At 72.4% G+C, this 57,671-nt stretch carries 37 protein-coding genes and 2 pseudogenes (1 of these 39 only partly in view); 20 read left to right on the plus strand and 19 right to left on the minus strand.

All coding sequences use genetic code 11. The features are described from left to right. Positions 1–31: 31 nt before the first annotated feature. Positions 32–1,633 (plus strand): aldehyde dehydrogenase family protein, encoded by a 1,602-nt coding sequence (locus OV090_RS25485; protein WP_267707209.1) that lies wholly within the window; start codon positions 32–34, stop codon positions 1,631–1,633. A gap of 103 nt (positions 1,634–1,736) precedes the next feature. After that, positions 1,737–3,428 carry a sodium-dependent transporter gene (locus OV090_RS25490; protein WP_267707210.1) on the plus strand — a complete coding sequence of 564 codons (1,692 nt, stop codon included), beginning with the start codon at positions 1,737–1,739 and terminating at the stop codon, positions 3,426–3,428. Positions 3,429–3,616: 188 nt separating this feature from the next. Here the strand turns inward: OV090_RS25490 and OV090_RS25495 are convergent, their stop codons facing one another. From OV090_RS25495 to hutH, 3 genes are all read right to left on the minus strand, one after another. Beyond that, entirely contained in the window at positions 3,617–4,099 is a 483-nt protein-coding gene (locus tag OV090_RS25495) for a hypothetical protein (protein ID WP_267707211.1), read from the minus strand. A gap of 9 nt (positions 4,100–4,108) precedes the next feature. Continuing rightward, positions 4,109–4,921 (minus strand): hypothetical protein, encoded by an 813-nt coding sequence (locus OV090_RS25500; protein WP_267707212.1) that lies wholly within the window; start codon positions 4,919–4,921, stop codon positions 4,109–4,111. A gap of 423 nt (positions 4,922–5,344) precedes the next feature. After that, positions 5,345–6,892: a histidine ammonia-lyase gene (gene hutH, locus OV090_RS25505; protein WP_267707213.1), complete on the minus strand. Its 1,548-nt coding sequence runs from the start codon at positions 6,890–6,892 to the stop codon at positions 5,345–5,347. Between the two features lie 229 nt (positions 6,893–7,121). Here hutH and OV090_RS25510 point away from each other — a divergent pair, with 229 nt between their 5' ends. The 3 genes from OV090_RS25510 to OV090_RS25520 all read left to right on the plus strand — a co-directional run bounded on the left by OV090_RS25510 (position 7,122) and on the right by OV090_RS25520 (position 11,799). Then, positions 7,122–9,317, plus strand: coding sequence for a serine/threonine-protein kinase (locus OV090_RS25510; RefSeq protein WP_267707214.1), 2,196 nt, complete (start codon positions 7,122–7,124; stop codon positions 9,315–9,317). Between the two features lie 160 nt (positions 9,318–9,477). Beyond that, positions 9,478–11,109 carry a serine/threonine-protein kinase gene (locus tag OV090_RS25515; RefSeq protein ID WP_267707215.1) on the plus strand — a complete coding sequence of 544 codons (1,632 nt, stop codon included), beginning with the start codon at positions 9,478–9,480 and terminating at the stop codon, positions 11,107–11,109. A 237-nt stretch (positions 11,110–11,346) separates the two neighbouring features. Then, the gene (locus OV090_RS25520) at positions 11,347–11,799 is read left to right on the plus strand and encodes a hypothetical protein (protein ID WP_267707216.1); all 453 of its coding nucleotides are present in this window, start codon (positions 11,347–11,349) and stop codon (positions 11,797–11,799) included. A gap of 78 nt (positions 11,800–11,877) precedes the next feature. Here the strand turns inward: OV090_RS25520 and OV090_RS25525 are convergent, their stop codons facing one another. The 7 genes from OV090_RS25525 to OV090_RS25555 all read right to left on the minus strand — a co-directional run bounded on the left by OV090_RS25525 (position 11,878) and on the right by OV090_RS25555 (position 22,411). Then, entirely contained in the window at positions 11,878–12,603 is a 726-nt protein-coding gene (locus OV090_RS25525; protein ID WP_267707217.1) for a hypothetical protein, read from the minus strand. Further along, positions 12,534–14,939: an NAD(P)-binding protein gene (locus tag OV090_RS25530; protein ID WP_267707218.1), complete on the minus strand. Its 2,406-nt coding sequence runs from the start codon at positions 14,937–14,939 to the stop codon at positions 12,534–12,536. The genes OV090_RS25525 and OV090_RS25530 overlap by 70 nt, the downstream gene beginning before the upstream one ends. 348 nt (positions 14,940–15,287) lie before the next feature. Continuing rightward, on the minus strand, positions 15,288–16,124 hold the full coding sequence (locus tag OV090_RS25535) for a hypothetical protein (RefSeq protein ID WP_267707219.1): 837 nt from the start codon (positions 16,122–16,124) through the stop codon (positions 15,288–15,290). A 110-nt stretch (positions 16,125–16,234) separates the two neighbouring features. Continuing rightward, positions 16,235–19,324, minus strand: coding sequence for an AAA family ATPase (locus OV090_RS25540; RefSeq protein ID WP_346660426.1), 3,090 nt, complete (start codon positions 19,322–19,324; stop codon positions 16,235–16,237). Then, positions 19,324–20,490, minus strand: coding sequence for a serine/threonine-protein kinase (locus OV090_RS25545; RefSeq protein ID WP_267712085.1), 1,167 nt, complete (start codon positions 20,488–20,490; stop codon positions 19,324–19,326). The genes OV090_RS25540 and OV090_RS25545 overlap by 1 nt, the downstream gene beginning before the upstream one ends. Before the next feature lie 228 nt (positions 20,491–20,718). Beyond that, complete coding sequence (locus OV090_RS25550) at positions 20,719–21,831, minus strand: S-(hydroxymethyl)glutathione dehydrogenase/class III alcohol dehydrogenase (RefSeq protein WP_267707220.1); 1,113 nt, start codon at positions 21,829–21,831, stop codon at positions 20,719–20,721. Positions 21,832–21,841: 10 nt separating this feature from the next. Continuing rightward, on the minus strand, positions 21,842–22,411 hold the full coding sequence (locus OV090_RS25555) for a hypothetical protein (RefSeq protein ID WP_267707221.1): 570 nt from the start codon (positions 22,409–22,411) through the stop codon (positions 21,842–21,844). A 251-nt stretch (positions 22,412–22,662) separates the two neighbouring features. On the opposite strand from OV090_RS25555, the gene OV090_RS25560 reads away from it, so the two are divergent. From OV090_RS25560 to OV090_RS25575, 4 genes and pseudogenes are all read left to right on the plus strand, one after another. Further along, complete coding sequence (locus OV090_RS25560) at positions 22,663–23,475, plus strand: DNA-processing protein DprA (RefSeq protein WP_267707222.1); 813 nt, start codon at positions 22,663–22,665, stop codon at positions 23,473–23,475. Between the two features lie 279 nt (positions 23,476–23,754). Further along, positions 23,755–25,149, plus strand: a pseudogene (locus tag OV090_RS25565) (acetate--CoA ligase); the annotation flags it as partial. Between the two features lie 98 nt (positions 25,150–25,247). Then, positions 25,248–29,063, plus strand: coding sequence for a DUF3857 domain-containing protein (locus tag OV090_RS25570; RefSeq protein WP_267707224.1), 3,816 nt, complete (start codon positions 25,248–25,250; stop codon positions 29,061–29,063). A gap of 43 nt (positions 29,064–29,106) precedes the next feature. Continuing rightward, positions 29,107–32,982: a hypothetical protein gene (locus OV090_RS25575; protein ID WP_267707225.1), complete on the plus strand. Its 3,876-nt coding sequence runs from the start codon at positions 29,107–29,109 to the stop codon at positions 32,980–32,982. A 96-nt stretch (positions 32,983–33,078) separates the two neighbouring features. Here the strand turns inward: OV090_RS25575 and lon are convergent, their stop codons facing one another. After that, positions 33,079–35,481, minus strand: a complete 2,403-nt coding sequence (gene lon, locus OV090_RS25580) for an endopeptidase La (protein ID WP_267707226.1) — start codon at positions 35,479–35,481, stop codon at positions 33,079–33,081. A gap of 59 nt (positions 35,482–35,540) precedes the next feature. Here lon and OV090_RS25585 point away from each other — a divergent pair, with 59 nt between their 5' ends. From OV090_RS25585 to OV090_RS25595, 3 genes are all read left to right on the plus strand, one after another. Then, positions 35,541–37,553: a hypothetical protein gene (locus OV090_RS25585; protein WP_267707227.1), complete on the plus strand. Its 2,013-nt coding sequence runs from the start codon at positions 35,541–35,543 to the stop codon at positions 37,551–37,553. Between the two features lie 61 nt (positions 37,554–37,614). Then, positions 37,615–38,880, plus strand: coding sequence for a hypothetical protein (locus OV090_RS25590; RefSeq protein WP_267707228.1), 1,266 nt, complete (start codon positions 37,615–37,617; stop codon positions 38,878–38,880). Between the two features lie 339 nt (positions 38,881–39,219). Continuing rightward, complete coding sequence (locus OV090_RS25595; protein WP_267707229.1) at positions 39,220–40,152, plus strand: oxygenase MpaB family protein; 933 nt, start codon at positions 39,220–39,222, stop codon at positions 40,150–40,152. A 106-nt stretch (positions 40,153–40,258) separates the two neighbouring features. Here the strand turns inward: OV090_RS25595 and miaB are convergent, their stop codons facing one another. Continuing rightward, the gene (miaB, locus tag OV090_RS25600) at positions 40,259–41,635 is read right to left on the minus strand and encodes a tRNA (N6-isopentenyl adenosine(37)-C2)-methylthiotransferase MiaB (protein ID WP_267707230.1); all 1,377 of its coding nucleotides are present in this window, start codon (positions 41,633–41,635) and stop codon (positions 40,259–40,261) included. A gap of 249 nt (positions 41,636–41,884) precedes the next feature. Here miaB and OV090_RS50900 point away from each other — a divergent pair, with 249 nt between their 5' ends. Further along, a complete protein-coding gene (locus tag OV090_RS50900) occupies positions 41,885–43,105 on the plus strand; it encodes a peptidylprolyl isomerase (protein WP_267707231.1) in 1,221 nt (406 codons plus the stop codon). A 297-nt stretch (positions 43,106–43,402) separates the two neighbouring features. On the opposite strand, the gene OV090_RS25610 is transcribed toward OV090_RS50900, so the two are convergent. Together OV090_RS25610 and OV090_RS25615 are read right to left on the minus strand one after the other, a co-directional pair. Then, a complete protein-coding gene (locus OV090_RS25610) occupies positions 43,403–44,230 on the minus strand; it encodes a hypothetical protein (protein ID WP_267707232.1) in 828 nt (275 codons plus the stop codon). Between the two features lie 206 nt (positions 44,231–44,436). Next, complete coding sequence (locus OV090_RS25615; RefSeq protein WP_267707233.1) at positions 44,437–45,915, minus strand: BamA/TamA family outer membrane protein; 1,479 nt, start codon at positions 45,913–45,915, stop codon at positions 44,437–44,439. A gap of 192 nt (positions 45,916–46,107) precedes the next feature. Here OV090_RS25615 and OV090_RS25620 point away from each other — a divergent pair, with 192 nt between their 5' ends. Next, complete coding sequence (locus OV090_RS25620) at positions 46,108–48,567, plus strand: hypothetical protein (protein ID WP_267707234.1); 2,460 nt, start codon at positions 46,108–46,110, stop codon at positions 48,565–48,567. A 156-nt stretch (positions 48,568–48,723) separates the two neighbouring features. On the opposite strand, the gene OV090_RS25625 is transcribed toward OV090_RS25620, so the two are convergent. Further along, positions 48,724–48,900, minus strand: coding sequence for a hypothetical protein (locus tag OV090_RS25625; protein WP_267707235.1), 177 nt, complete (start codon positions 48,898–48,900; stop codon positions 48,724–48,726). Here OV090_RS25625 and OV090_RS25630 point away from each other — a divergent pair. Continuing rightward, the gene (locus OV090_RS25630) at positions 48,899–49,771 is read left to right on the plus strand and encodes a hypothetical protein (protein WP_267707236.1); all 873 of its coding nucleotides are present in this window, start codon (positions 48,899–48,901) and stop codon (positions 49,769–49,771) included. The two genes, OV090_RS25625 and OV090_RS25630, sit on opposite strands and share 2 nt — an antisense overlap. 76 nt (positions 49,772–49,847) lie before the next feature. Here OV090_RS25630 and OV090_RS25635 read toward each other — a convergent pair whose 3' ends face one another. Then, positions 49,848–50,252, minus strand: coding sequence for a hypothetical protein (locus OV090_RS25635; protein WP_267707237.1), 405 nt, complete (start codon positions 50,250–50,252; stop codon positions 49,848–49,850). 104 nt (positions 50,253–50,356) lie between these two features. After that, positions 50,357–50,788: pseudogene (locus OV090_RS50905) on the minus strand (NADH:flavin oxidoreductase); the annotation flags it as partial. A gap of 172 nt (positions 50,789–50,960) precedes the next feature. Between OV090_RS50905 and OV090_RS25645 the strand changes: the two are divergent. Next, a complete protein-coding gene (locus tag OV090_RS25645; RefSeq protein WP_267707238.1) occupies positions 50,961–51,335 on the plus strand; it encodes a hypothetical protein in 375 nt (124 codons plus the stop codon). A gap of 57 nt (positions 51,336–51,392) precedes the next feature. On the opposite strand, the gene OV090_RS25650 is transcribed toward OV090_RS25645, so the two are convergent. Next, a complete protein-coding gene (locus OV090_RS25650; RefSeq protein ID WP_267707239.1) occupies positions 51,393–52,061 on the minus strand; it encodes a hypothetical protein in 669 nt (222 codons plus the stop codon). Between the two features lie 88 nt (positions 52,062–52,149). Next, positions 52,150–52,797 carry a hypothetical protein gene (locus OV090_RS25655; RefSeq protein ID WP_267707240.1) on the minus strand — a complete coding sequence of 216 codons (648 nt, stop codon included), beginning with the start codon at positions 52,795–52,797 and terminating at the stop codon, positions 52,150–52,152. A 58-nt stretch (positions 52,798–52,855) separates the two neighbouring features. On the opposite strand from OV090_RS25655, the gene purE reads away from it, so the two are divergent. From purE to OV090_RS25675, 4 genes are all read left to right on the plus strand, one after another. Then, positions 52,856–53,389, plus strand: a complete 534-nt coding sequence (gene purE / locus OV090_RS25660) for a 5-(carboxyamino)imidazole ribonucleotide mutase (protein ID WP_267707241.1) — start codon at positions 52,856–52,858, stop codon at positions 53,387–53,389. After that, a complete protein-coding gene (locus OV090_RS25665; protein WP_267707242.1) occupies positions 53,382–54,554 on the plus strand; it encodes a 5-(carboxyamino)imidazole ribonucleotide synthase in 1,173 nt (390 codons plus the stop codon). Before purE ends, OV090_RS25665 begins: the two co-directional genes overlap by 8 nt. A gap of 78 nt (positions 54,555–54,632) precedes the next feature. Beyond that, positions 54,633–55,049 (plus strand): nuclear transport factor 2 family protein, encoded by a 417-nt coding sequence (locus tag OV090_RS25670; RefSeq protein WP_267707243.1) that lies wholly within the window; start codon positions 54,633–54,635, stop codon positions 55,047–55,049. A gap of 156 nt (positions 55,050–55,205) precedes the next feature. After that, positions 55,206–57,671 carry the 5' portion of a M16 family metallopeptidase gene (locus tag OV090_RS25675; protein ID WP_267707244.1) on the plus strand. Its footprint extends 540 nt past the window's final position, so the window shows 2,466 of its 3,006 coding nt (coding positions 1–2,466); the start codon lies at positions 55,206–55,208; its stop codon lies beyond the right edge, outside the window.

A 57,671-nucleotide genomic window follows, 5' to 3' on the forward strand; every position in this document is an offset into this window, starting at 1 on the left:
GGCCGCCGCCCGCGACCGAAGGCTTTTGGACATGAGCGCCTCCCAGACCTCCGCCCCTTCCACTCCTCGTCCCGCGGGCCCCGACGGGGCCGCCTCGCCGCGCCGGCTGCTCGAGAAGCTGAGCCCCGTCAGCGGCGCCCGGCTGGGCGACTTCCCCGTGGCCGACGAGGCCGAGGTCCGCGCCGCGGTGGCCCGGGCCCGGGCGGCCTTCCCGGACTGGCGCGACACGCCGCTGGCGGCCCGCATCGAGGTCCTGGGCCGCGTCAAGCAGGTCCTCGCCGAGCAGGGCGAGCACTACGCCCGCAAGATCAGCGAAGACACCGGCAAGCCGACGTTCGAGGCGACGATGATGGAGATCGGCGCCGTCCCGCTGCTGCTCGATTACATGCTGCGCCGCGCGCCGGTGCTGCTGCGGCGCCAGAAGGTGTCGACGCCGATCGTCCTGCCCGGCAAGTCGGGGTTCATCGAGCACTTCCCCCGCGGGGTCATCGGCATCATCTCGCCGTGGAACTTCCCGTTCCAGCTGGCGGTGGTGCCGGTGCTGTCGGCGCTGATCGGCGGCAACGCCGTGGTGCTGAAGCAGTCGGAGATCACGCCGATCGTGGCCGGCGTGGTCGAGGACCTGTTCCGCCGGATCGGTCTGCCCGCAGGGGTGGTGGAGATCGTCCACGGCGACGGCTCGACGGGCGCGGCGCTGACGCGGGCCGAGGTCGACATGCTGTTCTTCACCGGCTCGGTGGCGACCGGCCGCAAGGTGATGGCGGCGGCCGCCCAGCGCCCGATCCCGGTCGAGCTCGAGCTCGGCGGCAAGGACGCGATGATCGTGTGCGCCGACGCCAACCTCGAGCGCGCGGCCGAGGCCGCAGTGTGGGGCGGGCTCGTCAACTGCGGTCAGGCCTGCGTGTCGGTCGAGCGCATCTTCGTGGTCGACGCGATCCACGACCGCTTCGTCGAGAAGGTGCGCGAGAAGGTGTCCAGGGTGACCGTGGGCGGGCCCGACGAGCAGGCCGACATGGGGCCGCTGACGTCGAGCGCGCAGCTCGGCATCGTCGAGCGCCACGTGAACTCGGCGGTCGCGGCGGGGGCGAAGGTGGTGTTCGGGGGCGAGAAGCTGCAGCGCCCGGGCCAGTTCTTCGCGCCGACGCTGCTCACGGGGGTGACGCCGGAGATGGAGATCTTCCGTGAAGAGACGTTCGGGCCGGTGCTGCCGGTGATCCGCGTGCGCGACGAGGACGAGGCGGTGCGCCTGGCCAACGCCAGCGAGTTCGGGCTGGCCGGCAGCGTGTGGACGCAGGACATCGACAAGGGGCTGCGCCTGGCCTCGCGCATGGAGTGCGGGCAGGTCTCGGTGAACGACGTGATCCAGTCGGTGGGCCACCCGGCGCTGCCGTTCGGCGGGGTGCGCTCGTCGGGGATCGGCCGCTACCACGGCGACGCGGGCATCCTCGCGTTCATGAACACCCGCGGGATCATGGTCGACCGCGGGTTCCTGAACAGCGAGCCGCTGTGGTTCCCGTACGCGGGCAAGGTGTCGCACGGCTTCGAGCTGCTGAAGGGGATCACGACCCGCAGCCTGGGCAGCCTGGTGAAGGGCTTCCTCGGCCTCCGCAAGAAGATGACGCGTCCGAAGTGACAGGCGGGCGGGCCGGCCGCCTGTCCCGGAAGACAGGTGGCCGGGGCGGCGAGCGGGCCGCGGCGGTTGAACAAGCCGGGCCCGCCGGGTACCTTCGCCGGCGATGGCGTCAGGTCCACCGTCCGGGGCGAAGAAGGAGCAATGGGGCACGCGCGTCGGCCTGGTGCTGGCGGTCGCCGGCAACGCCGTCGGCCTCGGCAATTTCCTCCGCTTCCCGGCCCAGGCGGCCCAGAACGGCGGCGGCGCGTTCCTGGTGCCGTACCTGATCTCCTTCGTGCTGATGGGCCTGCCGATCCTGTGGGTCGAGTGGGCCATCGGCCGCCACGGCGGGCAGTACGGCCATCACAGCGCGCCGGGGATGTTCGCCCGCCTCGGCCGCGCGCGCTGGCTCAAGTACGTCGGCGTGTTCGGCCTGTTCACCAACCTGACGGTGGCGGCCTACTACTGTTACATCGAGTCGTGGACGCTGGCGTACGTGTGGCACTCGCTGCGCGGGACGTTCGAGGCGACGCCGCCGACGACGTTCTTCCCCGAGTACCTCGGCACGACCAACGCCGACATCGCCGCGATCCCGTACGAGGCGGCCGGGTTCTTCCTCGCCACTCTGGCGCTCAACGTGTGGCTGCTGTCGCGCGGGCTGGTCCGCGGGGTCGAGCTGGCGGCCAAGATCGGGATGCCGCTGCTGCTCGGCTTCGGCGCGGTGCTGGCGATCAAGGGCCTGTTCCTCGGGACAGGTGACCCGGGGGTGGTCGAGAGCCCGCTGGTCGGCCTCAACTTCGTGTGGGAGCCGCAGGCGTCGGGGCTGTTCAACCCGAGCACGTGGCTGGCGGCGGCCGGGCAGATCTTCTTCACCCTGTCGGTCGGGATGGGCTCGATCCACTGCTACGCGGCCTACCTGCGCGAGCGGGACGACATCGCCCTCAACGCGACCACGGCCGGCACGGTCAACGAGTTCGTCGAGGTCATCCTCGGCGGGTCGATCCTGATCCCGATCGCCACGGCCTACCTCGGCCTGGCGGCGGTGCAGGCGGCCACCGCCGGCGGCTCGGGCTTCGGCCTCGGGTTCCTGACGCTGCCGACGCTGTTCAACCAGTGGGGCTGGTTCGGGCCGATCGCAGGGGCGATGTGGTTCGGCCTGCTGTTCTTCGCCGGCATCACGTCGTCGCTGGCGATGGGCCAGCCGGTGCTGGCGTTCCTGCAGGACGAGTTCAAGGTGCGCCGCGAGAAGGCGGCGCTGGGCTTCGGCCTGGCGACGCTGCTGCTCGGCGGGCTGGTGGTGGTGCTGTACCCGGGCGGGACGTTCGACGAGTTCGACTTCTGGACCGGGACGTTCTCGCTGATCGTGTTTGCGCTGGCCGAGGTGCTGATCTTCGGCTGGATCTTCGGCATCGACCGCGGCTGGGCCGAGCTCAACAAGGGCGCCGATCTGCGCCTGCCGGGCTTCTACAAGTACGTCATCAAGTACGTGACGCCGCTGTTCATCCTGGTCGTGCTGTTCGGCGCGATGGTCAAGCCGAGCGTCGGCTGGAGCGAGGCGGCGTCGCAGCTGATGAGCACCGGGAGCTGGCCGTTCGCGGTCGACAGCGTGCTCGGCAAGCTGCTCCACGTCGGCGAGACCGGCGGCTACTTCGACGCGAGCGGCAAGATCACGCCGATGTTCGTCAAGGACCTGACGCGCGTGATCCTGCTGACCGTGTTCGCCATGATCGCGGCGCTGGTGTGGCGGGCGTTCCGCGGCCGCAACATCGAGGCGAGCACGCAGCGCCCGGACGAACAAGAAGGAGGTGCGTCGTGAGCACGAGCGCGTGGATGATGCTGAGCTGCACGTGGCTGCTGGTCGGCGGGATGACGATCTATCTGATCGCCAAGGTGCTGCGCACGCCGCCCCGACCGTAGCGGCGAACGGCGGTACTCGGCCGTTCGGGCCTCGGACGCCGGGGGCTCACGCTGTCGTCGCCAGCGCCCTGAGCGGCCCGAGGCGGTTCAGACGGCGCCGGCAGGGCGCAGGCGTGGGAGCAGCAGGATCGACTTGCCTGGGCGGGCGGCGAGCGCCTGTTCGAAGGGACAGGCGACATGGTCGAAGGGGCAGGTGAAGCCCGCCGGGATCGCGCCGCGGGCGAGGGCGAGGCGGGCCTGCGGATGGGCGCGACAGATGTGGAAGGTGCGCTCGACGAGGAAGAACTGGACGCCGGTGTTGCTGATGAACTCGCACAGCTCCTGCTTCCACATGGCAGTCTCGGGCGCGTTCTCGGGGTCGACGTACATGCCGTGGAGCTCGATCGGGAGCTCGTGCCACTCGGTCTTGCCGTCGACGATCGTGGCGTAGAAGGCGGTGTCCTCGGCGCGCTGATCGTAGAGGGCGGTGAACTCGGCCCGCGCGGCGTCGTCGAGGCCGGCCCACCAGGCCTCGATGGTGGCGAGGTGGTCGCGGGAGAGCAGGCGCGTGGCCTCGGCGGGCAGGTCCATGGCCGGGTCTCAGGGGCCGAAGACGGTGCAGATGAAGGGGCCGGAGTTCGGCAGGAGGCTGGCGGCGCACATCTTGGCCCACTCCTCGGGGCCGAGAGTGCCGGCGAGCAGGCCCATGCAGTGCTCGCCGTTCTCGCTGCAGGGGAAGTCGCCCGCCTCGCATGTCAGCAGGGGGAAGATCGCCTGGTAGGCCTGCTTGAGCTCGGCGTCGGCGCCGGGGCACATGTAGACGCCGTCGCAGTGGGTGCCCTGGGTGATGGGGGGCTTGGCCAGGCCGGCGCCGTCGAATTCGTCGGGGTTGCAATGATCGGCGGCGGCGCAGCTCAGCGCGCAGGCGGCCGCGCTGGGGAAGAACTTGTCGCAATCGGGGGCGCAGCTGCAGCCGGAGCGCAGGGTGCACTCGGTGCCGTCGAAGGCGAAGCCGAGCACCGCCGCGCACTCGCCGTAGTCGCCGGTGGCCGGGGCGCACTGCGGGTCGACTGCGCCGGTGTCCTCGGTGGTGGCGGTGCCGGGGCTGGTGGTCGAGGTCGTGGTGGTCGCGGGCTCGGTGGTCGAGGTCGCGGGCTCGGTGGTCGAGGTCGAGGTCGCGGGCTCGGTGGTCGCGGTCGTCGAGGTCGAGGTGGTCGGCGCCGAGGTCATGCCGCCGGTCGCGGTGCCGCCGGTGGTGGTGGTGAGGTCGCCGGTGGGCGCTGTGGTGCCGGGGCTGGTGCCGGTGGCGGTGCTCGTGGCAGTGCCGGTGCCGCCGGTGGTCTCGGTGGTGCCGGGCTCGCCGTTGCAAGCGAGCAGGGCGGCGAGGACGACTGCGAAATTAAGCGAGCGCATGGCGACGAGGGTAGGGCGGACCGGGGCGCGTCGCAAGCGCAGGGCCGCGGGCCGGCGGCCGGGACCGTACTGCGGCGAAGGGCGAGGTCGCACGTGAGCTGTCTTTGGAGACATGTGCGGGCGCGCGGGTCCGGCGATTCGGACAGCGCCGGGGCGTGAGGTCGCGGGGGAGCAGGCCGCGCGCCGGCTGGCCCGGGAGACATGGACCCGAGGCTCGGTCGGACATCGCCGGACGCGGATGTCGCGGCCGAGCATCGGCTGTCCTGAGAGACATGTGCGGCCGGACCGGGCGATTCGGACCGTGGCCGCGCCGAGGCGTGACAGGTTCGAATGGACATGTCGATTCAGACATGTCCATTCGGACTTATGATGATGGCGCGGCCTTCGTCCGCGAGGCGCTCGGTCGGGGCGCCGGGCGCCGACTCAGGCGCGGTCGAGCGGCGAGGCGACGCCGGCGGCCTGGCGCAGCTCGCCGCGGACGATCGCGGCGGCCAGGGCCTCGGTCTCGGCGCTGGGGCTGCGGTCGCCGGTCCAGGGGCCGGCGTGGGCGCGGATCGCCGCGTGGACCCGGCGCAGCGGCGCGCTGGTCGGGTGCTCGCGCAGGTCGAGGCCGCGGGCGGCGGCGATCGCCTCGATGGCGAGCACGCGCGCGAGGTTGTCGACGACGCTCCGCAGCTTGCGGGCGGCGATGGGCCCCATGCTGACGTGGTCCTCCTTGCCGGCCGAGGTCGGGATGGTGTCGACCGAGGCGGGGAAGCTGAGCGACTTGCACTCGCTGGCCAGCGCGGAGGCGGTGACGTGGGCCATCATCAGGCCGCTCTCGACACCTGGCCTTTCGGCCAGGAAGGCCGGGAGGCCGCGCGAGGTCACCGGGTTGAGCATGCGGTCGGTGCGGCGCTCGCTGATGGTGGCGAGGGTGGTGAGCGCGGCCGTCATGTGATCGAGCGGGAGGGCGACGGTGCCGGCGTGGAAGTTGCCGCCGCTCAGGACGTCGAAGCCGCCGCCCTCGTGCGCCAGCACCAGCGGGTTGTCGGTGAAGCTGTTGAGCTCGATGCGCACGGCGCCGGCGACGTAGGCGAAGGCGTCGCGCGCGGCCCCGTGGACCTGCGGCATGCAGCGGAGGGCGTAGGCGTCCTGGACCTCGCCGCAGTCGCTGTGCGAGGCGCGGAGCGGCGAGTCGATCAGGAGGGCGCGGGCGACTGCGGCGCTCTCGCGCTGGCCGACGTGCGGCTTGCCGGCGTGGATCCGCGGGTCGGTGGCGGTGACTGTGCCGAGCAGGGCGTCGAGGCTGAGGCTGCCGATGATGTCGGCGGCGGCGATCAGCTCGGCGGCGTCGCACAGGGCGAGGGCGCCGACGGCCGTGGTGACCTGGGTGCCGTTGATGAGGCTCAGGCCCTCCTTGGGGCCGAGGCGCAGCGGGGTCAGGCCGGCGCGCGCGAGGGCCTCGGCGCCGGAGATGATCTGTCCTTCGGACCAGGCGAGGCCCTCGCCGATGGCGACGAGGGCGAGGTGGGCGAGCGGGGCCAGGTCACCGCTGGCGCCGACGCTGCCCTGGCAGGGGACGACGGGGAGGACGTCGCGGGCCAGCATCTGCAGCAGGAACTCGGGGACGGCCGGCGACACGCCGCTGGCCCCGAGCGCGAGGGTGTGGGCGCGCAGCAGCAGCAGGGCGCGCACGACGTCGGCGGCGAACGCCGGGCCGACCCCGGCCGCGTGGCTGCGCAGCAGGTTCTGCTGCAAGATCCCGAGCTCGTCGGGGGCGATCTTCGCGTCGGACAGGGCGCCGAAGCCGGTGTTGACGCCGTAGATGATCGCGCCGCCGGCCAGGGCCTGCTCGAGGTGATCCCGCGTCTGTCGCAGCTCGTCGCGCGCCTCGGCGGCGAGCGAGACGGCGGCGCCGCGGCGGGCAACAGCGTCCACGTCGCGCAGGGCTATCGTGTGGCCGATCACGACGGAAACAGGGCTCGTCATGGCGAGGGAGCCTACCCCCGACGACCCCGAACCGTGTGCGCGGCTGCCAGGGAGGTGCCGCACGCGGCCGACGTGCATGCGGCAGCGCAGGCAAAGGCGCTCGCGGGCGCGTCGGGCCGATCGCGCCGGCGAGCTCGGGTGCTCGCTCCAGCAGGTCGCGGCGGCGGCGCTCGGGCAGGGCCCTGTCTGCGTTGACCGCGCCGCGCTGCCCGCTTAGGCTGGGCCGGACATGAAGCGCTGCCCGGTCTGCGGCACGGAGTACCCCGTGTCTCAAGGCTTTTGCCCGATGGACGGCAACCCGCTGGCCGAGGAATCGAGCGGGCGCACGAACCAGGACTGGCGGGTCCCGGCGCGCGCCCCCGAGATCGCGGTCGCAGAAGCTGCGGTCCACCTGGCGGACTCGCGCTCACCCGCGCGCACCGTGGTCGCGTTGCGCCCGCCCGTTGGGCCAGGTCCTCAGGGGCAGGTCCCAAAGGCCAGCAACGGCGGCGCCGCATTGATGCAGGCGCCGACGGCCGCGGCGGTGCCGGTCGACCAGCCGCTGCCGAACGGGGCGTTCTTCCCCGCGGGCGGGCTGTCGCGGCCGAAGAGTGAGGCGCTCAAGGCGGCGCCGCCCGAGGAGGCGCTGGTCGGTCGCGTGCTCGACCAGCGCTACCGCATCGAGGAGCCGATCGGGTTCGGCGGCATGGGCGTGGTCTACAAGGCGCGCCACGTCATCATCGACAAGCCGCTGGCGATCAAGCTGCTGCGCCAGGAGCACGCGACGCAGGCCGACATCATCAAGCGCTTCTTGCTCGAGGCGCAGGTGGCGTCGCGGGTCAAGCACCCGAACATCGTCGACATCAGCGACTACGGCCAGATCCCGGGCGGCACCGCGTACTACGCGATGGAGTTCCTGACCGGCGAGACGCTGGCGGCCCGCATCGATCGCGGCGGTCGGCTCGAGCCGCAGCTGGCGCTCGAGATCGCGGGGCAGATCCTGGCCGGTCTGCAGGCGGCGCACGCCGGCAAGATCATCCACCGCGATCTCAAGAGCGAGAACATCTTCTTGTGCGACGGGCCCGACGGCGGGCTGCAGATCAAGATCCTCGACTTCGGCATCGCCCGCGTGCGCGACAAGAAGACGCGGCTCACCGCCAACGGGGCGCTGATCGGCACGCCGGCGTACATGTCGCCCGAGCAGGCGCAGGGCCAGGACGCCGACGAGCGCTCCGACCTCTACGCGTTCGGCGTGATCCTGTTCGAGATGCTGGCCGGGCGCGTGCCGTTCAAGCTGGCGACCGTGGCGATGGTGTTGTCGGCGCAGATCTTCGACACGCCGCCGGGGCTGCGAGAGGTCGAGCCGGCCGCGCCGGACGTGCCGAACATCGAGCGGCTGATCCGCCTGCTGCTGGCCAAGAACCGCGACGAGCGGCCGCAGACCGCGGCCGAGGCGCTGAGCTTGCTGAAGGCGGCGGCCGAGCTCGACGCGGCGCCCAACTCGGGGCGCGGGCGCCGGCCGACGGTGACGCTCGGCTCGTGGGGTGTGGCCGAGGGCAACGTGCAGACGACGGCTCGCGGCGAGACGCCGGTGCCGCCCGCGGCGCCGGACTCCGACGAGCTGGGCGACGCGGCGACGACCCGGGCGGTGTCGCCGTCCGGGCGGATCGAGCGGCGGCCCAGCGTGATCGTCCAGCACGGGACGCACGTCGAGCGGATCGCCGCGCCACCGACGAGGGCGCAGACCGGCGAGATCCCAGGGCGCCCGGCGAGCACCGGCTTCATGCCCGCGCCGCGAGCGGCGAACGGCGGGCCGCCGACGCTGCTCATCGTCGCGGCCGCGGCGAGCATCGGCGCCGCGCTTACGGTGACGCTCTACAAGCAGTACTACCGCAAGCCTCAGGCGGCGCCGCCCGCCGCGACGGCGCCGGCAGTGCTGCCGCTGCCGCCGGAGCGGGTCAACCTGACCTTCGAGTCCGATCCGCCGGGGGCCAAGGTGCTGCGCGACGGGGTCGAGGAGCTCGGCGTGACGCCGTTCGTGCTCGCGGTCGATCCCCAGGGGCCGCTCCGCCGATACGTGTTTCGCCTCGCAGATCACCAGGACACGGCGACCGAGGTCGCACCGGGCAAGTCTCACGAGAAGGTGCGCGTGGTCATGCGACCCCTGCCGCCTCCGGCGCCGCCGAGCCCGCCCGTGGAGCCGGTCCCCGCGGTCGTGGGCACCTCGCCGACACCGACGCCGCCTTCGCCTGCGCCCACGCCTGCGCCCGCCGATGCAAAGACGGGCACGAAGACGCCGAAGGGGAATGCCAAGCCGCCGCCGCCGTCCAAGACTCCGGCGACGGAGACCACCTCGGCGCCGCTACCGGAGCAAAAGCCGGTGGAGCCGGAAGCCGAAGAGAGCGACATCGGCGAGCTGAAGAACCCGTTTCCCAAGAAGAAGTGACGGGTCGATCGTGAGGTCCGGGGGCGAATGGCCCAGTACCCGGACCGGCCAGTAAGGTGGTAAGCACGCGGGCAGCCGGAGCATTGCGGACGTGTCAAACCAGGCGGCGACGTTGATCTACGGCAGGGCGAGTTCGGAAGCTGTCTCTGAGGACAGCCCAGTGGTCACCTCGCCGCCCAGGGCCCAGGTCGACCCCCCTCTCGATGTTTCGCTGCCGGTGATCCCGGCGGCGCCCGACCTCACCGGCACCCTGCTCCTCGATCGCTACTGCCTGCTGCGCAAGCTCGGCGTCGGCGGCATGGGCACCGTCTACGAGGCCGAGCACGTCACGATCAAGAAGCGCTGCGCGATCAAGATCCTGAACCCCGAGTTCGCGCACCGCGGCGAGCTGGTCGAGCGCTTCCTGCAGGAGGCCCGCGCGGCCTCGATGATCGGTCACGAGAACGTCGTCGAGATCACCGACTTCGGCGCGACGCCGACCGGCTCGGTGTTCTTCGTGATGGAGATGCTGGTCGGCGAGGATCTGTCCGAGACGATCAAGCGCTCGGCGCCGCTGCCGTGGTCGCGGGTCGCCGGCATCACGCTGCAGATCTGCCGCGCGCTGCAGGCGGCGCATGACAAGGGCATCGTCCACCGCGACATGAAGCCGGAGAACTGCTTTCGCATCGAGCGGAGCGGCAACCCCGACTTCATCAAGGTGCTCGACTTCGGCATCGCCAAGCTGACCGGCGAGGACGGCAGCTCGGGCCGCCTGACCAGCACGGGGATGATCTTCGGCACGCCGACGTACATGTCCCCTGAGCAGGCCCAGGGCGAGCGCGTCGATCACCGCGCCGACGTGTACGCGGTCGGTGTGATCCTCTACGAGCTCGTGACCGGCAAGGTGCCGTTCACGGCCGACAACTTCATGGGGATCCTGACGAAGCACATGTTCGAGGATCCGCCGGCGCCCAGCGAGGCGGCGCCCGAGGCCGGGATCTTGCCCGAGGTCGAGGCGCTGATCCTCAAGGCGATGCAGAAGGATCGCGGGCTGCGGTTCCAGAGCCTGCGTGAGCTGATGGAGGCGATCCAGGACGTCGGCACGGACGCCGCCCCGGTGGTGGTGGTGCCGAACCGCGTCAGCCGGCCCAACACGGGCCCGACGCAGTTCCGCCCGCGCACGGCTCCGATCACGCTGCCCACCGTCGAGACGCCGGCGCGCCGCCGCGGCGGGGTGTTCGGCGTGGCCCTGGCGGTCGCGGCGATGCTCGGCGGCAGCGCCGTCGCGCTGTACGGCCTGGGGGCCGCGGAGGCGACGGAGCAACCTGTCCCGAAGGACACGCCGCAGCCGACCCAGCAAGTCGTGGTGGCCGCGCCGCTGGTCGAGACGCCGGCGAAGGTCGACACGCCGCCGGTCAAGCTGCCCGAGCCGCCGCCCGCGCCCGCGCCCGTGCGCGTGGTCGTGGCCACCAACACGCCGGCCGAGGTGTTCGACGCCGCGGGGACGCAGCGCCTCGGCATGAGCGGCGACGTCGGGGTGGCGCTCGCCGGCGCCGGCCCGCACAAGCTGCTGCTGCGCGCGGCCCAGCACGAAGACCTGCTCGTCGAGGTCCAGGATCCGACGGAGGGCCAGCGGTTCGAGTACACGCTGAAGGCCAAGGCCAAGAAGCCGAACGTGGTCAAGACCAACAAGCCGGCCAAGGACCCCGGCGACGGCAAGAAGCCGGTCGAGACGCCGACGCCGCCGCCCGAGAACCCGGGCAGCGGGACCAAGTTCGGCCTCAAGGATCCGTTCAAAAAGATGGGCGGCTAGGCCGGCGGGCGTGTCCGAACGGGCATGCCCGAACGGGCATGTTTCGAGGACATCGTTCGCAGCGGTGTGCCCGCGAAGGGGGAGGCGACCCCGAAGGCGCGACCTCGCCTGCGAATATTTTTTGTCGCCCGTCGCAATTTCCGGCGCGGCCGCGGCGACTCCGGAGACATGCAGGACGTGGTTCCCCGGAGCAGGAGAAGGAGAGCTCGCTGCGGAGACCGAGCCGGTGCGCTGGTCGTGGCGGGGTCGCTCGCGCTCGGGTCCGTCGCCGCGCCGGCGGGTGCGCAAGAGCCGGCGCCCGAGACCGCCACGCCGTCGGCGGAGATGCAGCGCTGGCAGGGCTTCGCGCACAATCCGGACCCCGAAGCCGTGGCTCCGGCGACCGAGCTGCAGCGCTGGCAGGCGAAGCGGCGCAGCCTGCAGATCGCTACGGGCCTCTCCGGAGGGTTCATGGCGGCGACCTTCGTCACAGGCGCGACCCTGCTGGCCTGGTCCTTCTGGCCGCGCCCCTCGGACTGTTGCGACAACGACGCGTTCGGCGAGTCGATCACCATGATGGTCATGCTGCCGACCGCCGCCGTGCTGGCGATCCCGACCGGGGTGTTCGGCGCGCAGCTGCGGCGCCACGAGCGGGAGCGTCCGAGCGCGCGGCTGCGGCTGCTGCCCGGCGGGCTGCAGATCCAATTCTAGTTTCCATGTCACGAAGGACATGTGTGAATGGAAATGTCGTGAAGGGCATGTCTTTTAAAACATGCCCTTCGCGCCATGTCATGCGGCCCACACCACGTCGGCGGCGCCGATCGTGAAGTCGAGCTCGGTGTAGAAGGTGGCCAGGGCGGGCACGCGGGCGCGCTCGGGGTCGCCGCCCTCGGCGCGCAGGCCGAGCTCGCCGAGCAGGCCGGAGCGGCGCAAGATCCGGAGCCGCAGCGCTCCGGGCAGCTGCGCGGCCACGCGGGGGGCGCCGGCGCGGGTGCACGGGGCCTCGACGATCGCCTGGTAGCAGGCGCGGTCGCAGGCGGCGGCGTCGCGGTACTGCTTGAGGAACACCATGCGCAGGCCGCCTGTCCGAAGGGTCAGGGTGAGCGCGCGCAGCAGGCGGAGCTGGCCGGCCAGGTCGACGCCGCGGCTGGCCAGCCAGGCCGGGTCGAAGCCGGAGCGCAGGGCGTCGGCGAGCGAGCGGACGCGGCTCCTGGCGCTGCCGTCGAGGCGGGCGTCGATCAGCCGCTCCTCGCGCCAGGCGCCGCTGCGGCCGGCCGCGGGCGGCATCCAGGTGTCGACGCGCAGCTCGACTGCGCCGGTCGGGGCGGTCGGGAAGCCGAGGGTCGCCTGGCCTTTGGGGAAGCCGAGGACCTCGCGCCCGCCGAGGAGCGCCGCGCCGAGGTCGACCCAGAGATACGGCATGTAGACGGCGACGCCGACGGGCGTCAGCTTGCCGGCCCGCCGCTCGCACACCGCGACCGGGACGAGGAAGCCGAAGTCGCGCTCCGGGACCACGCCGGGGGCGTCGACGGCCGACAACGCATGGTTGTGCTGGGCGTAGAACACGACCGAGGGGCCGAGCGGGAGGTAGCAGCGCTCGGGGTTGAGGCCGAGGTGGCGCTCGCACAGATCGGCGAGCGCTCGGGATCGGCGGCGAGGACCGCGGCGTACATGGCGGTGGCCCGCGCCTCGTACGGCGGTGAGGTCGACTCGTTGAGCGCGCGCTGGATGTAGCGGGGCCGCTCGCGGGCGGGCGGGCGCAGGGTCGGGCGCCGCGCCGCCAGCCAGTCGTCGTGCAGCGCGATCGCCTCGCCGCTGATGACCTGGGCCGCGCGGATGCCCGACATCGTCGCGCCCTCGACACAGCCGAGGTTCATCGGGTTCATGGTCCAGTCGCCGCACAGCACCAGGTTGTCGTAGCCGGAGGCGCCGGGGTCGAGGCGGTGGACGGTGCTGCCGCGGATCGATCGCACGTAGCGGTCGGACGGATTGAGGCACGGGCTGAAGTGCTGCCAGTCGAGCGGGTCGGCGCCCGCGTCGGTGCTGACGAGGCGGCGATGATCGAGGCCGCCGCCGGGCTTCTGCGCGGCCGGCCACAGGTGCGCGCTGCTGGTGCGGAGGTGCTGCTCGACGAGCGTCCGGATCCGGTTGGTCTGACGCGCGCAGTAGCCGTCGGCGTCCTCGCGGCGGATCGGCGGCTCCTCGTTGTCGTCCATCGCCGCGGTGAGGTAGGCGCAGCTGCCCGCAAGGACATGTCCCGGGAAGCTCTCGCGCGGCAAGAGGTGGCTCATGTCGGCCCAGGTGTCGAGCGGCATGGCGTAGGGGATCATCACCGGCGGCGGCAGCTGCCAGCCGGTCGAGGCCAGGTCGCCGCGGAACCACAGCTGCGCCGAAGCGGTGTGAGTCGTCTTGACTGCGCGCACCATCGCCGCGAAGCGCGGGTTGTTGGGGTCGGCGATCATCTCGGCGCACAGGGCCGGCACCGCGCCGAGGCCGATGCCGAGCAACACGCGGTCGAAGTCGCGGCCGGCCTGGAGCACCAGGGGCTCGCGCGCGTCGGGCCACTGCGTGCCCCAGTCCTCGAGGTTCTCGCCGCTGTGCGCGAGCGCGTCGCCGTCCTCGAGCTGATCGTAGAGCGGCTCGCTCGGCCAGCAGGGCAGGCCCTTCACGTCGTAGAGCGGCTCGTACTCGCGATCGCCCGCGGCTGAGATCTGGCGCCCGAAGACGACCTCGTCGACGCGGCTGCGATCGGCCGACAGGTGCAGGGCGTCGGCGCGGTGGAAGAAGCGGAACTTGATCCCGCGCGCGCGCAGGACCAGGTACAGCGGCGCGAACACCACGTCGCCCATGCCGGCCTGCATCTTGTAGAAGAGCGCGCCGCGGTAGGTGTAGAGCATGCGCAGGGTCCAGTGCAGGGCCGTGCCGGCGCCGATCTCCTGGTCGGCCATGTACGCGCCGGCGTAGACGCCCGCGACCGTGGAGGCGGCGACGGCCTCGTCGCTGGCGCCGTGACGACGCAGCCAGGCGCGGAAGTCCTCGTGGTCGAGGCGGAGCCAGTCGACGGCTGTCTCTTCGACCAGGCGGTCGGCGATCATGCCGCGGATCATCGCCAGGGTGACGTCGACGGCGGTCCAGGCGACGCGCAGGTCGGGCCGGCGCTCGAGCAGCGGCGCACACAGGCGCCAGGTCCAGCGCGAGAACGCGAGCAGATGGCCGAGCACGGCCTCGCGGCGCACGACCAGCAGACCGTCGCCGCTTCGCTGGAGGAACTCGCCGAGCTCGCCGAGCAGGCCGGCGACGCCGCGCCGCAACAGCCGCAGCGCCGCGCGATCGCTGCGCGGGGCCGCGGAGTTCTTCAGCAGCGGCTGCTCGTCGAACAGATCGAGGAGGAAGGTCAGCATCTTCGGGATGAGCTCCGCCGGCGTCGGCGTGGCGGCGCCGAGGCCCGGGCGCTCGTCGTTGCGCGGGAACAGCAGCGGCTGGTGCTGCCACTGCCCGCCGCGCTGCTCCTCGAACACGACCAGAGAGTGGGGATGGAACGCGTCCTCGAGCGTACGCAGGGGGGCGCCCTCGGGCCGGCCGAGCTCCTCGTAACAGCGGCGCAGGACCGAGAAGGCGTTGTCGTAGAAGCCGTAGAAGAGGTGGAGGCCGTGCTCCTCGATGCGGTCGAAGCGCCTCTGATTGCGCCCGCTGGCCCCCTTGCCGCCGAGCCGGTGGCCCATCTGATAGACGGTGATGTCGTACCGCTCGCGCCAGTCGGGGCGCGAGGTCAACTCGAAGACGGTGGTGAGCGCAGCCATGCCGCCACCCACGACCACGATCCGCTCGGGCTTGCTAAGTTGAATAACCATCGCCGAAGTCAGCGGTGCGGCGCGGCCTCGCAGATCATCGTCCCTAGACGCGAGGAAAGTCCGTTCGCACAGCGTGCTCCGGAGAGGGCGGTGCAGTCGCGCAGCCGGCCGCGGAGCGCCGATGTTTCACCGGCGCGAGCGAAAACTCGGCGGTGGCGCAGGGGTCGGGAGTAAGAGTCGCTCCTGTTCGACGGCGCGCCATCCCGTCACCGCGCCGGTCGAGTCGCGAGCGACGTGACCGGCGGTCCGGATCGAGAGTGTGGTGCAGAGCGCAACGCAGGTTCAGATCTGCACCGCCGAGTGGTTCAAGGCCCACCCGAAGGCGAAGGCGTGAGCGGCGGCGAGTTTTTACTCGTGTTCCATGGCGCGGAAGAACGCCCGCACGAACTCGAGCTCGCGCGTCGACCATCCCGGCCGTTCGGCGACGGGGCGCTGGCGAAAGCAGTGGCCGCCCTCGCACAGCCAGCCCAGCTCCGCGTCTTCGAACCAGCGGAGGTGAGGCCGTCGCACGAGCTCGCGCGCGAGGGCTGCGGCGTCGGACGCTCCGCCCCAGAAGCCGGCGACGAGGCGCTCGGCGCCCTTCGGGTCTTCCGCGATCGAGCCACAGGCGCCGATGGCCAGGAGTCTGCCGCTCAGGCCGGCAGTGTACTTCTGTGCGACATCGTCGATCTGCTGCACCCGTCGCGTGAGCAGCTCGAGCTCTTCCCAGCGCAGCATCGGCATCGAGCCGTCCCCCGCGTCGGCGCCGAGCAGGAGCGGCTCGCTGCGCCCGGGTCCGGCGAGGACGAACTTCACCGCGCCCGGGTGGTAGCGGACTTCGATCGACCAGCCCGCCGGGAAGCGCAGCATGAGGGCTGCGTCGGGCTCGGCGGCGCGGACCTCGGCGGCGCGGTAATCGGCCCGAATCGCGTCGGCAATCTCGGACCAGATCGCACACATCGGGTCGGCTGCGAGCGCGTGCTGGATCGCCGCATCGACGCTCCCGGCTGCGCGGATCTCTTTCAACCGGAGCGCGGCGACCTGCTTCGTCAGGCCGAACAGAGCGAGATAGAAGGGCGTCCGCTCGAGCGGCGTGTCTTGCTCGACGCCTCCGAAGTGCACGTGCAGGGCCGCGGTAGACAGACAGAACGAGTAGTGCGCGCGCCAGAAGTCGGCGTGATCGAGGAGGTCGGCGGGCCGCATCACGCGGCTCGAGGATAGTCGGGTCGGTCGCGGCCGCGTGCAGAGATCGACGCGGCCTCGCCGTGAGCGCGAAAGCCCGCGATCGCCAGCCGACGCTGTTGCGAAGAAAGTATCTACTCGGCCTCGCCGAGGATCTCGCGGACCTTGGCCTGGGCCAGGTAGCCGCGGCGCAGGTCCTCGTCGCGCAGGCCTTCGAGGCGGGCGCGCACGGCCGCGGCGGCGTCGGCCAGCAGCGCGGCCGACTCGGCGGGGCGGACGTCGGCGAGCAGGTGGCCGAGGTGGTGGATCGACAGCACCCCGTCGATCGGCGCCGCGCCGACGCGGACCAGCTCGACTGCTTCTTCCTCGAGCGTGCGCGCGGTCGCCAGATCACCTGCTTGTTCGGACAGGCGCGAAAGGACATGTAACGCGCGACAGGTGGCGGTGCGCAGGCCGAGGCCGCGGGCGCGGGCCAGCACGTCCTCGGCGAGGGCGCGGGCCTCGTCGAGGTCGTCGGCGCTGCCGTCGAGCAGGGCGCGGGCCAGGCGGGCGCGGGCCCGCAGCTCGGTGCGGGCGTCGCCGCGGGCGGCGGCCATGTCGGCGGCGTGCAGCAGCAGCGCGCGCGCGGCCTGGACGTCGCCGTGCTCGGCCGAGACCTCGCCGAGGTTGACCACGACCTCGAGCAGCAGGCCGGGGTGGCCGATCGCCTCGTGCAGCTCGAGCGCCTTGCGGAGGTAGCGCTCGGCGCGGCGGTAGAGGCCGATCGCGGTGTAGACGATGCCGAGGTTGGCCAGCTTGGTGCCGGTCGCGGCGCGGTCGCCGAGGTCGCGGTCGACCTGCAGGGCGGCGCGGAAGTAGTCGACCGCCTCCTGGTAGCGGGTGCCGCGGCCGGCGACCTCGCCGAGGCTGTTGAGCGCCTCACCCTCGAGGCGCAACAGGCCTGTCTTTTGGGCCAGGTGCAGAGTGGCCTCGAAGTTGACGACTGCTTCGGCCAGCCTGCCCTGCGCGAGCTGGGCCCGGCCGAGCGCGGCGTGGAGGCGGCAGCGCTGGGCCGCGGCCTCGGGCGGGCAGTGGGCCAGGCCGGCGGCGGCCAGGCGCTCGGCCTCCTCGGGCCGGTCGCGGGCGAGCATCAGCGCCGAGCCGATCTCGCCGACCAGGCCGCGGTGCGGGTCGGCGTCGGGCAGCGACTCGGTCTGCCGCGCCAGCCGCGGGAACAATTGCTCGGCCCGCTGGATGCGCCCGCAGTCGAGGTAGAAGCGGAGCAGACGGCCGAGGGCGAACACCTCGCGCTCGTTGTTGCCGAGCGCGAGCCGTAGGAGCGCCCGCAGATCGGCGCCCTGGGCCCGCCGGCGACCCCACGCGGCCAAGATCGATTCGCGCTCGCGCAGCGCGTCCCAGGCCCGCGGATCGGCCTCGGGCCGCATCGACCGCAGCGCCAGCGACAGGTAGTAGTAGGCCTCGACGTTGCCGGCGACGTCGCGGGCGAACCGGGCCGCGCGCAGGGCCGGCTCGATCGCCGCCTCGGGCCGGCGCGCCTGGGCCCAGTGATCGGCGATCGGGCCGTCGTCGCGGCCGGGCTGGTAGTCGGCGCGCGCGGCCTTGAGCTCGGCCGAGCGCGCGTGCATGGCTTCACATGTCCCCGGGGCCAGGTTGGTGCGGGCCACCTCGTGGAGGCTGAGGGTTGCGAACCGGGCCGCCGGCGGGGCGCCCGCGGGCTGCGGCGGGCGCTCGAGCAGGCCGGCGTCGACCAGGGCGGCCAGCGGCGCGACCAGCTCGGCCAGCGGGCGCTCCAGCAGGGCCGCGAGCTCGCCTGTCCGAAAGGTCAGGCCGAGCACCGCGGCGCCGTCGACCAGCGCGCGCGCCTCGGGGCCGAGCGCGTCGAGGCGGGCCAGCAGCGCGTCCTCGACGCTCGGCGGGACCTCGATGCGAGCGCCGCGCTGGTGGACGCGCCACAGCCGGCCGTCGTCGCCGGGGCCGATCACGCCGCGGCGCAGCAGGTCGGCCAGGGTCTCCTCGATGAACAGCGGGTTGCCGCCGGTGCGGGCGACGATCGCCGCGGCCAGCTCCTCGGCCTCGGCGGGGTCTTCGAAGCGACGGACCACCAGCTCGCGGCGGGCGTGCTCGTCGAGCTCGCGCAGCTCGATGGTGTGGACCCGCGGCATGGCCCGCAGCTCGTCGGCGCGCGGGCCGGGGCGGGCGGTGGCGAGGCCCATCAGCGGCAGGCTGTGCGGCTCCTGCAGCCACTCGCGCAGCAGGCCCGCGCTGTGAGCGTCGACGTGGTGCAGGTCCTCGACCACCACCAGCACCGGGCGGCGCTGGGCGAGGGCACGGATCAGCCGGCGGATCGGCCGCCACAGCCGCTCGCGCCGCGACTGCGGGTCGCTGGCGGCTTCGCTGTCCTGACGGACATGTGCGATGCTACCTGTCCCCGGGGACACGCCGAGCGCGCGCGCGAGGGCCTGCGCCAGCTCGCCGGCGCCGATCACCCGCTCGCTGACGAGGCGCGACTCGATGTCGGCCGCGCTGGTGTCCGGGCCGGCGTCGAGGAACTGGCGCAGCATCTCGTGGAACACCCCGAGCGGGACGTTGCGGCGGCGCCACTGGCCGCGCGCGCGCAGGACGACGCAGCCGCCGCGGGGCAGGGCGGCGAGGAAGCGGTCGAGCAGGGCGCGCTTGCCGATCCCGGGCCCGCCGACGACCAGCACCGTGCGCGCGACCCGGGTGCGGATCGCCTCGGCGAAGTTGTCGCGCAGCAGCTTGAGCTCGAGCTCGCGGCCGTACAGCGGCTGGCGCCCGCCGCCGGTCACGAGCCGCGGCGCGACCGCGGGCCCGAGCAGCGGCACCGCCTGCGCCAGCGCGCTGGCCCACGGCGGCAGCACGCCGCCGGTGAGGTCGACCGCGCGACGCGGACGCACGACCTCGATCGCGCGCGGCGGTCCGAACTGCCACGCGGTGCCGAGCCGCGCCGCCAGGTCGCCCGCGACCAGCACCGGCCCGTCGAGCACGCCGTCGGCCATCGCCTGCAGGTGACGCCGCAGGTCGTGCCCGACCTCGACCGTCGGCATGCCCGAAGGGACATGTCGGATCGGCAAGGGCGCTGCGGCCAGGACCACGCCGATCTGGTGCCCGGGCGCGGCCTCGCCGGCCGACTCGCGCAGCGCCAGCGCGGCCCGCAGCGCCGCCTCGTCGACGTCGCCGGCGTCGAGCACGGCGCCGAACACCATCAGCAGGCCGCGCGGCCCGAGCTCGCACACGTGGGCGTCGCGCTTGTAAGCGATGTCGCGGGCGAGCGCGTAGAAGCGGGCCGGCTCGGCCGGGGCGTCGACCCCGGGCGCGGGGGCCAGCGCGGCCTTGAGCAAGACGACCCGCCGGACCTCGGGCCGCGCCGGCGCGTGCAGCTGCGACTGAGAGCCCTCGATCTCGCGCGTGACCTCGGCGTCGCCGGAGCCGCGGGAGTACAGCGGATCGGGCACGCGCGCGGCGACGAAGGCCGACAGCACCTCGTCGTCGACGACCGGATCGGCGCGGTGGAGGAACGCCGCCAGCGCGCTCTGCATCGCCCGCGCGCTGTCCCACCGCTCGCTCGGCTCGCGCGCGAGGCGCGGTCGACCACCGCCGCCAGCTCCTCCGGCACCTCGGGAGCGACGCGGCGCAGCGGCGGCAGCGGGCGCGTGCGGACCTGCTCGAGCGCGGCCATGCGGTCGGCGTCGCGGAACACCAGCTCGCCGATCAGCAGCTCGTAGAGCACCACGCCGAGCGAGTAGATGTCGGAGCGGGCGTCGAGCGGCCAGCCGTTGGCCTGCTCGGGCGACATGTACGCGATCTTGCCCTGGATCGTGCTGTCCTCGGCGCCGCCGTCGCGGCGGGCTCGCGCGGCGGTGCGGGCGATCCCGAAGTCCAGGATCTTCACCGTGCCGGCGAGGCTCAGCATGATGTTGTGCGGGCTGATGTCGCGGTGGACGATGGCCAGCGGGCGGCCGAAGTCGTCGCGCTTGGCGTGCGCGTAGGCGAGGCCGGCGGCGACCTGGTGGGCGATGTAAGCGGCGACGACGATCGGCACGCGCTCGCCTCGCTGGCCGACCAGCCGGACCATGCGCATCAGGTCGACGCCCTCGACCAGCTCCATGGCGAGATAGAAGGCCCCGCCGACGCGGCCGAAGTCGAACACCTGGACGATGTTGGCGTGGTTGAGGCCGAGCGCGACCTCGGCCTCGGCGACGAACATCCGCATGAACTCGGGCTGGTCGGCGACGTCGCTGCGGATCTTCTTGATGACGACGCGCTTCTTCAGCCCCTCGGCCACGCCGGCCTCGGCGAGGAACACGTCGGCCATGCCACCCTCGCCGATCCGCTGGATCAGGGTGTAGCGGCCGAAGATCTGCGGCGTCATGGGCACGAGCGCGCGCAGTGTAGCAGTCCGCGAGTTTCGCCCGGCGCGCCGACCCCGTGAGACTTCGGGGCGCACGCACCTTCGCGCGCCGGATCACGGCCGCGCATGGCGGCGCGTGTCGGCGGGCGGACGCCGCTGTCGGTGCCGCGCGCTGCCGGCTGCTAAACGCGAAAACGGCCGCGGGGGCCGTTTTCTGCCGATTCGGCGGCCTCGTGCGGGGGGCCGCGCTCAGAAGGTGACGACGGTGCGGATCGACTCGCCGTGGTGCATGAGGTCGAACGCGTCGTTGATCTTCTCGACCGGCAGGACGTGGGTGATGAGGTCGTCGATGTTGATCTTCTTGTCCATGTACCAGTCGACGATCTTCGGCACGTCGCGCCGGCCCTTGGCCCCGCCGAACGCCGAGCCCTTCCAGACGCGGCCGGTGACCAACTGGAACGGGCGCGTGCTGATCTCTTCGCCGGCGCCTGCGACGCCGATGATCACCGAGGTGCCCCAGCCCTTGTGACAGCACTCGAGCGCCTGCCGCATGACGTGGACGTTGCCGACGCACTCGAACGAGAAATCGGCGCCGCCGCCGGTGAGGTTGACGATGTGGGCCACCAGCTCGTTCTTGGGCACCTGGCTGGCGTCGACGAAGTGGGTCATGCCGAAGCGCTCGGCGATGGCCTTGCGCGCGGGGTTGAGGTCGACGCCGACGATCATGTTGGCGCCGACCATGCGTGCGCCCTGGATGACGTTGAGGCCGATGCCGCCGAGGCCGAACACCACGACGTTGTCGCCCGGGCGCACCTGGGCGGTGTTGATCACCGCACCTACGCCGGTGGTCACACCGCAGCCGATGTAGCAGACCTTCTCGAACGGGGCGTCCTCGCGGATCTTGGCCACCGCGATCTCGGGCAGCACCGTGTAGTTTGCGAACGTCGAGCAGCCCATGTAGTGGAACAGCTTCTTGCCGTCGATCGAGAAGCGGCTGGTGCCGTCAGGCATGAGGCCCTGGCCCTGGGTCGCGCGGATCGCCTGACACAAATTGGTCCTTTCGGACAGGCAGAACTTGCACTGGCGGCACTCGGGCGTGTAGAGCGGGATCGCGTGGTCGCCCTTCTTCACCGACGTCACGCCGGGGCCGACGTCGACCACCACGCCGGCGCCTTCGTGGCCGAGGATGGTCGGGAACAGCCCCTCCGGGTCCTTGCCGGACAGGGTGAACGCGTCGGTGTGGCACACCCCCGTCGCCTTGATCTCGAGCAAAACTTCGCCGGCGCGTGGTCCTTCGAGATCGACGGTCTCGATCGAGAGGGGCGCCCCGGCACGATGAGCGACTGCAGCCTTGACCTTCACCCGGGGACGATTAGCCCGGGCAGACCAAGTTGTCGAGAGGCTGACAACCCACGACCCACTGCTCGGGGTCGAGGCAGGCCGCGGAGGGCGCCTGCAGGCAGTCGAGGAAGAAGGCGCTCGGCTGCAGCTCGCAGCGGTACACGCCCTTCAGCCAGCGGCCGCCGGCGTCGCTCTCGCCGGAGGCCTGCCGCAGCGCCACGCCCGGGCCGACGATCGCGTAGTCGAGGCGCGCCGTCGCGTCGCTGAACTCGGCGACCGTCTCGACGAGGCCCGGCTCGCCGCGCGCCAGGCTGGTGAACACGCAGAGATCGCTGGGGCTGAAGGCCGAGGGCGTCAGGCCGGCGTCGAGGCCGGCGCCGAAGAACGGGAACTCGCACGGCACCGACAGCTCGCACTCGAGCAGCTGCCGCGGCAGCGGCTCCTCCATCGCCTCTTTCTCGTCGGGGTCCTGGCCCGCGCCGTCGCCGTCGCCATCGTCGTCGCCGTCGTCGCCGGCTTGGAGATAGGTGCCAGTGGTGTCCGCGGCGCAGGCGGGAGCGAGCGCGAGGAGGGTGACCAGGAGGCTGACGTGGCGGGCCATGACAGCGAACAGCGATGCACGTCACGGGCGCGCCGGACGGCCGGTAAATCATCAACAATTCCGGTGGGATGAATATATTCAAAGCGGCGGGTGGCCCGCTATCGGGACATCCCTGTCAGGGGGCCGGACACGCGCTCGCAACGCGGATCCGGTCGCGGGGCGGCCGCACGATCCTGCGAAACGTCCGAGCCTCCCAAAGCTCGTGCGCGGACCTCGTGCAAGACCAGGCGGCCGGCGAACGACTACTCCATGTGTTCACCACGCGAACCGTCACCTCGGTCGACCTCGGCCTCGCCACCGCGGGCCCTCTCTTCCTCGCCGGCGCGCTGCCCCCCGGTCCACGCGTGGCGATCGTCGGCAGTCGCGCTGCCCGTCGCGATCGCCTCGCGCTGCTCGGTCCGGCTGTCGCTGCCATGCAAGCTGCCGGTCTGGCGCTGGTGTCCGGCGGGGCGATCGGCGTCGACATCGCGGCGCACCGCGCGGCGCTGTCCGGAGGCGTGCCGCAGCTGGCCGTCCTGCCGTGCGGCGCCGATCGACCCTATCCCTCGCAACATGTCCCCTGGTACAGGTCGATCGCCGCCGCGCCGGCTTCGGGCCTGCTCTTCTGCCACCCGCCCGGCACCGAACCGTGCCGACAGATGTTCGCCAGCCGCAACGCGATCGTCGTCGAGCTGGCGACGGCCGTGCTGGTGATCGAGGCCGCCGCGCGCTCGGGCAGCCACGGCACCGGCGCGCTCGCCCTGAAGCGCAAGCGACGGCTCGCGGTCGTGCTCGGCAGCCCCGGCTGCGCCGACCTCGCGGCCCGCGGCGCGACCGGTCTGCCGTGCGAGCCCGACGCATTCGCACCGGCGTTCGCGGCCTGGCTGGCGGGTGAGGCCGCGTCGCAGCGCCGCTTCCCGGCCGAGCTCGCCTGGCTCGAGGAAGCGCTGGCCACCGCCGGTCCGCGCGGCTTCAGCCTCGACGCCGTCCCCGATCCGCTGCACCGACTCGTCGATCTGCTGACGGCGCAGCGCCTCGGGCTCATCGTCGAGTCGCCGCCCGGCCGCTACTGGCGCGTGGGCTGACTCGTCGTGATCATTGGGGTCGTAGGGCTGCTGGTGGCGCAGCGCCGGGCGCGTGGTCGAGTCGCTGCCCGGCGCGCGTCGACCTTCCCGTCGCCGCGCCCGCGCCGCGTGTCGGGCCGGCGAGCGCCGTTCTGCGCGAAGTCCTCCGCGCGCCGCGGCGAGCCGCTATCCTGCGGCCGATGTCCGAGTCGATCCTCGTCCCGCCGCCGCCTGCGTTCGCCCAGGGCGCCCTCGTGTCCTCGCGTGCCGCCTACGAGGCGCTGTACCGCCGCAGCATCGGGCCTGCGCGGGCCCAAGCGCGTGCCGCTCAAGCCGGTCGTCGACGCCGCGGTCGCCGGGCTCGACAGCGTGCGCTGCGTCCTGGTCGCCAAGCGGACCGGCGCCGCCGTGCAGATGGTCGACGGCCGCGATCTGTGGCTCGCCGACGAGCTGGCCCGGCAGCGCGCCACCTGTCCGATCGAGTGGGTCGACAGCGAGGACCCGCTGTTCGTCCTCTACACCTCGGGCTCGACCGGCAAACCCAAGGGCGTGCTCCACACCACCGGCGGCTACCTCGTCTACGCCGCCACCACGCACCGCTACGTGTTCGACGCGCGCGAGGGCGACATTCACTTCTGCGCCGCCGATGCCGGCTGGATCACCGGCCACAGCTACATCGTCTACGGCCCGCTGGCCAACGGCGTCACCACCGTGATGTTCGAGTCGCTCCCGACCTACCCCGACGCCGGGCGCTACTGGCAGGTCGTCGACGACCTGCGCGCGACCATCGTCTACACCGCGCCGACGGCCCTGCGGGCGCTGCTCCGCGACGGCGACGAGCCTGTCCGAAAGTACAGGCGAGACAGCATCCGCGTGCTCGGCACCGTCGGCGAGCCGATCAACCCCGACGTGTGGCGCTGGTACTTCGACGTCGTCGGCGACGGTCGCTGCCCGGTCGTCGACACCTGGTGGCAGACCGAGACCGGCGGCATCCTGATCGCCCCGCTGCCCGGCGCGATCGCCTGCAAGCCCGGCTCCGCGACCCTGCCGTTCTTCGGCGTGCAGCCGCTGCTGGTCGACGACGACGGCAAGATCCTCGAGGGCACCGACGTCGCCGGCAACCTGTGCCTCGCCGGCAGCTGGCCCGGGCAGGCGCGCACGATCTACGGCGACCACGCGCGCTTCCTCGCCCAGTACTTCACGCGCTTCCCCGGCTACTACTTCACCGGCGACGGCTGCCGCCGCGACGGCGACGGCTACTACTGGATCACCGGCCGCGTCGACGACGTGCTCAACGTCGCCGGCCACCGCCTCGGCACCGCCGAGATCGAGAGCGCCCTGGTGGCCCACGAGGCCGTGGTCGAGGCCGCGGTGGTCGGCTTCCCGCACGACCTGAAGGGGCAGGGGATCTGCGCCTACGTCATCACCAGGCCCGAGTTCGACGCCTGGGACCGCGAGGAGCTGGCCGGCGCGCTCAAGGAACAGGTCCGAAAGGCCATCAGCCCGATCGCCACGCCCGACCGGATCTTGCTGGTCCGCGGGCTGCCCAAGACGCGCTCGGGCAAGATCATGCGCCGGATCCTCCGCAGGATCGCGGCCGGCGACTTCGACCCGTCCGGCTTCGGCGACACCAGCACCCTGGCCGAGCCGGCGGTGGTCGACGACATCGTCGCGCTCGCCCGCGGCCGCGGTTGAGGACGCGCTCGCCTCGCCGGCCGGGCGCGGCGGCCTCTTCGCGCAATTGAGCGCGAACGGTGGCAACCGGGGGAAAACTCCCGCATCATGGGCCGCCCATGCTCGCCGTCACAGCCGCCCGCCACGCCTGGCTCGCGCTCGCGCTCGCCGTGGCCCCGGGACCGGCCGCTCCGTCCACTGCTCCGACCCCGCCCCCGGCCGCGCCGCCGCAGGCCCCGCTGTTCAAGCCGGGCGTCCTCGACGCCGCGCACCCTGGGCGATGGGTCCGCGAGTTCGATCGCCGCAAGGCGATCCTCCGCAACGAACCTGGCCCTGCGGCCATCCTCGCGCTGCTCGGCCTGGTCTTCGACCTCCACGGCGAGGTCCCGCGCGACGAGCTCCTGGCCTTCGTCGACGGCGCGCGCAAGCACCGGGAGCCGCTGGTCGCCAGCTACGCCGGCTACGTGCGCGGGCAGCTGCTCGAGCAGGAGGGGCAGGGGCAGGCGCCGAACGCCGAGGCGGCCTTCCGCGCCGAGGGTTACCTGCTCGACTGGCAGATCGTCGGCCCGTTCGACAACAGCGGCCGCGGCGGCCACGACCAGGAGTTCGAGCCGGAGAAGGCGCCGTTTTCGGCCGGCCAGACCTTCGTCGGCAAGTTGCCGGGCGAGCCGTTGCCGTGGCGCGCGTTCGTCCACGCCAAGGCGCCGCGCAACGGCTTCGTCAACCTCGGCGACCTCCTCCAGCCGGACACGGACGTCACCGGCTACGCGACCCTGTGGATCCGCAGCGACAAGGCCGTCGACGCCGCCCTGCACATCGGCGCCGCCGGGGCCTACAAGATCTGGCTCGACGGCGTACCGGTCGGCCAGGCCGACAGCTACCACTCACCCAACGCGCTCCAGGACGCCCACCCGATGCGCCTGCAGGCCGGGTGGAACCGCCTGCTCGTCAAGCTCGGCGCCGACGAGGGACTGTGGGGTTTTTACGCCCGCGTCAGCGCCCCGTCGGGCGCCCCGCTGACCGGCCTCGAGGTCCGCGGCAGCCCTCCCGAAGCACCTCAAGCTCCAGGTCAGAAAACTGCGCCCAAAGAGGCGAAAATCAATGCAAAAGCGCCGGCGAAGTCGAAGCCGGTCCGGAGCCTCCGCGGGCTGCTCGAGGCGCGCACCCAGGGGTCGCGACCGCGGCCTGCGGACCGGCTCGCCCTGGTCGAGTTCTACCGCTGGACCTCACCGTTCGCCCCCGAGGATCGCACCGCGGTCGACCGCGCGCGCGAGGCCGACGAGGCCGTCAAGACCGCCCGCAGCGCCCAGCTGCTGGCGATCCTCGACCCCGACCAGAACTCGAGCCGGACCGCGCTGCTCGCCGGCATCGAGCGCGCGCGCAAGGAGGGCAAGGCCAGCGCGCCGCTCCTGGCGTCGATGTTGGCCGACCTGAGCCTGCGCTACCACAGCCTCGGCCTCGAGGAGCGCGGGCGGGCGCTGCTCGACGAGGCGTTCGCCACCACCCCCGACGACCCGCTGATCGAGCTGATGCTGGCGGCTCGGCTGGCGAGCGACGGCTTCCCGCTGGCCGCGCTCGAGTGGATCGAGGACATGCTGAAGCGCTACCCCGGCTCGGTGCTGCTGCTGCGCGACCGGGCCGACCGCCTGCTCGATCTCGGGCGCACCGAGCCGGCGCTGGCGCTGCTCGAGAAGCTGGCCGGCGATCGGCCGACCGACGGCGGGCTGGCGCGGCAGATCGCCGACGGCAAGCTGCGGCTCGGCAAGCCGGACGCGGCCGCCGAGGTCGGCCGCCGGCGCGCGGCCGCCGTGCCCGGCTTGCCGGAGGCGTTCCGCGAGGTCGCCCGACTCGAGGAGGCGCGCGGCGACCTGACGAAGGCCCGGGCTGCATTGCAGGAGGCAGTCGACCTCGCGCCGCAGGACGCCGACCTGCACACCGCGCTCGCCCGCCTGGCCGCGCGCGACGGCGACGGGGCGGCGGCGATCCGCAGCGTGCGGCGCTCGCTGGCCCTGCGGCCGCAGCAGCCCGAGCTGCGCGACTACCTGGCGACCCTCGACGCGACCCAGAAGGACGACCTGCTGGCCCGTTACCCGGTCGACTTCGAGGCCCTGGCCAAGAAGTCGACCCCGAAGTCGTGGGCCGGCAAGGACGCCGGGGTCCTGCTCCACCGCACCGTCGTGCGCGTGCTGCCCAACGGCCTGACCGAGCGGCTCGAGCACCGCGTCGTGCGCGTCCTCGACGACCGCGGGATCCGCAGCCAGGCCGTGCAGGGGATGGTCTACGACCCCGAGGAGGCCTACGTCGACGTCCGCCGCGCGCGCGTGCGGCGGACCGACGGGCGCATCGAGGAGATCGGCGATCCCACCGTCGTCTCGCTGACCGACGCCGGCTACCGCATGTTCTACGACCAGCGGCAGCAGCGGGTGAACTTCAGCGGCCTGCGGGTCGGCGACGTGCTCGAGGTCGCGTTCGTGCGCCGCGACACCGCGCTGCGCAACAAGTTCGACGACTACTTCGGCGAGATGGTCCCGCTCGAGGGGTTCGAGCCGCAGCTGCTGCGCGAGTACGTGCTCGAGGCGCCGTCGTCGCGGAAGCTCTACTTCAACCAGCCGGTCGAGCAGGAGCCCGGGCCCACCAAGGAGACCGTGCGCTACCGGGTGACGATGGGCGAGCGCCGCGGGATCAAGCCCGAGAGCGGGATGCCGGGCTGGACCGAGCTGGTCAAGTACCTCCACGTCAGCACCTTCAGCGACTGGGACGCCGTCGGCCGCTGGTACTGGGGCCTGGTCAAGGAGCAGCTGGTCGTCGACGCCAAGATCAAGGCGGCGGTCCAGGATGTCCTGAAGAGCCTGCCCAAAGGGGCAGGTGAGCGCGAGAAGGTGCGCGCGCTGTACAAGCACGTGATCACGTCCACGCGCTACGTCGGCCTCGAGTTCGGCATCCACGGCTTCAAGCCGTACCGCACCACCGACGTGTACGACCGCCGCTTCGGTGACTGCAAGGACAAGGCGAGCCTGCTCAAGGTCATGCTCGCCGAGGCCGGCATCGCCTCGCACCTGGTGCTGGTGCGCACCCGCGATCAGGGCACGCTCGGGGCCACGCCGGCCAGCCTCTCGGCCTTCAACCACGCCATCACCTACGTCCCCAGCCTCGACCTCTACCTCGACGGCACCGCCGAGTTCTCGGGGCCCGAGGAGCTGCCGACCGGCGACCAGGGCGCGACGGTGCTGGTGGTGCGCGACGGCAAGGGCGCCGAGTTCAAGACCATCCCGGTCAGCCAGCCCGGCGACAACAAGCAGATCGTGCATCAGACGGTCGAGCTGAAGCCCGACGGCAGCGCCGACGTGAAGCACCTGTTCACCGTCACCGGCGCCTCGGCGGCCTCGTGGCGCAGCGCCCTGCAGGCGGCCGAGAACCGCAAGGAGCGGCTGACCCAGGTGTGGGGCGGCCAGTTCCCAGGGCTGGAGATCCGCGAGCTCGAGGCGCCGAACATCGGCGACGTCCTGCACCCGGTCCAGCTCCGCAGCGCCTGGAGCGTGCCCGCGTGGGCCCAGCGCCAGGGCGACGTGCTGCGCTTCAACGTGCTCGGCCACCGCACCGGCTTGCAGCGCGGCCTCGCCGGCCAGGCCGCGCGCGAGCACGACCTGGTGATGGCGGCCCCCGCCACCGAGGTCAACGTCATCGAGGTCACCGCGCCGAAGGGCTACACCTTCGGCCAGTCCCCCGCGGGCAAGTCGTTCGAGACGCCATTCGCCCGCTTCACCCTCGACGTCGCCGGTCGCGGCGACCGCGTCGAGGTCCGCACCGAGCTCGAGTATCGTACCCACCGCTTCAAGGCCGCCGACTACCGCGCCCTGCGCGAGTTCCTCGGCCAGGTCGACGGCGCCCTCGAGCAGGCGTTCGAGCTCCGCCCCGAGCCGCGGGGGGCGAACTGACATGTCCCGGAGCACCTTGCCCTTGCACCCTGTTCGTTCGCGCATGTCCCTTCGCGCAGCCCTGGTCGCTACCGCGCTCCTCTCCGCCGCCGCCCCGGCCTGCAAGCCGCGCGAGGGCACCAGCGAGCCGCATACCGAGGACAGCGCGCGCGCCCGCCTCAAGGCGCTCGAGGCTCGCCTCAAGTCGCACCCCGACGACGACGCCGCCTGGCGCGAGGCGGCCCACTTGCACTGGCTGTTCCTCAAGCAGCCCGACAAGGCGCGGCCGATCCTCGACCGCCTGGCCGCCAAGGGCGACCCGGTCGCCCAGGCCTCGCGGATGATCTTCGCCGACGCCCGCCTCGATCTGAAGACGACCCGCAGCATGGCCCAGGCGCTCATCGTCGGCGCCACCACGCCGGGCGCCGACGCCGAGGCCCGCCGCGTCCAGGCCGGCCTGGCCGAGCTGGCCGCGCGCCTGTTGGGCGAAAACCACGGCGAGCTGCCCGACGACGACGACGACTTCGTCCGCTTCTACGACAAGCTGGCGAAGGGCCGCCTGCCGGTCGAGGTGGTCCAGCCGCTCGTCAGCCTGCGGGCCCAGATCGCCCGCCGCCTCGACCAGCCCTACCTGCAGTACTACGACCAGCAGGGCTGCGTGCGCGCGTTCGCGGTCGGCCCGGTCGAGGGCAGCCTCGAGGCGCTCGAGCTGCGGGCTGCCGCGAAGGACATGTCCTCTGGGACAGACAAGTTCAAGGCCGACCCGACGGCCGTGCTGACGCCGCTGGCCTGCGCAGCGCGCACGTGGAACCTGACGCCGCGCGGCGGGGTGAGGCGCATGCGCACGAGCCTGGCTGTCCCCGGGGACAGCCTCGTCCTCGGCCTGTCGAGCCAGGAGCCGATGCGGGTCTACCTCGACGGCAAGCCGATCTTCCGCAGCGATCGCAGCGACCGCTGGCCGGCGGCCGACAACCTGCTGCAGCTCAAGGTCGCGCCCGGGCCGCACCGGCTCGAGGTCCACACCGCAGCCGCGCGCGAGAAGACCTGGGTGCTGGTGCGGGCCACCGACGCCGCCGGCAAGCCGATCGTGGCCACGGCCGACGGCCCGGCGGCGACCACCCCGTTCACCGGCGAGCCGGTGCGGATCGGCCACCACGAGCTGCTGGCCGACCGCGGGCCGCTGGCGGGGCCGAGCTACCTGCCGCTGCGCGCGTATCTGGCGGCCGCCGACGCGCTCGCCGAGGGCGACTCCGACGCGGCCGAGCGCTACACCGGCAACCTGCAGGCCTACGGGCCCGACTTCCCCGAGGGCCAGGTGCTGGTCGCGGCGTTCGAGATCGCCGATCCGACCCGCGAGCGCACCGCCTCGACGTCGCGCCAGCGCGAGGCGATCGAGGAGGCCCTGCGGCTCGCGCCCGACCTCGATCGCGCGCGCGTCCGCCTGCTCGAGCTCGACCTCGAGAAGAACGAGATCAGCGAGGTCGAGGCGGCCCTCTCCGCGCTGCCGGAGAAGGCGCTGCGCCACGTGCCCGGCGAGCTGGTGCGCTTCGCCACCTACCTGGCCCGCGGCAACGAGCCGCTGGCCGAGGCCGCGCTGGCGCGGGCCGCCGCGATCCACCCGCGCGCGTGCGCCGTGCTCAAGGCCCAGCGCACTCTGGCCCAGCGGCGCAGCGAGGTCGCCCGCGAAGACGCGCTGGCGATCGAGCTCGAGCGCTGCGCCGGCACCACCGGCTCGCGCGCGGCGCTGGCGTTCCGCCGCGGCCGCAACGCCGACGCCCGCGCGCTGCTCCTCAAGCTGCTCGATCGGACGCCCGACGACCTCGACGTCATCGAGCAGCTGGCCGAGCTCGAGATCTCCGAGGGCAACTACCCGGCCGCGATCGCGTGGCGCAAGAAGATCCTGGCGCTGCGGCCGTTCGGCGCGCGCACCCTGGTGGCCACCGCCGACCTGCAGGCGCGCGCCGGCGACCCGGCTGCCGCGCGCGCGAGCGTGAAGGCGGCGCTGGAGAAGGCGCCGCAGAGCTCGACCCTGCACACGATCGCCGCCGGCCTCGGGATGCCCGACGACCTGCAGCGGCTGCGCGTCGACGGCGTGCCGCTGGTCGCGGCGTATCGCGCCGGCAACTTTGCTGTACGGCCCTCCGGGCCTGAATCCGCCGTCGCGGCTCCGTCAGGCGCCGAGGCGGCCCCGCGCCCGACCGACTACGAGGGCGCGAGCGAGGTGCTGGTGCTCGATCGCAGCGCGATCCGGGTCTACGAGGACGGCAGTCAGCGCCAGATCGTGCACACCATCATCGAGCTGCGCAGCAAGGAGGCGATCGATCGCTACGGCGAGATCACGCCGCCCGAGGGCGCGAAGGTGCTGACGCTGCACACCATCAAGGCCGACGGCACCGTGTTCGAGCCGGAGTCGATCCCGGAGAAGAGCGGCCTCAGCCTGCGTGGGCTGCAGATCGGCGACTGCGTCGAGTACGAGCTGCTGCTCGACCGCGAGCCGCTGGGCCTCTTGCCCGGCTACGTCGACCTGACCACGTTCCGCTTCCAGTCGGCCGAGACCCCGTTCCACGTGTCGGAGCTGCTGGTCGCGCACCCGAAGTCGGTGGCGATCAAGGTCGACCGGCGCGCCGGCGCGCCGGCCACCGTCGACGGCACGCTGACGGGCACCGACCTGGTCTTGAAGACCTGGAAGGTCGAGCGCTCGAAGCGGATCGGCGTCGAGCCGCAGATGCGACACATCCTCGAGGAGGTGCCGTCGGTCCGCGTCTACACCGCGGTCGACCCGAACCGGTGGCTCGCCAGCCTGGGCCTGCGGATCTACACCGGCCAGCGCGCCAACCCCGAGCTGCGGGCCCTGGCGACCAACCTGACGCGCAACGCGAGCTCGCCGCAAGCCAAGCTGCAGGCGCTGTGGTCGTGGGTGGTCGAGGAGATCGAGGAGGCCGGCGACATCACCGCGCCGGCCACCGCGACGCTGTCGGCTCGCCGCGGCAACCGGCTGACGCTGCTGAAAGTGCTGCTGCGCGAGGCCGGGGTGCGCTCCGAGCTGTGGCTCGTCCGCGACAACTTCTCGCTCAAGCCGCTGCCCGGCGGCAGCCCGATGCTCGAGGGCTACGAGGTGCCGATCCTCGCCGTCGACACCGGCGGCAAGGCGCCGACGATGGTGCTCACCAGCTCGAAGGTGCTGCCGATCGGCTACCTCATGCCGGGCCTGTCGCAGGCCCAGGGCATGCGGGTGCAGCTCGGCGAGGACGAGCCGGCGCCGGGCCCGGTCAAGCTGCCAGTCTCGCCGCCGAGCCTGGCCGACCGCCGCAGCTACGACCTCGAGCTCGAGGTGGCGCGCGACGGCACCGGCACGCTGCGCGGCACCATCGAGCTGCAGGGCATGGAGGCCGCGGCCTGGCGCGAGGGCCTGCGCACGCTCGACGCCGACCGCATCAACGAGGGCTTCGAGCGCGCCGAGCTGGGCGCGATCCTGGTCGGCTCCGGCGCCGAGCTGGTCGACCTCGACATCGAGCACAAGCTCGACCTGCCGAAGCCGCTGCGGCTGCGCTTCACCGCCAAGGTCCGCGGCGCGATCGTGCAGCAGGGCGGGGAGCTGCTGATGCGCGCCAACTCGGTGCCGATGAACATGGGCCTCAACTACGCCTCGCTGCCGCAGCGCAAGACCGGCTGGGCGATGCCGTACGCGCCGCTGCTCGAGGCCAGCCTGACGATCAAGCTCGACGGCGCCGGCTTCACCGCGCCGCCGACCGAGGAGACGATCGAGGGCCCGTTCGGCACCTACCGCCGCACCGTCAAGCAGGTCGGCCCCGGGCAGATCAAGATGACGACGCGCTCGACCCTGGTGACGGGCACCTACGAGGCCGCCCGCTACCCGGAGATCGTCGACTACACGCGCAAGATCAAGGCGGCCGAGGACCAGGTCATCCGCGCCAAGTGAGCCGGGCCGGCCCCGGCCGGCGTATGTTCTCCAGGGCATGTCGAAAGGGCCATGACCGTTCGGTCATGGCCCTTTGCGCATGCCCCGAGAGGCAGGTTACTCGGCGGCGGCCTCGGCGTCCTCGGTCGGCAGCAGGACCGCCTCGAGGACCTCGCGGATGTGCTTGACGTAGTGGAGGCGCATGTCGGCGCGGGCGGCCTCGGGGATCTCGGGCTCGTCCTTGCGGTTGCGGTCGGGGAGGATGACGTCGCGGATGCCGGCGCGGTGGGCGGCGAGGACCTTCTCGCGGATCCCGCCGACCGGCAGGACCTGGCCGCGCAGGGTGATCTCGCCGGTCATGGCGAAGTCGACGCGCGCGGGCCGGCGCGAGAACAGCGACACCAGCGCGGTCGAGATGGCGATGCCGGCCGACGGGCCGTCCTTGGGCACTGCGCCGGCGGGGAAGTGGATGTGCACGTCGTAGTGCTTCATCAGGTCGCGGACCACGGCGGCGTCGGCCCCGAGCTCGGCGCCGCGGCTGCGCACCAGGCTGAGCGCGGCCTGGGCCGACTCCTTCATCACGTCGCCGAGCTTGCCGGTCAGCCGCAGGTGACCTGTCCCTCGGGTCAGGGTGGCCTCGACGAACAGGATCGTCCCGCCGGTCGGCGTCCAGCCGAGGCCGGTGACCAGGCCGGGCGACGGCTCCTTGGCGGCGAGCTCGTCGTAGTAGCGCGGCGGCCCGAGGATCCGCAGCGCCTCGTCGGCGCCGACGACCAGGCTCGGCTGCTTGCCCTCGGCGATCTGCATGGCCACGTCGCGCAGCAGCGAGGCCAGCTCGCGCTCGAGGTTGCGGACCCCGGACTCGCGCGTGTACTGCGTCGCCAGGGTCAGCAGGACGTCCTCGGGGATGTCGACCGCGACCTTCGACAGGCCGTTCTCCTGGCGCTGCTTCGGCAGCAGGTGGCGCCGGGCGATCTCCAGCTTCTCCTCGATCGTGTAGCCGGTGAGCTGGATGATCTCGAGGCGGTCGCGCAGCACGCCTGGGATCGTGCCGAGGTCGTTGGCGGTGCAGAGGAAGATGACCTTCGACAGGTCGTAGTCGACGCCGAGGTAGTGGTCGTGGAAGGCCGTGTTCTGCTCGGGGTCGAGGGCCTCGAGCAGCGCCGAGGCCGGGTCGCCGCGCAGGTTGGCGCCGACCAGCTTGTCGATCTCGTCGAGGACGATGACCGGGTTCTTGCTGCCGGCGCGCTTCATCGCCTGGATGAACCGCCCCGGCAGCGCGCCGATGTACGTGCGCCGGTGGCCGCGGATCTCGGCGTCGTCGCGGATGCCGCCGAGCGAGATCCGCACGTAGCGGCGCCCGAGGGCGTCGGCGATGCTGCGGCCCAGCGAGGTCTTGCCGACGCCCGGCGGGCCGACGAGGCAGAGGATCGGGCCGCGCTTGTCGGGCGCCAGCTTGCGCACGCACAGGTACTCGAGGACGCGCTTTTTGACCTTCTGCAGGCCGTAGTGCTTGTCCTCGAGCAGGGCCCGCGCGGCGCCCATGTCGAGCTTGTCCTCCGTCAGCGTCGCCGGGCTCCACGGCAGGTCGGCGATCCACTCGAGCCAGGTGCGGCAGGTGGTCGCCTCGCTGCTCTGCGGGTTCATCCGCCGCAGCCGCCCGAGCTCGCGGTCGGCCGCGGCGCGCACGTCGGTCGGCAGCTCGGCGGCCTGCAGCCGGCGCTCGAGGTCCTGCAGCGCGCGCTCCTCGGCCTCGCCCTCCGACTCGCCGAGCTCGTGCTGGATCGCCTTGAGCTTGTGGCGCAGCAGCGCGTCGTGCTCGTGCTTCGACAGGTGCTCGCGGACGTAGCGGTCGAGGTCGCGCTTGACCTGCAGGACGTTGGTGCGGTGGCTGATGAGCTCGATGACCTTGCGCAGGCGAACGACGACGTCGACCTCCTGCTGGATCGCCAGCCGCTCGTCGCCGTCGAGCTCGACGTGCGCGGCCGACAGATCGGCGATCAGGCTCGGCGAGCGCTCGGCGAGGATGGTCGCCTGCGCCTGCGCCCGCGCCTTCGACTTCGCGGCCGTCGGCTGGAGGCCGTCGTGCTGCTTGACCAGGTCTTGCAGCGCGCCGGCCAGCGCGTAGGCGAGGGTCGGCTCGTGGACGATCTCGGCGGCCGCGTCGAACTCGGCGATCTGGTAGTCACGCTCGGGGTAGATGTCGTGCAGGCGCACGCGGCTGAGCCCGCGCAGCGTCACCGAGGTGCGGCCGGGGGTGCCCGCCAGCACCTGCACCACCTCGCAGGCGATGGCGACCGGGTAGAGTTGATCGAGGTCGGGCGTGGCGGCGGAGGTGTCGCGCAGGAGCACGGCGATGACGCGCCCCGCGCCGCCGCGGGCCCGGTCCTGCGCCGCGCGCACCGCCTGCATGGCCGGCGAGCTGCGTCCGAGGTCGACCGGCTGGGCCGCGCCGGGCAGGATGATGGCGCCGCGCAGGGGCAGGAGGGGGAGCGGCCCGGTGATCGCGGGAGAGGACATCGGCGGGGAGGTTAGCCGATCTGCGCCGCCTCGCCGCGCCGCTCTGGTAAAAGAGCCGCGTGTCCGCGGGCCCTGCCGCCTCCGAGATCGTGCCGCCCTCGTCCGGGGCCTCGCCGGCCGTGGCCGACCTCGGCGGCGTCGCGGTCGCCGCAGGCGTCGGCCTGGTCGCGGGCCTGTCGGTGCCGCTGGCGTGGGGCGTCGTCCCGGCCGTCCTGGTCGGCCTCGGCGCGGTCGTGCTGGTCGCGCGCCGCGGCCCGGGAGCCCCCGATCCGGCCGTGGTCGCCGCGCTGCCGCGGGCGCGCCGGATCGCGCTGGCGGCCCTGATCCTGGCCCCGGCGATCCCGCTCGCCACCGTCGCCGCGCGGGCGATCGCGGGGGTCGTGGTCGCCTATCCGGCGGCGCTGTGGGCGGCCGCGCCGGCCGTGCTCGCGGCGGCGATCCTGCCCCTGGTCCGAAGGACATGGTCGCAAGGACTTGTCCTTTGCGCCCTGGTCTTCGGGACATTCGCGGCCGGAGCCTGGGGCGCCCGCTTCGAGGCCGCCGGGGCCCACGCGCGCGGCGAGACGTGGGGCGGGCCGATCCTCGGCATCCACCCGTTCCAGACCACCGCGATCATGATCGACGGCTACGGCCCGTTCGATCTGCCGATCAACGACTACGTCGAGCCCGACGGCAGCAAGGGCTACGGGCCGGCCGCGCTGGCCGAGGCGCTGACCCGCGACCTGCAGAAGATCGCCGAGCTGCAGTACGCCGAGCACGGCCCGGCGCGCGCGTACAAGGCGTTCGCCGAGGCGACCGTGGCCGCGGAGGACCTGCCCGAGGCGCGCGAGCGGCTCGACCGGCCGTCCGAGGCGCCGAGCGAGCCGCGGCTCCACGTGACCTCGGGCGGGGTCGGGCGCGCCTCGCGGGTCGAGTTCGTGTGTCCCGGGGCGCCGAACGACCCGCGCCCGCGCAAGCCCGACGCGGTGATGGAGCGCATGTGCCCCGACAAGTACAGCTCCGAGGCCAGCGCCGGCCTCGGGCTGACCGGGCGCTGGACCGGCTACACCGAGGTGCTCGGCCAGCCGCGGCTGTCGCTGGGGCGCGCGCTCGGGTGGCCGAGCGAGCGGGTGACCGGCGAGCTGCGGGCGTGGGCGTGGATCGCCCTCGGCCTGGTGTTCCTGGCCGCCTGCGGGCCCAGGGGGCGGGCCGCGGCCGGGTTGTCGCGCTGGGGCGGGGCGGTGGCCGCGATCGCGGCTGTCCTGTCGGTCATGCTCCTTGTGCCAGGTCTCTCGGTACAGGTCGAAAGCTGGGCGCGGCCGGCCGCCTGGGAGGCGCCGTGGGCGCTGGCGCCGTGGGTCGCGCTCCTGGCCCTCGGGTCAGGTCACGCCGCGATCGCGGCCGGGCCGGCGTCGGCGGCGAGGAGCGGCTGGCGCGGCCTGGTTCCGCGGATCTTGCCGGTGGTCGCGGGCACCCTGGGGCTCGCGGGCAGCCTGGCGGCGGCGACGTGGTGGACGCCGGAGCTGACGCCGCCGACAGGTCCCGCTCAGGCGGTGCCGCTGGCGGGGGTGATCGCCGGGCTGGGGGAGGGGCTCCACCGCAGCAGCGGGCTCGGCGTCGACGTCGCCGAGGGGGTCGTCGCCGCCTCGGCAGTGGCGCTGCTGGTCGGCCTCCTGGCGGCCCTGCTCGGCCCGGTGGTGCGCTTCGCGGGGTCCGCGCTGGCGCCGCGCAGGCCGGTGCTGGCGGCCCGGCTGGCGCTCCTCGCGGTGATCGTCCCGGCGGCGCTGCTCGTGCTGTCGCGCATGTCGTCGGGGGCGGCCGCCCTGCTCGCGCCGGCCGCGGCGATGGCGTGGATGGCGGGCACCGGCCTGGCGCTGGCGGTGCCGGGCGGGCGGCGCTGGCCCGCGATCGCCGAGCACCTGCTGGCCGCCGTGATCGTGGTCGTGGCCGGGCGCCAGGCCCTGGCGGCGCAGTCCAACCGGACCCTGTGGATCGCCCTCGGCGTCGGGGTCCTGATCACCCTCGCAGGTCTCGTGCTGGTCCCGCGGGTCCGTTCCGCGTCGGATTCTGCTACCCCTGCGCCTCGGCCATGATCCTGGGGCTTCTCAGGCCAAAACCAGACCGCTATCATCCCCGCGCTTCCCAGACCCGCACATGACCGCAGCCATCACGTCGTCTCGCCCGTCGCCGCTCCTCCGCGCCTTCACCGGCGTCCTCTGTGCGGCGCTCGCTTTCTCGCCGTTGCCCGCGGCTGCGGCTTCGCCGGCGTCCTTCGGCATGTTCGCCGCGGCGCCGGCTCCTGCTTCGACCGGCAACACCATCGGTCTGTTTCGCCTGAGCGGCGACCCGGCGTCGGCCGAGGCGCTGCGCTCGCAGATCCTGACCGACATGAGCGCCGCCGGTTACAACGTCAAGGGCGTCGCCCTCGACATCGACGGCGCGGCGGGCAAGGTCAAGTGCAAGGGCGGGGCCGACGCGTGCGTCGGCAAGGTCATCGAGTGGCTCAACAAGGGCGCCGCCAAGTCCGGCACCGTCTACGACTACCTGATCTACGGCAACGTCGGCGGGCCCAACGGGGCGAGCTCGATCGTCATCTACGACGTCGCCAAGAAGGCCAAGGTCAAGGAGTTCACGCCGTCGCTCAGCCCCGACGACCTGATCCTCCCGCTCGCGCTGCCGCGGGCGATGGTCGCCAACCTGAACAACTACCGCACGCCCGCCGCCCCGGCCACGGCCGAGGAGCAGAAGATCCTCGCCGAGCTCGACGAGCCGGCCAAGACGCCCGAGGAGCTGGCGGCCGAGAAGGCGGCCATCGACGACGCCATCGGCAAGGTCGCGGCCGGCCAGGGCGAGCTCATCGACACCAGCAACGTCAAGGTCGACCTCAAAAAGGACTTCAAGGACTTCTGCCGCACCGGCCCGCCGAAGCCGCGCGTCAACAAGGATGACCCCAAGGACCTGCGCCCGGCGTGCAAGCGCGGGCCGACCTTCGGCTACTTCCAGACCCGCGCGTGGGTGGCCCTCGGCCTCACCGCCAGCGCGCTGCTCACCACCGGCATCTTCTACTCGCTCGGCCTCGCGGCCCGCGGGCCCTACAAGTCGGCGCTCGACGACCTCAACAATTCGGGCCTCGACAAGACCGACCCGCTGCAGTCCGACGAGTACACCCGCATGGCCGCCGACGTGGCCGACAAGGGCAACACGATGCGCAACCGCCTGATCGGCGGTGACGTCGCCCTCCTCACCACGGTGCTCCTCGCCGGCGTCCTCGCGGTCATCATCTATCAGGACCGCACCGACGCGAAGGACTTCATCAAGACCGAGAAGAGCCTCAAGTCGGTGTCGCGGATCCAGAACGTCCGCGGCGGCCCGATCCTCAGCAAGGGCATGCAGGGCTTCGGCTTCGGCTTCAACTTCTGAGGCTCGGCGCCTCTGGGCGCGACGCGAGGGCCTGTCGCCGCTCCGGCGCGGGCCCTCTCGCGTTGGGTCGTCAGGGCGGGGGCGCTGCGAGCTTCTCGGGAGGACATGTTCGAGGGGACATGTCTTCATGAGCATGGCGAGGCGGCCGGGTCATCCCGCAGTCACGAGCGGGCGCGTCAGCGCTCCGTCGCTACGTGGGGCCAGGGAGCGACAAACATGCTCGCGCGAGTCGATATTCGGCGAGCGGCGCCTGTCACAAGGTCGGCGGGGCCGTCTTCGCGGCGCGTCTTGCCGGCGGCCCGGCGAAGCGTCATACGATCGCCGTCGAGGAGGCGCGGCATGGACTCCAGTGGTTCGCAGACGCAGTACATGGGGTGGAAGATCGACTACGCGAACCCGCGGGGCGAGCCCGGCTTCGTCGGGCCAGACTCGGTCCACTGGCGCATCTACAAGAACCCGGTGGCGCTGGCGATCGGCGGGGTGGCGGCGGTGCTGCTGGAGTTCGCGGATCCGCGGATCCGCAGCGGCGTGTGGGACCACTCGACGTACAAGGCCGACCCGGTCGGGCGCTCGCGCAGGACCGCGATCGCGGCGATGGTCGGCGCGTACGGGCCGCAGAGCGCGGCGCGTCGCGTGATCGCGGGGGTCAACAAGCTGCACGCGAAGGTGAACGGCTCGACGCCGGGCGGTGAACCGTACCGCGCCCTCGACACGGAGCTGCTCGACTGGGTCAGCGCGACCGCGGTGTACGGGTTCCTCACCGCCTACGACCGGTTCGTCGCGCCCGTGTCGGCGGCCGACCGGCGCCGCTACTTCGCCGAGAGCGGGCCGGTGGCGCGGCTCTACGGGGTCCAGAACGTCCTCACGAGCGAGGCCGACTTCGAGGCGATGATGCACCGGCTGACGCCGCGCTTCGAAGCGCACCCGATCGTCGACGAGTTCCTCACCATCATCAAGACGGGCAAGGGACAGGCGCGGGCCCTCGGGTTCTTCTACCGGGCCGTCGCGCGGGCGGCGGTGTCGATCGTGCCGCCGCCGGTCCGCGCCAAGCTGCAGCTCGGCGCCGAGTACGACCTGGGCGCGGTCGATCGCATGCTGGTGCGCGCAGCCGCGGCGATGGCGGAACGGTTCCCGGCGAAGGACGCTCCGTCGACGCAGGCGCCGCTGCGCTTCGGCCTGCCCGCGAATTTTTTGTACCTCAGCCAGCGCCGCCAGGAGGCGCTGCTGGCCCGCATTTCGCCGCCGGTGGCCGCGGCGACCGGGTCGGGGTGAACCAGCCGCGCGGACGCTGAAGCCGACTGCCGCTCAGCCCGCGAGCAGAGAGCTGCTAGTTCCCGAGCACCTGTCCCGAGAGGCAGGTGCTCGCTCTTCCCGCCGCTCAGCCCGCGATCAGCGAGTGGCCGGTGGTCGCGGTGACTTCGACCTCGATCGTCTGGCCCGGGGCACCTGTCCCGAGGGGCAGGAGCACACTTTGGAAGCGGGGCGTGCGCCCGAGCACGCGGTCGCCGCGGTGGGACAGGCCGCTGATGAGCACGCGCTCGCGCTTGCCGACGCGGGCGTGGTGGGACGCGCGGGTGTGCTGCTCCTGCAGCTCGATGACTTCTTGCAGGCGGCGGCCCTTGACCTCGTCGGGCACGTCGTCCTGCAGCTTGCGGGCGGCGTAGGTGATCCCGCGGTCGGAGTAGCGGAACATGAACGCCGAGTCGAACCGGACCTCGCGCATCAGCGACAGCGTCTCGGCGTGGTCGTCCTCGCTCTCGCCGCAGAAGCCGACCATCAGGTCGGTCGACAGCGCGAGGTCGGGGAGCGCGGCGCGCAGGCGGCCGACCAGGTCGACGAACTCGCCGCGCGAGTAGCCGCGCTTCATCGCAGTCAGCATGCGATCGGAGCCCGACTGCGCCGGCAGGTGGATGTACGGGCAGACCTTGTCGAGCTCGGCCATCGTGGCGATCAGCCGCTCGTCGAAGTCGACCGGGTAGGGGCTGGTGAAGCGGATCCGCTCGACGCCGTCGATCGCCGCCACGGCGCGCAGCAGATCGGCGAAGCTCGCGTCCTCCCAGACGTACGAGTTGACGGTCTGGCCGAGCAGGACGATCTCTTTGTAGCCGCGCTCGGCCAGGTGCCGCGCCTGCCGCAGGACCTCGCGCGGGGCCACGCCGCGCTCGCGCCCGCGGGTGTACGGGACCACGCAGAACGTGCAGAACTTGTCGCAGCCGCGCTGGATCGAGACCTGGCCGCTGACGCCGTCGTCGTCGGGCACGCCGTCGAGGCCCTCGTAGGTCTCCTCGCGGTCGAGCGCGACGTCGACGACCCGCTCCCCGGAGCGCGCGCGGTCGACCAGGACGCCGATCCGCCGGTAGCTGTCGGGGCCGGCGACGAGGCCGATGTGCGGCGCTTGCTTCTGGACCTTGTCGCGCAGGTGCTCGGCCATGCATCCGGTAATGCCGAACACCAGATCGGGGTTGTCCTTCTTGTGCCGCAGGAGCTGGCTGGTGCGCCCGTAGACCCGCTCCTCGGCTTTCTCCCGCACCGCGCAGGTGTTGAGCAGGATCACGTCGGCGGCCGCCGGATCGGGGACGCGCACGTAGCCGCGGGCCGCCAGCTGTCCGACGATGAGCGCCGAGTCGGCCTCGTTCATCTGGCAGCCGAGCGTCTCGACGTAGACGCGCGGTCCGGCCACGTGGGGCAGCTCGGGCGCCGGCGCGGGCGGCTCCGGCGCCATCCTCGTGCCGCGGATCTGGACCAGGCGGGTCATGGGCGCGGGATGCTACGCCAAAATCCCCGCAAGCGCCCCGGGGGAGGCTCACGCGGGGCTCCGGGCGCGACCGGGTCGGGTGGACCCGACCGCCGCTGTCGTCGCCGCTTGGATCGGACGCTCGCTCCGGCTTACAATCTCGCGCCGCCGACGCCCTGCGGTCGCCGCGCGAATGCGACGACCGGTCCGCACGGGCACCGCCCGCTTCGCGTCGGCCAGGAGAACAGAATGCTTCGCTTCGTCCCTCGCGTGTCCCTCGGACTTTGTCTCGCCCTCGCCGTCGGCTGCTCGCCGAGCACGCCCACGCCGCAGAAGACCGACGAGAAGGCCGCCCCGGAGCAGCCTACGAAGGCGGCCACGGGCGAGGGCCTGCCGGCGCTTCCTGAAGTCATCGCCACCGTCAACGACGTCGCGATCCCGCTGGCACAGTTCAAGGACATCTACGACCTCAAGGTGAAGAAGTACACCGACCGAGGCCGCGAGATCCCGCCGTCGGCCGACCGGCGCTATCGCAAGTCGATCACCGAGCGCCTGGTCTACAACGAGATCCTCCGCCAGGAGGCCAAGGCCCGCGGCATCGAGGTCGACGCCGCCAAGCTCGCCGAGCGCGAGACGCAGCAGAAGCAGGGCATCAAGGATTGGGACAAGCACCTGCAGCGCCGCGGCGAGACCGAGCAGAGCCTCCGCGACATGTACGTGGCCGAGATCCTCGAGCAGCAGTTCCTCGACAAGGACGGCAAGCTGGCCGTCACTGACGCCGAGGTCGACGAGGAGTACGAGAAGATCAAGCCCAACTACAAGTCGGAGGGCGAGCGGATCCACGCCGCGCACATCCTGATCCCGATCGGCCCGCAGGAGCAGCCGACGGCGATGGGCGAGAAGCCGCCCGAGCCGTCGCAGGAGGAGAAGGACAAGTGGCGCAAGGAGGCGCTGGCCAAGTCCGAGGAGCTGCACAAGAAGGCGACCGCGGCCGGTGCCGACTTCGCCCAGCTGGCCAAGGAGAACTCGGTGGGCCCCAGCGCCGACAAGGGCGGTGACCTCGGGATCTTCACCAAGGACCGCATGGTCGAGGAGTTCAGCGTCGCGGCCTTCAAGCTCAAGCCCGGCGAGATCTCGAAGCCCGTCGAGACCAAGTTCGGCATCCACATCATCAAGATCCTGGCCAAGTACCCGCCCGGCGACCTGCCCAAGGAGGCGCTCGCCGACCAGATCAAGGAGCGCCTCAGCCAGCGCAAGCTGCACCAGGGCCGCCGTGAGCTGAAGGACAGCCTGCTCGCCAAGTACAAGGTCCAGAACAAGATGGAGGAGCTGCTCGGCCCCGACCCGCGCGGCCCGAAGCGCCCGCCGGTCGTCAACCCGAGCGAGATGCCCGCCGGTCACCCGCCGGTCGAGATGAAGGCTCGCGGCCCCGCGCCCACGCCCGCCGGCGCCGACGCGAAGGCGGAGCCCGAGGCCGGCGACGGCGACTGAACTGTCCGCAGGGACAGGTTGCTCGAAGGAGGGCGCGCCGCAGGGCGCGCCCTTTTTTCGTGGTGGGGCGTGATGTCCGGCTCGTCGGGGTGGCGTCGATGCGCGCCATGGGCCTGTGCTGACGAGCATCCTGCCGCAGAAGACTGCCCGCCTCAGGCGGAGCTCGGGCTCGCGCCTCGAGGCCGCAGCCGGCGCGACGCCGCGGCGGCGTTCGGCTCGACGCAGGGCGCTTTGCGTGCAGCGCTGGCATGTCCTTTGGGACATGTCCTGCGGCGCATTGTCCGAAGGACATGCCCTTCAGGGCATCTCGGCGGCCGGGTCGAGGCGGACGATGGCGAACTCGAGCTGGGCGAACCAGGGGTCGGCGCTGGCGGCGGCGGCCTGCTTGACGTCGAGCAGCCAGGTGTGGCCCTCGGCCGCCAGCGTGGACCAGCGCGTCTCGGGCACGGCGACGGTCACGCCGGCGTGGCTGAACTCGAGCTGCGTGAGGTCCTCGGAGGCGTCGTCGCAGCCGGCGACGAACTCGGCGCTGAACGGGTTTGCGACCTCGTCGAGGAAGGTCTGGCCGAATTCCGGATCACCCTGGGCGCCTCCGCTGCCGACCGCCAGCACGAGGCCGTCGGCGTCGACGAGCCGCAGCCACAGGTCGGGCTGATCCTCGAAGACGACGCGCTCGCGGTAGGTGAGGTCGACGCTGTCGCCGACGGCGAGGTCGATCGCCGGGTCGACGACGTCGAGGGTGACCACGTCGGTCGACGGTCCGACACCGTCGTGCTCGCAGTCGAGGGTCAGCGCGAGCTTGGCGGCGTCGAGACCGACGGCGCTCACCGTGCAGGTGCCGTCGCGGTCGACGCTGCAGCTCTCCGGGCCGCACGGCGGGTCGGCCACGCCCCACGCGACGGAGAAGTCCGCCTTGGCGCCGGTGGGCGCCATGCAGCCGGAATTCGGGGCGTCGGTGGTGCCGCCGGTGGGGGCGTCGGTGGTGGCGTCGGTGGTGGTCGGGTCGGTCGCGGCGGTCGTGCCGGTGTCGCTGTCGGTGTCGCCGCCGTTCTTGTCGGGGCAGCCGCTCAGGACGGCGAGGAGGCACAGGGCGCGGGGCCAGGGGCGAAGGGTCAAGTCAGGCATAAGGCGCCCATGTTAGGCAGCCGCGCCAACGGGGCGCAAGTCGGCGGCGATTCGCAGCCCGAGCCGGGCGGCCGGGGCGTGGCGCGGTCGTGCGCGCGGAGCGGGGTGACGGACCGGCTCGCGCGCGCTCGTACGACGTGACCGAAAGACGACGTGGCCTGTCGTCGGGGACATGTGCCTACGGACATGACGCGAGAGCGCGCGGCTCAGAACGCGTGTTCGTTGATGAAGTAGATGCCGAAGCTCTCGCGCGAGAAGCCGGCGTCGAGGCGGAGGACGGCGAAGCGGTCCCAGATCACCTGCAGACCTGTCCCCCCGGACACGTGCCAGTGCTTGGGCAGGTCCTGCATGCGATCGGCGACCACGCCGAGGTCGACGAAGCCCTTGAGGCCGATGCCGAGGGTGTGGCGGCGGACCTTGAGCTCGAGCGGTTCGAAGCGCAGCTCGAGGCTGCCGAAGGCCTTGAGGCGGCCGATGTAGCGGCGGCGCATCCAGCCGCGGCCGGCAGCAGCGCCGCCGAGGCCGTCGGTCGTCAGGAGGCCGCCGAACTCGCCGAGCGGGACCAGCGGGGCGTCACCCCACAGCGCGTCGAAGCTGAGGCGGTGGGCCAGCACCAGCTTGTCGACGCCGAGGGTCCAGTAGGTGCGGAAGTTGGCGGAGAAGCGGCCCCACGCGTCGGTCGAGCCGGTCCAAGGGCCGGCGTTGTCGACGATGACGTCGAACAGGCTGCCCTTGCCGGGGCTCCACTCGTTGTCGCGGCGGTCCCAGGTGAGGCCGAGGCGGATGAGGCCGCGGCGCGCGTTGAGGTCGGCGGCCGGGTGCTCGGCCAGCAGGAGCGAGTTGTCGTAGGCCCGGACGCGGTCGGCGTAGTAGGCGAGCCCGGCGTACGAGCGCAGGAGGCCGGGCGGCTTGTCCCCGCGGGCAGGCAGGAGCCACAGCGGGTGCTGGTAGGTCAGCGAGCCGCCGACGGTGTTGAGGTGGGCCTGGTAGTAGCGGGCCTGGAGGTCGATGCCCTCGAGGTTGTTGTTGTTGCCGATCCCGAAGTACGGGAACACTGGGTCGACGTAGCCGAGCACGCCGAGCTCGAACACCTCCTCGCGGCGCAGGAGATCGCGCAGGCGGATGAAGAAGCTGTGATCCTGGACCTTCTTCAGCGACACCCGCGACTCGAGGATCATGTAGATCCGGTTCGGGTCGCCCTCGTGGCGGCGGTAGGCGTAGGAGATGTTGGCGCCCAGCATGAGGCCGACGCCGGGCTGCGAACGCACGCTCGGCAGCGGCAGCACGCGGTGCGGGCTCTTGCCCTTGCGGATCTGGTACTGACTGGGCGTGGGCGACAGCGGGTGAGTCAACCAGCTCCAGCGCACCCGCTCGCGCGGCGGGAGCGTCGGCGCCGGTCCGACCGGCGGCTTGCCGCCCTCGGGGCGCGCGCCCTCGGGCACCGTGGCGGGCGGCAACGCGGCGGCCGGCACCGCGGACGCAGCGGCCGGCTCGGGCGCTCCGGCGGCGGCGGCGTCCGACTCGAGCGCTCCGCCGGCCGCTGCGTCCGACTTGAGCGGGCCGGTCGGCGGCGGGAGTTCACTGTCCTTTGGGACAGGTTCCTGGACCCACGTCAAGGAATGGCCCGACGCGCGCGCGGCGAAGCACGTGAGGATGAAGAGGACAGTGGCGAGGGGGGTCACCACGGGGCGCGAGGATCCGAGGCTAGCAAAGGCAGGCGCCGCTTTGTCGACGCTCGAAGGGGCAGGCGCAGCTTGATCGACGCGCGCGAGGCTGGGGGCAGGACGGTGCGTCCGGGCGCGTGAGCTCGCGTGCGGGGGGGCGGGCTGGCGGCGCGGTTCCGCTGCGGTCACGCGGCGGTATAGTCGGCGATGATGATGAAGCAGCAGCTTTCGTGGGGACGGGCGCTCGCGGCCCTTGCGCTGGCGGGATGCCCCGGCCCGACCACGGAGACGTCGGCCACGAACGGCACCGCGACGGCCGACGCGACGACCGCGACGGGCTCGACCACGGACGTGACGCCGACCACGTCGGAGGGGACGATTTCGTCGACGAGCGGGACCACCGCGAACCCCACGGAAGAGATCGATCCGCTGCCTCAGGGCCCGATTCAGGCCGGCGTGGCCGTCGGCTACCTGACCGGCCCGGTCGGGGCGTCGATGGCCGGGTTCGGCGGGCGGACCGTCACCAACAGCACGCCGTGGAACCACCTGCTGAACGGCACGTCCGGCTTCTACGGGCTCGGCACGATCAAGGCGATGGTCATCGAGGTCGGCGGCGAGCGCCTGGTGGTGATGAAGACGCCGACGATGAGCTCGGAGCACTCGCTGACCGAGGGCACGATCGAGAAGCTCAAGGCGCTGCACGACATCGACATCACCGGGCGGCTCATCACCGCGGCGACGCACTCGCACCACAACCTGGCCCGCTACTGGCGGCTGCCGGCGCCGCTCGGGTTCGTCGGCGCCGACTCGCCCGACGAGGAGCTGATCGACCGCATGACGACGGCGATGGCCGACGTGATCGCGGCGGCGGTGGCCGACCTCGGGCCGGCGCAGTGGGGCGTGGCCTGGAACGACGACTGGGACCCCGACGACGCGGTGTACCGCGACCGTCGCGGCGAGAACGACCCGACGTACGGCAAGGACGCCCGCCTGACGCTGCTGGCGGTGCGCCGCCCCGACGGCGCGCCGATGGCCACGGTCATCAACTTCGGCATGCACGGCACCGTGTTCGACTCGCCGAACGAGCTGTTCACCGAGGACGCGCCGGGCGGGCTCGAGATGAAGTTCGAGGAGGCGTTCTTCGCCGCCAAGGGCCAGCCGATCTTCGGCATGTTCGCCCAGTCGGGCGGCGGCGACGCGTCCCCCGCGGGCGACAGCCTCGGCCACCCGGAGCCCGCCCGCATCGAGCGGGTCGGCCACGCCGCCGCGCCGAAGATCCTCGAGCTGTACGACGCCATCGAGTGGCGCGACGAGGCGACGCTCGGGGTCCGCTCGCGCCGCGCCGACCTGACGTACAGCGGGATCGGCTACGACGACTACCCCGAGTTTCTGAACTCGCAGGGCGGGCCGTTCCTGTGGGGCGGCTGGCAGTGCAAGGGCGCCGAGGGCGACGTCGACGACGGCAACCCTGCTACCAGCATGGAGGGCAAGCCGAAGAACTGCATGCCGATGCAGGGGCTGCTCGAGTCGCTCGGCGAGAAGGTGCCGCACGGCGAGATCCACCAGACCTACCTGACCGTGGCGCGCCTCGACGACTTCTACATGTTGACGCTGCCGGGCGAGCCGACCGCGTCGGTGATCCAGTACGCGCGCGCCGGCTACGACGAGCGCGCGGTCGACGGCATGGTGTTCGGTTACTCGCAGGATCACCTGCTGTACCTGACGCAGCCCGACGACTGGCTGCAGGGCGGCTACGAGTCGGAGATGAGCCTGTGGGGGCCGCTCTTGGCCAAGTACCTGGTCGACGGCCAGATGACGGTGATCGACTCGCTGATCGCCGGCGACGGCTCGCCGGTGTGGTCGGAGGACTCGCCGGCGCTGTCGGTCGGCAAGTCGTTCGAGCCGCGGGCGCTCGAGGCGAGCGTCGACGCGCCGGGCCTGACGGGCGAACCACCGATGGGGCTCGGGCGCGGCGAGACGCTGCGGATCGCCTGGAACGGCGGCGACCCGGCGCTCGGCGAGCCGCGCGTGACGGTCCAGGTCGACGATGGCGGCGGCTTCGTCGACGTGCAGTCGCCCAGCGGCTGGGCCGGAGCCGCGCTCGACAACACGCGCTATCACATGCTGACCCACTACGCGCCGGTGCCCGAGCCCAACGGCAAGCTGCTCCCCGAGCGCGAGCAGAAGTGGTACGTCGACTGGCAGGTCCCGGCGGACATGCCCGCAGGGACATATCGCCTGCGGATCGCCGGCCGCTCGTTCGACGGCCGGGCGACCGAGGACTACGCGCTCGAGACTGCGCCTTTCGAGGTCACCTTCGCCAAGGAGCACGAGCTGACCGCGGTGCTCGAAGGTGGCGAGTTGAAGCTCGACGTGGTGCGGCCGCCGCCGGCCTACGACCTGGTGAAGACGTGGCCGATCAGCGGCTTCCGCCTGCTCGATCCCGAGGTCGCGGCGGCCGATCCCGTGCATGTGCGAGTGCCGCTGACGCTGACCTTCATCAAGGACAACCTGCCGGTCGGCGACACCCACGAGGTCCCGTACACGCCCGGCGTCGGCCACGTGTTCGACTTCGCGGCCACGGGGCTCGACCCCGACCAACTGTTCGCGCGCGTGCACCTGCAGAGCGACGTCGTACCGGCGTTCATCGAGGTCGAGATCGCGGCGCCGTGAGCGGCGGGGGGCGCCGAACGCAGGTCAGGCCGGCCTCCCTGCGTGGGCGTCGACGGGAGACCGGCGATCCGCTATGCCGATGAGGGTGCGGCGCGCGTGGTTTACGGTGGTAGCGGCGGCGGCGCTGGCCGCCGGCTGTCTCAAACCCAATCCGGCCTACGACTCCGTCGAGACCGACGGCGCCACCGGCGGGTCGACGTCGACGACGACGACCACCACCACGACCGCGAGCACGGGGGTGGTGCCGACGAGCTCGACCGCCACGACCGAGGCCCCCGGCACCTCGGAGGTGACGACGTCGACGGCCTCGACCACGGCGGTCCTTCCGGACATGTCCTCGGGGACAACCGAGACGAGCACCGGCGAGCCGGTCAGCTGCTGGGACCTCGGCATCGACGACTGGGCCGTCGCTACGTTGCCCGTCACGCCGCCCGGCAGCTCGCCGATGCTCTCGCCCGACGCGAAGACGCTGCACTGGCGGGCGTTCCTCGGCAACGAGTGGCACGTGATCCGCTCGACCCGCGACGACCCGTTGGCCGCGTTCCCGCCCGGGGTGTCGTCGTGGCCGTCGTCGAGCTATCAGGCCGACCGCCCGGCGTTCGTCGACGGCACTCAAGAGCTGTTCTTCGACAGCCCCGGCGGCGACATCTACGTGCTGCCGCGCGACGGCGACATGTGGGGCGTGCCGACGGTCGCCGGCGGGGTGAAGGCGTTCGGCAACGGCCAGGAGAGCCACCCGAACCCGACCGCCGACGGGGCGACGCTGCTGTTCCAGCGCGACGATGGCCCGCCGTTCGGGCAGTTCCAGCTCGGCTTCAACTTCTACCAGATCGCCCGCGACCCGCAGATCCACGCGACCTTCCCCGACAACACGCCGCTGAAGGTGACGCCGAGCGACCCGGGCTTCGGCGTGCTCGCCTGTCCCGCGCTGGCGCCCGACGGGCTGCGGCTGTTCTTCGGCGCGTTCGACAGCGAGGGCGGGGGGCAGGGCGATCCCAACGACGGCCGCGCCGGGGTGTGGTTCGCCGAGCGCGACAGCCTCGACGGCGGCTGGCAGACGGTCACGCGCAGCACCTCGCTGCGGGTGGCCGGCTTCGTGACCTGCCCGGTCGCCGTCAGCGCCGACGGCTGCCAGCTGACGCTCCAGCTGTTCACCATCGGCCCCGGCCCGACCGAGATGCGCCTGGCTCGCCGCGGGGGCTGACGCTCGTGCTTTCGGACATGTCCGAATCGACATGTCCGAATGGACATATCCGAATCGACATGCCCGAAGCGACATGTCATCGGCGCCAGCGCGGGGCGACCAGGCGGCGCCGGCCGTCGTGCGAGCGGGCCAGATCGGGCTCGTCGAGCTCGACGCGATCCCACAGCTGGCAGGTGACCTGCTTGTGCTGGGTGTCGAGCGCCTCGCAGTAGTTGGTGAACTTGCAGCGGCGAACCTCGGCGCCGCGGCCGAGGCGGATCTTGAGGAACCAGTCGGGGTCGGCGAGGCTCTGGCGGGCGGCGGCGACGATGTCGGCGTGGCCCTCGGCGAGGATCGCCTCGGCCTGGTCGAAGCTGTGGATCCCGCCGGCCGCGACCACCGGGGTGGTGAGGCCGTCGCCGCGAATGGCGGCCCGGATCGCGGCGGCCAGCGGCACGTTGCGCGCGAACGGGCCGCGCGCGTCGCTGTGGATCGTCGGCATGCACTCGTAGCGCTCGGCCCGGTGTAGGGGTACACCGCCTCGCCGACCTTGGGCTGCTGGGCGTCGTCGAACTTGCCGCCCTTCGACACGCTGACGAAGTCCATGCCGGCAGCCGCGAAGGCGCGGGCGAACTGCGCGGCGTCGGCGAGGTCGCTGCCGCCGGCGATGACCTCGTCGCCGAGCATGCGACAGCCGACCGCCAGGCCGGCGCCGACGCGCGCGCGCACTGCCGCGAGCACCTCGAGCGGCAGGCGAGCGCGACCTGCGATGGTTTCGCCGTAGCCGTCGCCGCGGGTGTTGGTGCGCGAGAGGAAGCTCGCCATCGTGTAGGCGTGGGCGTAGTGCAGCTCGACGCCGTCGAACCCGGCGGCCTCGGCCCGCGCAGCCGCCGCGGCGAACAGCTCGGGCAGGACCCGGGGCAGGTCGCGCACGTGCGGCAGATCGAGGTCGGTCACCAGCTCGCGGTAGCCGTAGTCGAGCTCGCGGCGCTCCCTGTCCGTGAGGACCTGCTCCAAAAGACCTGTCTCGGCGGACATCAGGCGCGCGCGCAGCTCGGCCTCGGGCGCCTCGAGCCAGCGGTCGTCGGCGAGGGCGGCGGCGAGGCGTCGTCGGTGGCCGGCGTCGACGCGCAAGAAGCGGGCGAAGAACTTGTCGGCCCGCGGGCGGCGCTTGACCGCGAGGAAGTCGATCAGCTGGATGAACAGGCGGGTGCGCCCCCCGCTGGCCGCGCGCACTGCCGCGACCAGCTCGGCCAGGCCTTGCACGAAGCGGTCGTCGCCGATCCGCAGCAGCGGGCCGCTCGGGACGTCGCGGATCCCCGTCGCCTCGACCACCAGCGCGCCCGGCTCCCCGGCGGCGAAGCGCGCGTACCAGGCGATCACGTCGGGGGTGACGCGGCCGTCGTCGGAGGCCCGCCACGGCACCATCGCCGGCACCCAGGTGCGCGCGTGCAGGCGACACGGGCCGACGTCGATCGGCGAGAACCACCGGCTCGCGGCCGCCTCCTCGGCGCTCGGCCAGCGCGCCGGCGGGATCGCGTGGCGGATCTTGTCGGGCGGGGTCCACATGGCGAGCCGACTGTAACAGCGCGCCCGTCCCGCCGCGAAGTGACTCAAGGCCGAGCCCGGCGTCGCCGGGAGCTCAGAAGGTGGTGCCGAGGTGGAAGCCGACGATCATCTGATGCACGCTGGCCTGATCGTTGTCGTCGCGCTTGAAGCAGGCCCGATTGCCGCCCTCGGCGGTGCAGACCTCGCGGTGGAAGTTCCAGATGAAGTCGATCTTGCCGCCGAGGAAGAACCGCTGGGTGACGAAGAAGTCGATCGACGGCGCGGTCTTGAGGGCGAAGCCCTGCGAGAACTGGCGGTCGTACGGGAGCACGCCGCCGCGGGCGTTGAACACCTGACGCGAGAAGCCGGGGCCGATCTCGAGGCCGAGGTCGATGCGCCAGATCGGCAGGATGCCGCGGATCACCGCGAAGAAGCTGTTCTGGTACGAGGCCCGGTAGGCGTCGGTGGTGGCGGTCTGGTAGTCGGCGTTGAAGAAGCCGACGTTGTAGGCGGCGCCGATCATGAGGGCGCGGATCGGGCGGAAGCCGAGAGTGAAGCCCATGCCGAACGAGGGCAGGGTGCGGCCGACGACCTCGTCGGTCGACTTGCAGCCGGTCCGGCTCGGGATGCAGAGCGACCCGCCGATCATCATCTCCGCCTGACCGCCGCGGCGCTTCACGTCCGCCGCCCGGGCGGGGGTGGCCACGCTGAGGGTGAGGGTCGCGGCGAGAGCGCACAGCGCGAGGCGGGCAGGGGTCGTCATGCGGGTTGTTTGTGAGGCAGTCGCCGGAAGCGCAAGGCGACGGCCGAACGTGGGCATGACCCGGGCGAAGTCGCGCCGGGGCCGCCGCTCAGATCGTCACGCCGAACATCAGGCCCAGCAGAGAGTGGTGGCCGAACGCGGGCGCGCGCACGGGGCCCTCACAGCGGCCGGGGCTGCATGCCGGGCTGCGATGGAAGTTCATCGTCACGTCCCAGCGCAGGCCGAGGTAGATCCGACGCGTGACGTAGACCGCGAGCAGCGGGGTGACGCGGGCCGCGAAGCCGAGGGTGCCGTAGCGCTGACCGCGGAAGTCGTCGTGGACGTAGGTGGCGACCTGCTGCGAGTAGCCGAGGCCGACCTCGAGCCCGAGGTCGATGCGGCCGACGTCGACGCCGGTGCGCACCACGCCGAAGATGCCCTGGTGACGGGCCGGGCCGTAGAGCGGGCGGCCGCCGAGGATGTCGGTGTACGACGGCCGCAGCAGCCCGAACTCGTAGGACAGGCCGGCCAGCAGCCACGGCCGGAAGCGGTAGCCGACGGTGACGACGCCGCCGGCGTGCGGGGCGGTGCTGCCGTCGACGCGCTTGCACCGCGCCGCGCCGCCCGGCATGCAAAAGGACAGGCCGCCCGCGATATCGACCTGAAGCCCCTTGCGCTTCGGTTCGAGCTCCGCGCCGGCCTCGCTGGCCAGCAGAAATACGAGGCAGGCGGCGACGAACGCGGGCAATTGTGACATCGAGGGGACAAACACTAGTTTTTGTTGTCGTGTTCCACCAGATCTGGATAATCCGCCCATGAGCGCAGGCCCGGACACGATTGGCGAGCAGGCGAGCCCCGTCGACGGCCCGCTGGTCGGTGTGATCATGGGCAGCCGCTCCGACTGGGAGACGATGCGCGAGGCCGCGGCGGTGCTGAAGCAATTCGGCGTGCCGCACGAGTGCCGGGTCGTCTCGGCCCACCGCACGCCCGAGTGGCTGGCCGAGTACGCGCGCTCGGCCGAGGCCCGCGGCCTGGCGGTGATCGTCGCCGGCGCGGGCGGGGCCGCCCACCTGCCCGGGATGGTGGCCTCGGAGACGCGCTTGCCGGTGTTCGGCGTGCCGATCCAGACGGCCGCGCTCGGCGGGCTCGACTCGCTGCTGTCGATCGTCCAGATGCCCCGCGGCGTGCCGGTCGGCACCCTGGCGATCGGCGCCGCCGGGGCCTATAACGCCGCGCTGCAGGCGATCCGGGTGCTGGCGCTGGCCCGCCCGGCGCTCGCCCAGGCGCTGCGCGAGTTCCAGCGGAAGCGCGCCGAAGACGTGCGCAGCGAGGTGCTCCCCGATGCGTGATCCCAAGTCGCCGATCCTCCCCGGCGCGACGATCGGCGTGCTCGGCAGCGGCCAGCTCGGCCGCATGTTCGCGATCGCCGCCCGTCGCCTCGGCTACCGCGTCCACACCTACTCGCCCGACGTCGACACGCCGACCGGCCAGGTCGCCGACCTCGAGCTGCGCGGGCCCTACGACGACCTGGCGGCGGTGCGCGCGTTCGCCTCGGCGGTCGACGTCGTCACCTTCGAGTTCGAGAACGTGCCGGCGGCCACGGTCGAGGCCGCGGCCGCGGTCGCGCCGGTGCGCCCGGCCGGCTCGGTGCTGCACACGACGCAGCACCGCCTGCGCGAAAAGACATATCTCAAAGAACATGGCTTTCCGGTCACCCCGTTCCGCGCCGCCCGCTCGGCCGCCGAGGTCGCGGCGGCGATGGCCGAGGTCGGTCGACCGGCGCTGCTGAAGACGGCGGGGTGGGGCTACGACGGCAAGGGCCAGGTCAAGATCGAGGCGCCCGAGCAGGCGGCCGCGGCCTGGGCGGCGCTGCAGTCCGACGAGGCGATCGTCGAGGCGTGGGTGCCCTACGCCTGCGAGCTGTCGGTGGTGGGGGTGCGCGGGCACGCCGGCGAGACGGCCGTGTACGCGCCGGTCGAGAACCAGCACGTGCGCGGGATCCTCGACCTGTCCCTCGCGCCAGCTCGCGTCGCCCCCGAGGTCGCGGCCGAGGCGCAGGCGATCGCGCGCCGGCTGCTGGAGTCGCTCGCAGTCGTCGGCGTGCTGTGCGTCGAGTTCTTCTGCCTGCCGGGCGGCGCGCTCCTCATCAACGAGCTGGCTCCGCGGCCGCACAACTCCGGGCACCTCACGATCGACGCGTGCGTGACCTGTCAGTTCGAGCAGCAGCTGCGGGCCGTGTGCGGCCTACCGCTGGGCTCGACGGAACTGCTGCGCCCGGCGGCGATGGCCAACCTGCTCGGCGACGTGTGGCAGGGCGGGACGCCCGACTGGGCCGCCGCGCTGGCGCTGCCCGACGTCAAGCTGCACCTGTACGGCAAGTCGGAGGCTCGCGTCGGGCGAAAGATGGGCCACCTGACGGCCCTCGGCCCCACCGCGGAGGGCGCGGCCGCGCGCGTGCTCGAAGCGCGCGCGCGCCTCACCCGCAGCCCCGAGATCCCCGACTCGCGCGGCTGACCGCTCGCTCGATCCGGACCAGGTCGAGCATCGTTCCGCCCGAGCCGGCGGCGGCGGCGGCTGCTATATCTGCCGCAGATGAGCGACGCGCTGCTGGCCGCCAACCGTCGGTTCTACGAGGCCTTCTCTCGCGCCGACCTGAGCGCGATGGACGACGTGTGGGCTCGGGTGGTGCCGGTGACGTGCGTGCATCCGGGCTGGACTCCGCTGGTCGAGCGCGAGGAGATCATGGAGAGCTGGCAGGCGATCCTCGCCGGCTCCGCGCCGCGGGAGATCGAGTACGGCGCCGCCGAGGCGTTCCCCGGCGAGGACATGGGCTACGTCATCTGCGCCCAGACGATCGGCGACACCGAGCTGGTGGCCACCAACATCTTCGTGCGCGAGGACGGCGAGTGGAAGATGGTGCATCACCACGCGGGTCCGGTGGTGCGGCGTCGCGGCGGTCGACCGCCGTCGGGACCGGTGGGCGGCACTTCGGGACAGATGCCGAACTGACGGGCCTGCCCGCCGGTGCGCGCGCGGGTCCGCGGCCCGCCGCGCGCGCGTGATCGACGTCTCGCCGCGCCGCGCCGCCTTACCGTGTTCGTGCGGCCCCGGGCGGACGTGCGGGCGATTGCAGCGGCGTAAGATGCAGATCTTCGGATCGCCTCGATGTCCACGCTCGTCTCGCGCCTGTTCGGCGCCTTCGTCCTCAGCGCCGTCGCCTGCAAGACCGCCACGACCTCCACCACGACCCCGCCCGGCGAGGTCGCGAAGGCCAGCCCCGAGGCGATCCGCGAGGTCATCCTCGCCGCCTCCGATCTGCCGCCGACCCACGGCGCGTTGCCCGACGATCCGCTGGCGGTCTCGGTGCATCGGCTGTCGAACGGGCTGACCGTGTACATCAGCACCGATCGGCAGAAGCCGCGCTTCGACGCTTGGATCGCCGTGCGCGCCGGCAGCCGCTCCGACCCCGCGAACTCGACCGGGCTCGCGCACTACCTCGAGCACATGCTGTTCAAGGGCACCGACGAGCTCGGCACCCTCGACCACGCCGCCGAGGCGCCGCACCTGGCCCGCATCGAGCAGCTCTACCGCGACCTGCGGGCGACCACCGACGCCGACAAGCGCAAGCAGCTGTTCGCCGAGCTCGACGCCGAGAATCAGAAGGTCGCGGCCACGGCGATCCCCAACGAGTTCGACCGCGTCTACGCCGAGCTCGGGATCTTCGGCGTCAACGCCTTCACCTCGTTCGACCAGACCGTCTACATCGTCGACGTGCCGAGCAACCGCTTCGACGTGTGGGCCGACGTCGAGGCCGAGCGCTTCACCGATCCGGTGTTCCGCCTGTTCTTCACCGAGATGGAGGCGGTCTACGAGGAGAAGAACCTGTCGCTCGACAACCCGTGGGTGCGGACCTACTACGCGACCGCGCGCAACCTGTTCCCGCGCCACCCGTACGGCACGCAGACGACGATCGGGGAGATCGAGCACCTCAAGGTGCCGGCCTACCAGGACATGGTCGACTACTTCGAGCGCTGGTACGTGCCGAACAACATGGCGGTGGTGCTGGCCGGCGACATCGACCCCGAGACCGTGTTGCCGAAGCTCGAGCAGACGCTCGGCAAGCTCGAGACGAAGGTGCTCGAGCCGCTCGACCCGGGCTCGCGGAAGCCGATCGAGGCGCGCGTGCAGACGGACGTGATCGCCGAGGGCGAGCAGGAGGTCGTGCTGGCCTGGCAGACGAGCGCGGCCGACCACGCCGACGAGCCGGCGCTGACGGTGATGGACTGGCTGATGGACAACAGCACCAGCGGCCTGCTCAACGTCGAGCTCGAGCTGAGCCAGAAGGTCCCGTCGGCCTCGGCGGGCGGCACGTTCCTGCAGGCGGCCGGGTGGTTCACGGTGCGCGCCCAGCTGCGCGACGGCCAGACCCACGAGCAGGTCGAGGCGCTGCTGCTCGGGGTGGTCGAGAAGCTCAAGCGCGGCGAGTTCACGCCCGAGGACGTCGCGGCGATCGTGCTCAACCAGGACATCGCGGACAAGCGGGCCCGCGAGAGCAACGACTTCCGCGCGCGCAAGATGACCGACGCGTTCATCCAGCGCCGCTCGTGGAAGCACATGGTCGCGCGCGATCGCAAGATCCGCGCGGTCACCCGCGACGACGTCATCCGCGTCGCCAACACGTACCTCGGCAAGAACTACAGCGCGGTCCACCGCCGCGCCGGCAAGCCCGAGGTCGCCAAGATCGACAAGCCGACCCTGACGCCGGTCGAGCTGCACCCCGAGCGGCACAGCGCGTTCGCCGAGGCGGCGCTGAAGCGGCCGGCCAAGCAGCTCGATCCGGAGTGGCTGGTCGAGGGCACCCACTACGCCCGCGCCGAGCTGCCGGGCGGGCCGCTGGTCGCGGCCAAGAACGGCCGCAACGACCTGTTCTCGCTGACCTACCGGTTCGAGCGCGGGCATCAGCGCGAGCGCATGTTGTGCCACGCGCTCGACGTGGTCGAGCAGTCGGGCGCCGGCGAGCTGTCGGCCGAGGCGCTGAAGAAGAAGCTGTTCTCGCTCGGCACCGCCGTCCGCTTCTCGTGCGACGCGCACGAGAGCGCCATCACCGTCGAGGGCGTCGACGCCAACATGGAGCAGAGCCTGGCGCTGGTCGATCGCTGGCTGCGCGAGGTGAAGATCGATCCGGTCGTGCTGCGCGGGATCGCCGACAACGTGATCAGCACCCGCCGCGACGCGATGGAGGACCCCGACCAGCTGGCCGGCGCGCTGGCCGACTACGCCATCCGCGGCAAGGACAGCGAGTACCTGCAGGCGCCGACCAACGCGCAGATCGCCGCCGCCAGGCCGGACGCGCTGGCCCGGCTGGCCCGCGACTTCCTCGATCACCAGCACAAGACGCTCTACTTCGGCCCGCGCGCCGCGCCCGAGGCCGCCAAGACGGTCGCGCTCGGCAAGAACCACCGCAAGCTGCCGCTGCGCCCGCCGGTGACGTACCGCAAGGTGACGAAGCCGACGCTCTACTTCACCCACCGCGACGTCGCCAAGTCGACGATCGCGGTCGCGCTGCCGTCGCGCGCGCTGACCCGCGAGCAGCGGCCGGCGGCGCGGATGCTCAGCGAGTACCTCGGCGGC

It is taken from the genome of Nannocystis sp. RBIL2 (genome assembly GCF_026626745.1).
Lineage (GTDB): Bacteria > Myxococcota_A > Polyangia > Nannocystales > Nannocystaceae > Nannocystis.

Bases quoted from the DNA above. Each gene is read 5' to 3' on its own strand.
- OV090_RS25555 (WP_267707221.1), bottom strand. From the start codon at position 22,411: ATGGCCCGCCACGTCAGCCTCCTGGTCACCCTCCTCGCGCTCGCTCCC.
- OV090_RS25630 (WP_267707236.1), top strand. From the start codon at position 48,899: ATGTCCTCGGGGACAACCGAGACGAGCACCGGCGAGCCGGTCAGCTGC.
- OV090_RS25635 (WP_267707237.1), bottom strand. From the start codon at position 50,252: ATGCCGACGATCCACAGCGACGCGCGCGGCCCGTTCGCGCGCAACGTG.
- OV090_RS25625 (WP_267707235.1), bottom strand. From the start codon at position 48,900: ATGTCCGGAAGGACCGCCGTGGTCGAGGCCGTCGACGTCGTCACCTCC.
- hutH (WP_267707213.1), bottom strand. From the start codon at position 6,892: ATGACGAGCCCTGTTTCCGTCGTGATCGGCCACACGATAGCCCTGCGC.
- OV090_RS25590 (WP_267707228.1), top strand. From the start codon at position 37,615: ATGACCGCAGCCATCACGTCGTCTCGCCCGTCGCCGCTCCTCCGCGCC.
- lon (WP_267707226.1), bottom strand. From the start codon at position 35,481: ATGTCCTCTCCCGCGATCACCGGGCCGCTCCCCCTCCTGCCCCTGCGC.
- OV090_RS25595 (WP_267707229.1), top strand. From the start codon at position 39,220: ATGGACTCCAGTGGTTCGCAGACGCAGTACATGGGGTGGAAGATCGAC.
- OV090_RS25575 (WP_267707225.1), top strand. From the start codon at position 29,107: ATGTCCCTTCGCGCAGCCCTGGTCGCTACCGCGCTCCTCTCCGCCGCC.
- purE (WP_267707241.1), top strand. From the start codon at position 52,856: ATGAGCGCAGGCCCGGACACGATTGGCGAGCAGGCGAGCCCCGTCGAC.
- OV090_RS25495 (WP_267707211.1), bottom strand. From the start codon at position 4,099: ATGGACCTGCCCGCCGAGGCCACGCGCCTGCTCTCCCGCGACCACCTC.
- OV090_RS25485 (WP_267707209.1), top strand. From the start codon at position 32: ATGAGCGCCTCCCAGACCTCCGCCCCTTCCACTCCTCGTCCCGCGGGC.
- OV090_RS25670 (WP_267707243.1), top strand. From the start codon at position 54,633: ATGAGCGACGCGCTGCTGGCCGCCAACCGTCGGTTCTACGAGGCCTTC.
- OV090_RS25570 (WP_267707224.1), top strand. From the start codon at position 25,248: ATGCTCGCCGTCACAGCCGCCCGCCACGCCTGGCTCGCGCTCGCGCTC.
- OV090_RS25510 (WP_267707214.1), top strand. From the start codon at position 7,122: ATGAAGCGCTGCCCGGTCTGCGGCACGGAGTACCCCGTGTCTCAAGGC.
- OV090_RS25545 (WP_267712085.1), bottom strand. From the start codon at position 20,490: ATGACGCCGCAGATCTTCGGCCGCTACACCCTGATCCAGCGGATCGGC.
- OV090_RS25610 (WP_267707232.1), bottom strand. From the start codon at position 44,230: ATGCCTGACTTGACCCTTCGCCCCTGGCCCCGCGCCCTGTGCCTCCTC.
- OV090_RS25530 (WP_267707218.1), bottom strand. From the start codon at position 14,939: ATGGTTATTCAACTTAGCAAGCCCGAGCGGATCGTGGTCGTGGGTGGC.
- OV090_RS25620 (WP_267707234.1), top strand. From the start codon at position 46,108: ATGAAGCAGCAGCTTTCGTGGGGACGGGCGCTCGCGGCCCTTGCGCTG.
- OV090_RS25500 (WP_267707212.1), bottom strand. From the start codon at position 4,921: ATGCGCTCGCTTAATTTCGCAGTCGTCCTCGCCGCCCTGCTCGCTTGC.
- OV090_RS25650 (WP_267707239.1), bottom strand. From the start codon at position 52,061: ATGACGACCCCTGCCCGCCTCGCGCTGTGCGCTCTCGCCGCGACCCTC.
- OV090_RS25540 (WP_346660426.1), bottom strand. From the start codon at position 19,324: ATGGTGTTCGGCGCCGTGCTCGACGCCGGCGACGTCGACGAGGCGGCG.
- miaB (WP_267707230.1), bottom strand. From the start codon at position 41,635: ATGACCCGCCTGGTCCAGATCCGCGGCACGAGGATGGCGCCGGAGCCG.
- OV090_RS25490 (WP_267707210.1), top strand. From the start codon at position 1,737: ATGGCGTCAGGTCCACCGTCCGGGGCGAAGAAGGAGCAATGGGGCACG.
- OV090_RS25665 (WP_267707242.1), top strand. From the start codon at position 53,382: ATGCGTGATCCCAAGTCGCCGATCCTCCCCGGCGCGACGATCGGCGTG.
- OV090_RS25655 (WP_267707240.1), bottom strand. From the start codon at position 52,797: ATGTCACAATTGCCCGCGTTCGTCGCCGCCTGCCTCGTATTTCTGCTG.